Source organism: Streptomyces sp. NPDC031418 (assembly GCF_055581605.1).
Genome location: NZ_JBVIJC010000035.1, coordinates 1 through 57223 on the forward strand (window position 1 = coordinate 1; position 57223 = coordinate 57223).

At 72.3% G+C, this 57223-nt stretch carries 50 protein-coding genes (1 of these 50 cut by a window edge); 32 read left to right on the forward strand and 18 right to left on the reverse strand.

Annotated features, from left to right (window positions below):
- Window positions 1–112 precede the first annotated feature (112 nt).
- The 9 genes from ACZ5CZ_RS36015 (at window position 113) to ACZ5CZ_RS36055 (ending at window position 7835) form a co-directional block, all read left to right on the forward strand.
- Window positions 113–757 carry an HAD family hydrolase gene (locus tag ACZ5CZ_RS36015; protein WP_385847198.1) on the forward strand — a complete coding sequence of 215 codons (645 nt, stop codon included), beginning with the start codon at window positions 113–115 and terminating at the stop codon, window positions 755–757.
- 93 nt (window positions 758–850) lie between these two features.
- Complete coding sequence (locus tag ACZ5CZ_RS36020; RefSeq protein ID WP_468948947.1) at window positions 851–1567, forward strand: VC0807 family protein; 717 nt, start codon at window positions 851–853, stop codon at window positions 1565–1567.
- 66 nt (window positions 1568–1633) lie between these two features.
- Window positions 1634–2854: an MFS transporter gene (locus ACZ5CZ_RS36025; RefSeq protein ID WP_468948949.1), complete on the forward strand. Its 1221-nt coding sequence runs from the start codon at window positions 1634–1636 to the stop codon at window positions 2852–2854.
- A complete protein-coding gene (locus ACZ5CZ_RS36030; RefSeq protein WP_468948951.1) occupies window positions 2805–3977 on the forward strand; it encodes an acetoin utilization protein AcuC in 1173 nt (390 codons plus the stop codon). Before ACZ5CZ_RS36025 ends, ACZ5CZ_RS36030 begins: the two co-directional genes overlap by 50 nt.
- A 107-nt stretch (window positions 3978–4084) precedes the next feature.
- Window positions 4085–4900 (forward strand): phosphatase, encoded by an 816-nt coding sequence (locus ACZ5CZ_RS36035; RefSeq protein ID WP_468948953.1) that lies wholly within the window; start codon window positions 4085–4087, stop codon window positions 4898–4900.
- Window positions 4901–5029: 129 nt separating this feature from the next.
- Window positions 5030–5239, forward strand: a complete 210-nt coding sequence (locus ACZ5CZ_RS36040; RefSeq protein WP_177235464.1) for a helix-turn-helix domain-containing protein — start codon at window positions 5030–5032, stop codon at window positions 5237–5239.
- A gap of 135 nt (window positions 5240–5374) precedes the next feature.
- The gene (locus ACZ5CZ_RS36045) at window positions 5375–5473 is read left to right on the forward strand and encodes a 30S ribosomal protein bS22 (RefSeq protein WP_003948845.1); all 99 of its coding nucleotides are present in this window, start codon (window positions 5375–5377) and stop codon (window positions 5471–5473) included.
- A gap of 199 nt (window positions 5474–5672) precedes the next feature.
- Complete coding sequence (locus tag ACZ5CZ_RS36050; RefSeq protein WP_468948956.1) at window positions 5673–6734, forward strand: NAD-dependent epimerase/dehydratase family protein; 1062 nt, start codon at window positions 5673–5675, stop codon at window positions 6732–6734.
- Between the two features lie 24 nt (window positions 6735–6758).
- The gene (locus ACZ5CZ_RS36055; protein WP_468948958.1) at window positions 6759–7835 is read left to right on the forward strand and encodes a lysophospholipid acyltransferase family protein; all 1077 of its coding nucleotides are present in this window, start codon (window positions 6759–6761) and stop codon (window positions 7833–7835) included.
- A 92-nt stretch (window positions 7836–7927) separates the two neighbouring features.
- On the opposite strand, the gene ACZ5CZ_RS36060 is transcribed toward ACZ5CZ_RS36055, so the two are convergent.
- From ACZ5CZ_RS36060 to ACZ5CZ_RS36070, 3 genes are all read right to left on the reverse strand, one after another.
- Window positions 7928–9160: a DUF5667 domain-containing protein gene (locus ACZ5CZ_RS36060; RefSeq protein ID WP_468948960.1), complete on the reverse strand. Its 1233-nt coding sequence runs from the start codon at window positions 9158–9160 to the stop codon at window positions 7928–7930.
- 185 nt (window positions 9161–9345) lie between these two features.
- A complete protein-coding gene (locus ACZ5CZ_RS36065) occupies window positions 9346–10149 on the reverse strand; it encodes an ECF subfamily RNA polymerase sigma factor, BldN family (protein ID WP_385847187.1) in 804 nt (267 codons plus the stop codon).
- A gap of 309 nt (window positions 10150–10458) precedes the next feature.
- A complete protein-coding gene (locus ACZ5CZ_RS36070; protein ID WP_385847186.1) occupies window positions 10459–11397 on the reverse strand; it encodes an HAD family hydrolase in 939 nt (312 codons plus the stop codon).
- A gap of 116 nt (window positions 11398–11513) precedes the next feature.
- On the opposite strand from ACZ5CZ_RS36070, the gene ACZ5CZ_RS36075 reads away from it, so the two are divergent.
- From ACZ5CZ_RS36075 to ACZ5CZ_RS36100, 6 genes are all read left to right on the forward strand, one after another.
- On the forward strand, window positions 11514–11786 hold the full coding sequence (locus ACZ5CZ_RS36075) for a glutaredoxin family protein (protein ID WP_385847184.1): 273 nt from the start codon (window positions 11514–11516) through the stop codon (window positions 11784–11786).
- A gap of 280 nt (window positions 11787–12066) precedes the next feature.
- Window positions 12067–12846 (forward strand): redox-sensing transcriptional repressor Rex, encoded by a 780-nt coding sequence (locus ACZ5CZ_RS36080; protein WP_385847183.1) that lies wholly within the window; start codon window positions 12067–12069, stop codon window positions 12844–12846.
- Window positions 12843–14528, forward strand: a complete 1686-nt coding sequence (locus ACZ5CZ_RS36085; protein ID WP_467549069.1) for a glutamyl-tRNA reductase — start codon at window positions 12843–12845, stop codon at window positions 14526–14528. Before ACZ5CZ_RS36080 ends, ACZ5CZ_RS36085 begins: the two co-directional genes overlap by 4 nt.
- Window positions 14525–15484 carry a hydroxymethylbilane synthase gene (gene hemC / locus ACZ5CZ_RS36090; protein WP_385847180.1) on the forward strand — a complete coding sequence of 320 codons (960 nt, stop codon included), beginning with the start codon at window positions 14525–14527 and terminating at the stop codon, window positions 15482–15484. The genes ACZ5CZ_RS36085 and hemC overlap by 4 nt, the downstream gene beginning before the upstream one ends.
- Window positions 15481–17193, forward strand: coding sequence for a bifunctional uroporphyrinogen-III C-methyltransferase/uroporphyrinogen-III synthase (locus tag ACZ5CZ_RS36095; RefSeq protein WP_385847178.1), 1713 nt, complete (start codon window positions 15481–15483; stop codon window positions 17191–17193). The genes hemC and ACZ5CZ_RS36095 overlap by 4 nt, the downstream gene beginning before the upstream one ends.
- Window positions 17194–17299: 106 nt before the next feature.
- A complete protein-coding gene (locus tag ACZ5CZ_RS36100; protein WP_385847177.1) occupies window positions 17300–18061 on the forward strand; it encodes a hypothetical protein in 762 nt (253 codons plus the stop codon).
- A gap of 48 nt (window positions 18062–18109) precedes the next feature.
- On the opposite strand, the gene ACZ5CZ_RS36105 is transcribed toward ACZ5CZ_RS36100, so the two are convergent.
- Window positions 18110–19105 (reverse strand): phospholipase D-like domain-containing protein, encoded by a 996-nt coding sequence (locus ACZ5CZ_RS36105; RefSeq protein WP_385847176.1) that lies wholly within the window; start codon window positions 19103–19105, stop codon window positions 18110–18112.
- A gap of 248 nt (window positions 19106–19353) precedes the next feature.
- Here ACZ5CZ_RS36105 and hemB point away from each other — a divergent pair, with 248 nt between their 5' ends.
- Complete coding sequence (gene hemB, locus ACZ5CZ_RS36110) at window positions 19354–20355, forward strand: porphobilinogen synthase (RefSeq protein ID WP_385847175.1); 1002 nt, start codon at window positions 19354–19356, stop codon at window positions 20353–20355.
- Window positions 20356–20368: 13 nt separating this feature from the next.
- On the opposite strand, the gene ACZ5CZ_RS36115 is transcribed toward hemB, so the two are convergent.
- Window positions 20369–21193, reverse strand: coding sequence for a DUF4253 domain-containing protein (locus tag ACZ5CZ_RS36115; protein WP_467549061.1), 825 nt, complete (start codon window positions 21191–21193; stop codon window positions 20369–20371).
- Between the two features lie 171 nt (window positions 21194–21364).
- Here ACZ5CZ_RS36115 and ACZ5CZ_RS36120 point away from each other — a divergent pair, with 171 nt between their 5' ends.
- On the forward strand, window positions 21365–22534 hold the full coding sequence (locus ACZ5CZ_RS36120) for a hypothetical protein (protein ID WP_468948965.1): 1170 nt from the start codon (window positions 21365–21367) through the stop codon (window positions 22532–22534).
- 3 nt (window positions 22535–22537) lie between these two features.
- Here the strand turns inward: ACZ5CZ_RS36120 and ACZ5CZ_RS36125 are convergent, their stop codons facing one another.
- Entirely contained in the window at window positions 22538–22759 is a 222-nt protein-coding gene (locus tag ACZ5CZ_RS36125) for a hypothetical protein (RefSeq protein ID WP_468948967.1), read from the reverse strand.
- Window positions 22760–22969: 210 nt separating this feature from the next.
- Entirely contained in the window at window positions 22970–25960 is a 2991-nt protein-coding gene (afsR, locus tag ACZ5CZ_RS36130; protein WP_468948969.1) for an SARP-family global regulator AfsR, read from the reverse strand.
- A gap of 201 nt (window positions 25961–26161) precedes the next feature.
- Here afsR and ACZ5CZ_RS36135 point away from each other — a divergent pair, with 201 nt between their 5' ends.
- The 6 genes from ACZ5CZ_RS36135 to ACZ5CZ_RS36160 all read left to right on the forward strand — a co-directional run bounded on the left by ACZ5CZ_RS36135 (window position 26162) and on the right by ACZ5CZ_RS36160 (window position 33509).
- Window positions 26162–27388: an amidohydrolase family protein gene (locus ACZ5CZ_RS36135; protein WP_385847170.1), complete on the forward strand. Its 1227-nt coding sequence runs from the start codon at window positions 26162–26164 to the stop codon at window positions 27386–27388.
- Between the two features lie 5 nt (window positions 27389–27393).
- Window positions 27394–28311, forward strand: a complete 918-nt coding sequence (locus ACZ5CZ_RS36140; RefSeq protein ID WP_468949022.1) for an LLM class F420-dependent oxidoreductase — start codon at window positions 27394–27396, stop codon at window positions 28309–28311.
- A 9-nt stretch (window positions 28312–28320) separates the two neighbouring features.
- Window positions 28321–29091, forward strand: coding sequence for an SDR family NAD(P)-dependent oxidoreductase (locus ACZ5CZ_RS36145; protein WP_468948971.1), 771 nt, complete (start codon window positions 28321–28323; stop codon window positions 29089–29091).
- A 121-nt stretch (window positions 29092–29212) separates the two neighbouring features.
- The gene (locus ACZ5CZ_RS36150; protein WP_468948973.1) at window positions 29213–30331 is read left to right on the forward strand and encodes an LLM class flavin-dependent oxidoreductase; all 1119 of its coding nucleotides are present in this window, start codon (window positions 29213–29215) and stop codon (window positions 30329–30331) included.
- Window positions 30331–32061: an N-acyl-D-amino-acid deacylase family protein gene (locus tag ACZ5CZ_RS36155; RefSeq protein WP_468948975.1), complete on the forward strand. Its 1731-nt coding sequence runs from the start codon at window positions 30331–30333 to the stop codon at window positions 32059–32061. The genes ACZ5CZ_RS36150 and ACZ5CZ_RS36155 overlap by 1 nt, the downstream gene beginning before the upstream one ends.
- Window positions 32058–33509: an aldehyde dehydrogenase family protein gene (locus tag ACZ5CZ_RS36160; RefSeq protein ID WP_468948977.1), complete on the forward strand. Its 1452-nt coding sequence runs from the start codon at window positions 32058–32060 to the stop codon at window positions 33507–33509. The genes ACZ5CZ_RS36155 and ACZ5CZ_RS36160 overlap by 4 nt, the downstream gene beginning before the upstream one ends.
- Before the next feature lie 21 nt (window positions 33510–33530).
- Here ACZ5CZ_RS36160 and ACZ5CZ_RS36165 read toward each other — a convergent pair whose 3' ends face one another.
- The 3 genes from ACZ5CZ_RS36165 to ACZ5CZ_RS36175 are packed head-to-tail and all read right to left on the reverse strand — an operon-like array spanning window position 33531 to window position 36246.
- Window positions 33531–34421 (reverse strand): YwqG family protein, encoded by an 891-nt coding sequence (locus tag ACZ5CZ_RS36165; protein ID WP_468948979.1) that lies wholly within the window; start codon window positions 34419–34421, stop codon window positions 33531–33533.
- 19 nt (window positions 34422–34440) lie between these two features.
- Window positions 34441–34836, reverse strand: a complete 396-nt coding sequence (locus ACZ5CZ_RS36170; protein ID WP_385847164.1) for a nitroreductase/quinone reductase family protein — start codon at window positions 34834–34836, stop codon at window positions 34441–34443.
- A 27-nt stretch (window positions 34837–34863) separates the two neighbouring features.
- Window positions 34864–36246, reverse strand: coding sequence for a CehA/McbA family metallohydrolase (locus ACZ5CZ_RS36175; RefSeq protein ID WP_468948981.1), 1383 nt, complete (start codon window positions 36244–36246; stop codon window positions 34864–34866).
- An 81-nt stretch (window positions 36247–36327) separates the two neighbouring features.
- Between ACZ5CZ_RS36175 and ACZ5CZ_RS36180 the strand changes: the two genes are divergently transcribed.
- Genes ACZ5CZ_RS36180 through ACZ5CZ_RS36190 form a run of 3 tightly spaced genes read left to right on the forward strand, consistent with a single transcriptional unit; the run spans window position 36328 to window position 40430 of the window.
- On the forward strand, window positions 36328–37194 hold the full coding sequence (locus ACZ5CZ_RS36180; RefSeq protein WP_385847162.1) for a TIGR03619 family F420-dependent LLM class oxidoreductase: 867 nt from the start codon (window positions 36328–36330) through the stop codon (window positions 37192–37194).
- 24 nt (window positions 37195–37218) lie between these two features.
- A complete protein-coding gene (locus ACZ5CZ_RS36185) occupies window positions 37219–39804 on the forward strand; it encodes a bifunctional FO biosynthesis protein CofGH (protein ID WP_468948983.1) in 2586 nt (861 codons plus the stop codon).
- Between the two features lie 59 nt (window positions 39805–39863).
- Window positions 39864–40430 (forward strand): hypothetical protein, encoded by a 567-nt coding sequence (locus ACZ5CZ_RS36190; protein ID WP_468948985.1) that lies wholly within the window; start codon window positions 39864–39866, stop codon window positions 40428–40430.
- Window positions 40431–40455: 25 nt separating this feature from the next.
- Here the strand turns inward: ACZ5CZ_RS36190 and ACZ5CZ_RS36195 are convergent, their stop codons facing one another.
- A complete protein-coding gene (locus ACZ5CZ_RS36195; protein WP_385847159.1) occupies window positions 40456–40959 on the reverse strand; it encodes a DUF2165 domain-containing protein in 504 nt (167 codons plus the stop codon).
- An 80-nt stretch (window positions 40960–41039) separates the two neighbouring features.
- Between ACZ5CZ_RS36195 and ACZ5CZ_RS36200 the strand changes: the two genes are divergently transcribed.
- Window positions 41040–44132, forward strand: a complete 3093-nt coding sequence (locus ACZ5CZ_RS36200; protein ID WP_468948987.1) for a BREX system ATP-binding domain-containing protein — start codon at window positions 41040–41042, stop codon at window positions 44130–44132.
- Window positions 44133–44267: 135 nt separating this feature from the next.
- Window positions 44268–45383 carry an ADP-ribosylglycohydrolase family protein gene (locus ACZ5CZ_RS36205; RefSeq protein WP_468948988.1) on the forward strand — a complete coding sequence of 372 codons (1116 nt, stop codon included), beginning with the start codon at window positions 44268–44270 and terminating at the stop codon, window positions 45381–45383.
- A 23-nt stretch (window positions 45384–45406) separates the two neighbouring features.
- On the opposite strand, the gene ACZ5CZ_RS36210 is transcribed toward ACZ5CZ_RS36205, so the two are convergent.
- The 3 genes from ACZ5CZ_RS36210 to ACZ5CZ_RS36220 form a co-directional block, all read right to left on the reverse strand.
- Entirely contained in the window at window positions 45407–46018 is a 612-nt protein-coding gene (locus tag ACZ5CZ_RS36210; RefSeq protein ID WP_468948989.1) for a hypothetical protein, read from the reverse strand.
- A 40-nt stretch (window positions 46019–46058) separates the two neighbouring features.
- Window positions 46059–47633, reverse strand: a complete 1575-nt coding sequence (locus ACZ5CZ_RS36215) for a sodium:solute symporter family protein (protein ID WP_468948990.1) — start codon at window positions 47631–47633, stop codon at window positions 46059–46061.
- A gap of 128 nt (window positions 47634–47761) precedes the next feature.
- Window positions 47762–48550: an SDR family oxidoreductase gene (locus ACZ5CZ_RS36220; protein ID WP_385847154.1), complete on the reverse strand. Its 789-nt coding sequence runs from the start codon at window positions 48548–48550 to the stop codon at window positions 47762–47764.
- 132 nt (window positions 48551–48682) lie between these two features.
- On the opposite strand from ACZ5CZ_RS36220, the gene ACZ5CZ_RS36225 reads away from it, so the two are divergent.
- Window positions 48683–49531, forward strand: a complete 849-nt coding sequence (locus ACZ5CZ_RS36225) for a hypothetical protein (RefSeq protein WP_468948991.1) — start codon at window positions 48683–48685, stop codon at window positions 49529–49531.
- A 10-nt stretch (window positions 49532–49541) separates the two neighbouring features.
- Here the strand turns inward: ACZ5CZ_RS36225 and ACZ5CZ_RS36230 are convergent, their stop codons facing one another.
- Both ACZ5CZ_RS36230 and ACZ5CZ_RS36235 read right to left on the reverse strand, forming a co-directional pair.
- Window positions 49542–51473: an MFS transporter gene (locus tag ACZ5CZ_RS36230; protein ID WP_468948992.1), complete on the reverse strand. Its 1932-nt coding sequence runs from the start codon at window positions 51471–51473 to the stop codon at window positions 49542–49544.
- 156 nt (window positions 51474–51629) lie between these two features.
- A complete protein-coding gene (locus ACZ5CZ_RS36235; protein ID WP_468948993.1) occupies window positions 51630–53909 on the reverse strand; it encodes a D-alanyl-D-alanine carboxypeptidase in 2280 nt (759 codons plus the stop codon).
- A gap of 195 nt (window positions 53910–54104) precedes the next feature.
- Between ACZ5CZ_RS36235 and ACZ5CZ_RS36240 the strand changes: the two genes are divergently transcribed.
- From ACZ5CZ_RS36240 to ACZ5CZ_RS36250, 3 genes are all read left to right on the forward strand, one after another.
- Window positions 54105–54830, forward strand: coding sequence for a GOLPH3/VPS74 family protein (locus ACZ5CZ_RS36240; protein ID WP_385847150.1), 726 nt, complete (start codon window positions 54105–54107; stop codon window positions 54828–54830).
- Window positions 54831–55101: 271 nt separating this feature from the next.
- Window positions 55102–55959 (forward strand): helix-turn-helix domain-containing protein, encoded by an 858-nt coding sequence (locus ACZ5CZ_RS36245; RefSeq protein WP_385847149.1) that lies wholly within the window; start codon window positions 55102–55104, stop codon window positions 55957–55959.
- 189 nt (window positions 55960–56148) lie between these two features.
- Window positions 56149–56340, forward strand: a complete 192-nt coding sequence (locus ACZ5CZ_RS36250) for a DUF397 domain-containing protein (RefSeq protein ID WP_385847148.1) — start codon at window positions 56149–56151, stop codon at window positions 56338–56340.
- Between the two features lie 98 nt (window positions 56341–56438).
- On the opposite strand, the gene ACZ5CZ_RS36255 is transcribed toward ACZ5CZ_RS36250, so the two are convergent.
- On the reverse strand, window positions 56439–56927 hold the full coding sequence (locus tag ACZ5CZ_RS36255) for a glutathione peroxidase (RefSeq protein WP_385847147.1): 489 nt from the start codon (window positions 56925–56927) through the stop codon (window positions 56439–56441).
- Window positions 56928–57081: 154 nt separating this feature from the next.
- On the reverse strand, window positions 57082–57223 hold the final stretch of the coding sequence (locus ACZ5CZ_RS36260) for an ArsR/SmtB family transcription factor (RefSeq protein ID WP_468948996.1). The gene runs 824 nt beyond the window's last position; 142 of the gene's 966 nt are visible here — the last part of the coding sequence; its start codon lies off the right edge, out of view; its stop codon occupies window positions 57082–57084.

A 57223-nucleotide genomic window follows, 5' to 3' on the forward strand; every position in this document is an offset into this window, starting at 1 on the left:
CTGCAGGGGGGACCCTGTGGGAGAGTAGGACACCGCCGAACAATTATTGGGAAAACCCCCGCACCTTTGGTGCGGGGGTTTTCTGCATTTCAGGGCCGTTTAGGGTGTGGTCATGCGCTACGACCTCGTGATCTTCGACAACGACGGTGTTCTCGTCGACAGTGAGCCGATCTCCAACCGGCTGCTGGCCGCCTATCTGACCGAGCTGGGGCACCCGACGTCGTACGAGGACTCCATCCGGGACTACATGGGGTCGGCCATGCACCGGATCCACGACCTGGTGCTGGAGCGGACCGGGCGGCGGCTGCCCGAGGAGTTCGACGATGTCTTCCACGCCCGGGTGTTCGCCGCCTTCGAGCGGGAGTTGAGGCCCGTGCCAGGGGTCGAGAGGGTGCTGGAGAAGCTGACCGGGGTCGGAGTGCCGTACTGCGTGGGGTCGTCCGGGAGCCATGAGCGGATCCGGGTCGGGCACCGGACGACCGGGCTCGACCGGTGGTTCGCGCAGGACAGGATCTTCAGCTCGCAGGATGTGGGACGGGGAAAGCCGGCGCCCGATCTCTTCCTGTACGCGGCCGAGCAGATGGGGGTCGCGCCCGAGCGGTGTGCGGTCGTGGAGGACTCCCCGCTGGGCGTGCAGGCGGCGCTGGCGGCCGGGATGGACGTGTACGGGTTCACCGCGATGACACCGGCGGAGCGGCTGGCCGGGGCGAAGGAACTCTTCGCGGACATGGGGGACTTGGCTGACCTGCTGATATGACCTGAGCCATGGCGGGGGCGCTGACAATTGTCATGCCGGGGTCCGGACGTTCGTTTCTACTGGGGGACCCCGCCCGGCGGCGAAGCTGAGGGCATGACGAAGAACACGGGGAACCACAGCCGCAGCCCGCTCGACAACTTCAAGCCGCTGATCCTCGATGTGGCGGTGCCGCTCGGCGCGTACTACGTATTCAAGGACGCCTTCGGTCTGAGCACCTTCGCGGCGCTCGCCTGGAGCAGCGCGGTGCCGGCGGCACGGACCGTGTGGGGCCTGGTGACGGAGCGGACCGCCAACGGGCTGGCGCTGCTCATCCTGGCCGTGAACGTGGTCGGCCTGGTGCTCAGCTTCGTCTCCGGCGACCCGCGGCTGATGCTCGCCAAGGACGGCGCGGTCAGCAGCACCGTCGCGATCGGCATCCTGGTGTCCGTGGCGCTCGGCAAGCCGATGATGACGGCGGGGATGAAGCCCTTCCTGGTCAAGGGCGACGCCGAGAAGGAGGCCGCCTGGGCGCGGCTCGCGTCCGGTGCGGTGGCCGGCTCGGCCGTCTTCCTGCGCAAGGAGCGGGCGTTCTCCCTGGTGTGGGGCGGGGCGCTGCTGCTGGAGTGCGTGCTGCGGGTGGTCGGCGCCTACACCGTGCCGGTGGACACCATGGTGTGGCTCGGTACGGTCGTCATGGTGGTGGCGCTCGCGGCCGCGTTCGTGGTCGGTGGCGGGCTCGCCGCCGAGCCGATGGAGCGGCTGCTCGCCGCCGAGGTCGAGGCCGGCCGGGCCGGCCGGCGGCACGAGGAGCCGCTCGCCGTCGCACGGTGAAGCTGAGGGAAATTCACCTTTGGCTGGATCTACCCACAGGTAGCCCGGGGCCCTACGCTCGCCGCCATGACTGATGTGCTGCGGCGCGGTAGGGCCTCGTTGGCGTTCAGCTTCTTCGCCCAGGGTGTCGCCTTCGCCCTGCTCGTGACGCGCATCCCGGCCGTCCAGGACCGGTACGGCATCTCGGACGCGCTGCTGCCGGCCTTTCTCGCCGCCGTACCCGTCCTGGCCGGTGCGGGCAGTGTGACCACGGAGCGGCTGGTGCGGCGGATACGGCCCAGCCGGCTGCTGCGCTGGTCCCAGCCGGTGGTGCTGCTGGCGCTGCTCGGCGTCGGTGCGGGCGGGCGGCTGGCGGTCCTCGCGGTGGCGCTGGGGGTGTTCGGTTTGGCCGTGGGGGCGCTGGACGCCTCGATGAACATGCTCGGGGTGAGCCTCCAGCGGTCGTACGGGCGCAGCATCATGCTGAGCTTCCACGCGGCGTACAGCCTGGGCGGGATCCTCGGGGCCTCGCTGGCGTGGGCGGGGGCGCACTGGCAGCTGGCGCTGTGGGTGTCGTATCTGCCGGTGGTGCTGGTGCTGTTGCCGGCGACCCTGGTGGGGAGCCGGTGGTATGTCGACGGGGGCGCGGCCGGGGACGCGTCGGGGCCGGGCGAGGCGGGGGGCCGGGCGGTGGCCTTCCGGGTGCTGCTGCCGCTGTGTCTGGTGATGACCTTCGCGTACATCGGGGACTCCACGGTCTCGAACTGGAGCGCGAAGTACCTGAAGGACGTGCTGGGCAGTTCGGAGCAGCTGGCGACCGTGCCGTACAACGTGTACATGGTGACCACGCTGCTGGGGCGGTCCATCGGGGATCTGGGGGTACGGCGGTTCGGGGCGGCGGCGGTGGTACGGCTCGGGGCGCTGGTGGCGGCCGGCGGGTTCGTGGTGGTGGCCTCGGCGCCCGGGGCCTGGGTGGGGATGCTCGGGTTCACGCTGCTGGGGCTGGGCCTGTGTGTGCTGGTGCCGCAGACCTTCGCGGCGGCGGGGCGGCTGGCCGGGCCGGGGGCTTCGGACGCGGCCGTGGCGCGGCTCAACGTCTTCAATTACGTGGGTTTTCTCGTGGGTTCGCCGTTGGTGGGGGCCTTGGGCGATGCGTGGAGCTATCGCGGGGCCATGCTGGTGCCGATGGCGCTGGTGCTGGTCACGGTGGTGTACGCCAGGTCGTTCGTGGTTCATCCAAGCCGATACGGTGGCGGTCATGAGCGGCCGCGCACAGCTGATGTGGGACGAGGCAGTAACGGGCTATGACTTCGGCCCGGGTCATCCGATGGACCCGGTCCGGCTGGAGCTGACCCGGAAGCTGGTGGGTGCCTTCGGGCTCGACCGGGAGCTGGCGGTCGTCGCGGCGAAGCCGGCCGGGGAGTCGACGCTGCGGCTGGTGCACCGGGAGGACTACATCGACGCGGTGAAGGCCGTGTCGGACGATCCGGCGCGGGCGGACGGGTCGTACGGGCTGGGGACCGAGGACGATCCCGCCTTCGCCGGGATGCACGAGGTGTCCGCGCTGATCGCCGGGCAGTCGGTCGGGGCGGCCGAGGCGGTGTGGCGGGGGGACGCCGACCACGCGGTGAACTTCGCGGGCGGGCTGCACCACGCGATGCCGGGGGGCGCGTCCGGGTTCTGCGTGTACAACGACGCGGCGCTCGCCGTCGCCCGGCTGCTGGAGATGGGCGCCGAGCGGGTCGCGTACGTGGATGTGGACGTGCATCACGGGGACGGGGTGCAGGCCGCGTTCTGGGAGGACCCGCGGGTCCTGACGATCTCCTTGCACGAGCATCCGCGGACGCTGTTCCCGCAGACCGGGTGGCCGCAGGAGACCGGGGCCGGGGCGGCGGAGGGGGCCGCGGTCAACGTGGCGCTGCCCGCCGGCATCGGGGACGCGGGGTGGGTACGGGCCTTCCACGCGGTGGTGCCGGAGCTGCTGGCGGAGTTCCGGCCGCAGGTGCTCGTCTCGCAGCACGGGGCCGACACGCACTTCGAGGACCCGCTGGCGCATCTCGCGGTGTCGCTGGACGCGCAGCGGGCGGTGCAGCTGGCGTGCCACGAGCTGGCGCACGAGTACGCCGGGGGGAAGTGGGTCGCGCTGGGCGGGGGCGGCTACGCGGTGGTGGACGTCGTACCGCGGTCCTGGACGCATCTGGTGGCGATCGCGGCGGGGCGGCCGGTGGCTCCGGAGACGGTGATCCCGCAGGGATGGCGGCAGGAAGTGTTCGCGCGGACCCGGCAGTTGGGGCCGCAGCGGATGACCGACGGGCGGTGGCCGGTGGAGTTCGCGGAGTGGGAGGCGGGGTACGACCCCGCCGACCGCCTGGACCAGGCAGTGCTGGCGACGCGGCGGGCGGTGTTCCCGCTGCGGGGGCTGCTGCCCTGAGCCGGTGCCGGTGCCGCTGCCTCGGACCGTTGCCGCTGTAGGCCAACCGTGCGGTTCTTTCGCCGTTCGCGGTGAATCCGGGTGCCCGGTGCGTCAGCATCGCAGGCGTGTCGTCGTCCGCCGAGCTGTGTGCGTATCTGGTGGCCGTGCGGCTGGCCGGGGTGGTGGGGACCTCGCGCGAGGCCAGTCTGCGGAGTTACCGGTTGTTCGCGGCCCGGGATCCGCGGGTGACGATCGGGATCGACCCGGAGTGGGCCTGGGGGCAGCCGGAGTTGCTCGCCCTGATGGCCGACAGGTGCGGGGTCTCGGCGGATCCGCGGCACACGTCGGGCCTTGATGTGATCGATCCGGAGCTGACGCTGGCCGCGCTGGACGCCTTCGCGGAGCGGATCGGGGAGGTGGCCAGGAGGGGTGCGCCGGTGCTGTTCGGGACCGGGCATCCGCAGCGGCTGCTCGGGTTCTACGGCGGTCTCGCGGACGCGCTCTCGGCGGCGGGATGTGAGGTGCTCACCCCGGCGCAGGGTCGCTGTGTCGACATATTGACCCGGTTCGGTCTACGTACGTATCGGCTCGACTACGCCCGGGGGGTCGGCTTGGTGCGGGAAACCGGGCCCGAGCGCCCCGGTTGTGAGCCGGGGGTGCACAGCCACTCGCCGCTCCCGGTTCGGGTCGCGCTCGGTGCCGCGGCGGAGAGCGGAGGGCCGCTGCCCGAGCTGGTCGTCGGTGACCATGGCTGGGTCTGCGGCGCAGGTCAGCTGGGGTTCGAGGCGATCGGGCTGGCCGATACGGATGATCCCGCGCCGTTCGTGGGGCAGGCCGAGGGGTCCGTGTCCGTCGTCGTTCCGCTTGATGACGGCGTGCGCTCCGCGCACTACCGCCCGCTCACCCGCTACGTGCTCAAACGAGCCTGTCTGTCACAGTAGGCCGCCGATGGGTGCACCTCTTCCCCACTCGCACCACCCGCCCCTAGTCTGGGGAGTGAGCGCGCAACGACGAAGAGTCACCGGAAGGGGAAGCCGGTGGCCGTCGAGTGCGGAAGGTTCAGGTGTGTCATGGCAGCTGGCGAGAGGCCTCTGAACGAGGTTGTGTTCCTGACCGTGGCGGAGGTCGCCGCGGTGATGCGAGTGTCGAAGATGACCGTGTACCGCCTGGTGCACAGTGGTCATCTGCCCGCGATCCGGGTGGGGCGGTCCTTCCGCGTCCCGGAGCAAGCGGTACACGAGTACCTCCGTGACAGCTATGTGGGGGTGGAGACGGCCTGACGGCGACGTCCCGGTGACCCCGGGGCACCCCTCGATTACGACCTCGGCGCTCGGTTGGGTAGGCTAGCCCCTCGTAGGTCGTGTGGGCCCATGGCGCCCAAACAACCGAGTGATGAGAAGTGAGCGAGGGTAGTCGTGGGCTCTGTTATCAAGAAGCGGCGCAAGCGGATGGCCAAGAAGAAGCACCGCAAGCTGCTGAAGCGCACGCGTGTTCAGCGTCGCAACAAGAAGTAGTACGCGCGCCGCGAAGGCGCGTCCCGCTGTGGCCCTCCACCGTTGTCGGTGGGGGGCCACACGCGTGTCCGGCGAAATTCCGTCACCTGCTGCGTCGGGCGGTCATCACAGCGCAACACCGAGCCGCTAAGTTGGCCGCACACGGGGAACGCGGGCAGTGCGGGCAATTGCGGACAGTGCGGGAAGGAAGGCGCTGATCTTGGGAAAGGTCGTGCTTGTCACCGGAGTGGCCCGGCAGCTGGGCGGCCGGTTCGTCCGGCGGATCCAGCGTGACCCGGAGGTCGAGCGGGTGATCGCGGTGGACGCGGTGCCGCCGGCGCACGATCTGGGCGGAGCCGAGTTCATCCAGGCCGACATCCGGAAGCCGACGATCGCCCGGGTGGTCGCCGAGACCGGCGCGGACACCGTCGTCCACCTCGATGTGACGGGCACGGCGCTCGGCGGCGGCAGCCGGGCGACGGTCAAGGAGACCAACGTCATCGGCACCATGCAGCTGCTCGGCGCCTGCCAGAAGTCGCCGGCGGTCCAGCGGCTGGTGGTGAAGTCCAGCACCAATGTGTACGGCTCCGCGCCACGGGACCCGGCCGTCTTCACCGAGACGACGCCGCCGAAGTCGCTGCCGAGCGGCGGGTTCGCCAAGGACACCGTCGAGGTCGAGGGATATGTGCGCGGGTTCGCCCGGCGGCGGCCGGACGTCGCGGTGTGCGTGCTGCGGTTCGCGAACATCCTCGGACCGGCCGCGGACACCCCCCTCGCCTCGTACTTCGCGCTGCCCGTGCTGCCGACCGTGTTCGGCTACGACCCGCGGTTGCAGTTCGTGCACGAGGACGACGTCATCGAGGTGCTGCGGCTCGCCTCGCACGAGCCGCGCCGCGGCACCCTCAACAGCGGCACGTTCAACATCGCGGGCGACGGGGTGCTGCTGCTCTCGCAGTGCTCGCGGCGGCTGGGCCGGCCGACCGTGCCGCTGCTGCTGCCCGCCGTCACCTGGGCCGGCTCGCTGGTCCGTACGCTGGGTATGACGGACTTCTCACCCGAGCAGATCCGGTTGCTGACCCACGGACGGGTGGTGGACACCGTCCAGATGCGCGACACGCTGGGCTTCACGCCCGGCTACACGACGGCGGAGGCGTTCGCGGACTTCGCGCGCGCCCAGGGCCCGGGGCTGGTGCCGCCGGAGTCCCTGGCGGGGGCCGTCGACCGGATCGCCGCGCTGGCCGCGCAGGGCGGCGGCCGGCTCATGACGCACAGCGCCGAATAGCGCCAACCGAGGAGCGCAGGAACGATGGCGGACGCCAAGGTCATTCCGTTCGACGACGACCGGTCCCGCGGCAGCGCGGGGCAGCGCCCGGGGCGGCGCCGGGGCGCGGGGAGCCGGCGTGGGGCCGCCGGCGGGGCTCTCGGCGGGGCGGAGGAGATGGGTGAGGTCCAGCCGCTGCCCGGACGGGCGCAGGCGCAGGAGGGCGGCCCTGTGAGCCCTGAGCAGGGCCCGGCGGGGCAGCCGGGGGCCGAGGAGCCCGCGGCCGGCCTGGAGCGGCGGGTGGCGGCCGGGCTGTCCTTCCTGCGGCGCCGGCTGACCGGCGAGTACGAGGTCGACGACTTCGGGTACGACGCCGAGCTGACCGACCAGGTCCTGATGTCGCTGCTGCGGCCGCTGTACGACACGTACTTCCGGGTCGAGGTGAAGGGGATCGAGAACATCCCCAAGGAGGGCGGCGCGCTGATCGTCGCCAACCACTCCGGGACGCTGCCGCTGGACGGGCTGATGATGCAGGTCGCCGTGCACGACCATCATCCGGCGGGGCGGCATCTGCGGCTGCTCGCGGCGGACCTGGTGTTCGTGCTGCCGGTGGTGAACGAGCTGGCGCGCAAGCTGGGGCACACGCTGGCCTGCGCGGAGGACGCCGAGCGGCTGCTGGCGCAGGGGGAGCTGGTCGGGGTGATGCCGGAGGGGTTCAAGGGCATCGGGAAGCCGTTCAGCGAGCGGTACAAGTTGCAGCGGTTCGGGCGGGGCGGGTTCGTCTCCACCGCGCTGCGGCAGGGTGTGCCGATCGTGCCGTGCTCGATCGTGGGGGCGGAGGAGATCTACCCGATGGTCGGCAACGCGAAGACGCTCGCGCGGCTGCTGGGGTTCCCGTACTTTCCGCTGACGCCGACGTTTCCGTGGCTGGGGCCGCTCGGGATGATTCCGCTGCCGACGAAGTGGACGATCCAGTTCGGGGAGCCGATTCCCACGGAGGGGTATCCGGCGGAGGCGGCCGAGGATCCGATGCTGATGTTCAACCTGACCGACCAGGTACGGGAGCAGATCCAGCACACGCTGTACAAGCTGCTGGTGCAGCGGCGGTCGGTGTTCTTCTGAGCTGTGTCTTCTAAGCCCTGGTCACGGCGATGGGGGCGGGCCGCTCGGGTGGGCCGCCCCCATCGCCGTAACCGTGTCGCCGTACCGGCGGGTCAGTTCGTCGTGTCCTCGCTGTCGATGCCCAGGCCGGGGAGCAGGCCGGGGAGGAGCGGGGGCACGGTGACGTCCGGCTCGGTGGTCGGGGACTTGCCGGCGGTCGGGGAGCTGCCCTCGCTGCCGGTCCTGGGCGGGTCCAGCAGGCCGCCCGTGTTGCCGCCGAGGAGGCCGTCGCCGCCGGTGCCGGTCGCCGGGCCGCTCGGGGTGCCGGTGCTGGTGTGTCCGCCGGCGGAGGGGGTGCTGCCGGCGGAGCTGGGCGCGGTCGCGCGGTGGCGGCCGGTGGCGCCCGGGGACGCCGGGCCGGAGCGGTGCCGGGTGCCGTCGCCGGTCTGGGCGGGCGGCTGCGGCAGCAGCGACTGGAGCGGGGCGACCTCTTGGTCTATGGCGTCGAAGACCGACGAGACCTGCTGTTTGACGTCCCCCAGCTGGACCGGAAGCCGGTCGCTCAGCGCGGTCCAGGCCTCGCGGTGGGACCGCGAGAAGGCGGAGAGCGCCTGGATCGGGCCGAGCGAGCCGGGGTCGGCCTCATAGGCCGCGTGCAGCAGGCGGTGGCCCTCGGCCACGTCGTGCTGCATGCCGGACAGGGTGCGGCGGATCTCGCCGATGGACTCGTGGTCGAGGTGGCCGCCCCGGCCGCGCTCCATGAGCCGGCGGGCCTCGCCGAGCCGGGTCGAGGCGAGGTCCAGATAGGCCTGGCCCTGCTGGTCCGCGCCGTCGGTCAGGTAGTTGAGCTTGAAGTCCTCGATGCCGCGCTTCAGGCCGTACAGCGAGTCACCGGGCAGGGCCTCGGAGCTGGCCGCGGCCACCCCGCCGAAGGCCCCGGCGGCCACGCCGACGCTGAGGCCGCCGGCGGCGAGCCCCTTGGTCAGCCGTGACCGGGGCCGGAGCTTGCCGAGCGGGCTCGCCCGGTGCGCGCCCCGGTTCCTGGAGCGCTGTTCGGGTACCGACGCTTCCGCCGCCGCGGTTCCCTCCTGGAGCATGGCCTCCATCGCGGCCACCAGCTGGGCCCGCTGGACGACCTTGACCTCGGGGTCGAGCTGGGGCTTGGGCAGCGCGCCGAGACCCGTCGCGAGGGCCAGCAGCTCGCCCTGTTCGGTCCGTTCCTCGGGGGTCGGCGGGGATCCCGCCGGTGCTGCGGACTGCTCGGCCGCCGTGTCCCGGTCGGACTGCTCCTCCAGGGCCTGGGCGAAGGCGTTCGCCCGCCGGTGCGCCGATACGTTCGCGATCACTGGCGGCACCTCCTCTCGTCATGACGGTCGACTCCCCCCGGGGGGTCCTGAGGGACGTGACCACAGGGAGCCTGTATCCCGCACAACGACTGGCGCGGCACTTGGGTTACGGACGGCGGATGATCCGGTCAGAAAGGTAACACTCTTTCACCGACCGTGAGTTGAAGGTCGCCCGGAGTCACCGCTCAGCGCGCGTCGTCCGGCAGGAGCCGGGCGAGGGTGCGGACCGCGCGGTACTGGAGGGTCTTGATGGCGCCCTCGTTCTTGCCCATGACACGGGCGGTCTCGGCGACCGAGAGGCCCTGGAGGAAGCGGAGGGTCACACACTCCTGCTGCTGGGGGTTGAGCCGGCGTACGGCGTCCAGCAGGGCGGCGTTGGACAGGGACTCCAGGACGGAGTCCTCCGGGGAGCGCTCGACCTCGTTGGCGTCGAGCATCTCGCCGGTGGTGACCTCCAGCCGGAACCGGCTGGACTTGAAGTGGTCGGCGACGAGGTTGCGGGCGATCGTCACCAGCCAGGCGCCGAAGTCGCGGCCCTGCCAGGTGAAGGTACCGATCCTGCGCAGGGCGCGCAGAAAGGTCTCGCTGGTGAGGTCCTCGGCGGTGGCGCGGCCGCCGACGCGGTAGTAGATGTACCGGTACACCGTGTCGCTGTACTGGTCGTAGAGCCGGCCGAAGGCCTCGGCCTCGCCGGCCTGGGCCCGTTCGACCAGGTCCATCATGCGTGCGCTGTCGCTGTCGGCGGCCGGCCGGCGGGCGGTGGTGGCGCCGCTGCCGCTGCCGGTGCCGGCACCGGCGGAGCGCCCGCGTCTGCCGACGGCGGCGCTGCTCTCGGCCAGTGCGTAGCACGGACCGAGGGGCGCGGCGGTGGCGAGGGCGGGGACGGCGTACGCGGTGGGGACCAAGCCGCGCAGCGTCTCTTTGAGCGTTGCGACCGTTGCGCGCAGCGTAGCCAGGCCCGAGGCGTCAACCCCGACGTGTGGGTACACGGGACTCCCAGAGGCAGAGCTTCCATCACGTGCAGTGCGGGACCTTTCACCCGTCGTAGCGACGGAGGGGTACCGGTTTGCGTCTGAGGAGAATAACGCTTCGTGCAGGCACTGCTACACCGAGTTGCTCAAATCATCGATTGAGTCGCATCTCTAACCGATTGGCGCCCTATCAAGTGCCGTAGCTTGATCGGTTGTTGACCGTAATCTGGCCGGTTTCGGCGAGGTACAGGGCGTGTTGAAATGGCCGCGGCATAATTCGGGCGCGTGCGGCGGCCGGGGTGGGGGAGGGGTGCCGTGCGGGGGCGGTCAGCGGCGGCGGCGGCTCAGGGCGATGGCGGCCACCGTGCCGCCGGCCACCGCGCCCACGCCGGCCGCCGCCGGGATGCCGACCTTGGCCGCCTTGCGGCCGGTGCGGTAGTCGCGCAGCCGCCAGTCCTGCTCACGGGCGTGCCTGCGGAGCTTGGCGTCGGGGTTGATGGCGTACGGGTGGCCGACCAGCGAGAGCATCGGGATGTCGTTGTGGCTGTCGCTGTAGGCGGCGCAGCGGGAGAGGTCCAGGCCCTCCGCGGCGGCCAGGGCGCGGACCGCCTCCGCCTTGGCGGGGCCGTGCAGGGGTTCGCCGACCAGCTTGCCCGTGTAGATGCCGTCGACCGACTCGGCGACGGTGCCCAGGGCGCCGGTCAGGCCCAGGCGGCGGGCGATGACCGTGGCGATCTCCACCGGAGCCGCCGTGACCAGCCAGACCTTCTGGCCCGCGTCCAGGTGGGCCTGGGCGAGGGCGCGGGTGCCGGGCCAGATGCGGTCGGCCATGTACTCGTCGTAGATCTCCTCGCCGATCGTCTGGAGCTCGACGACGCGGTGGCCCTTGACGATGGAGAGGGCGGAGTCCCGGGCGTCCTGCATGTGCTCGGGGTCCTCGACGCCGGCCAGCCGGAACCAGGCCTGCTGCCAGGCGAACCGGGCGAGGTCGCGGGTCTCGAAGAACTTCCGCTTGTACAGGCCACGGCCGAAGTGGAAGAGCGCGGCGCCCTGCATCACGGTGTTGTCGAGGTCGAAGAAGGCGGCCGCCTTCTCGTCGCCCATCACCGGGAACTCGGGTTCCTCCGGGGCGGGCTGCGCAGCGGCGTGCGCCTCCTGTGCCTCCTGCGAGGACTTGCGGGCGGCCTCCGCCGCGGCCTCGCCTGCCAAAACGCTCCGCGCCGTGGCGGAGCGCCTACGGGGGGTGAGCCATCCGAGAGCGGCCATGCGGTGAGCATAGCCAGTTTGTTCGGTGCTTCCGGAGTCGAGAGGTTGGCGCGCTGTGAACTCTGCGCGACCGCGTCGTGAAAGAGGCCCGGAGGGACGGGGTCACAATGGCTGGTATGAGTCCCCTCTTTCGCCGTAAGACCGGGCCGCGTGAGCGGCGCGTCACGCTCATCCGCAAGCCCGGCTGCCATCTGTGCGACGACGCGCAGACGGTGATCGAGAAGGTCTGCGGCGAACTGGGCGTGCCGGTCGAGTACCGGGACATCAGTCAGGACCCGGAGCTGTACGACCGGTACTGGGAGCAGATCCCGGTGGTGCTGGTCGACGGGGAGCAGCACACCTTCTGGCGGGTGAACGAGGAGCGGCTGCGCCGGGAACTGACCGACTAGTCCAACTGGCCGGGAAAGTCGCTTAGGATCGACGGCGATGTGAGCTCGGGGGCGGGATTCATGAGGAGAGTGTGCAGTTTTGCCCCCAGTAATGAAGGAACGTCGGTGTGTGTGCGCCGGTTCCCGCCAGAGGCGTGAAAGGGGCGTGAGCCCGGTCACTTCTGCGGGGCAAATCGGACACCATCTTTGTGCACGCGTTCACAAAGACATAGCCTGCTGTCGACGGGGCGGTCTGGGGACGTATGACCGCCCACAGCCCCGCTCTACCCGCAGGAGCACCGTGGCAACTGGCCGAACACACCGACCGGCGACCCGTAGCCGAGGGATTCCCGAGGCCACCGTCGCCCGGCTTCCGCTGTACCTCCGAGCCCTGACCGCGCTGTCGGAGCGCTCGGTGCCCACGGTCTCCTCCGAGGAGCTGGCCGCGGCGGCGGGGGTCAACTCCGCCAAGCTGCGCAAGGACTTCTCGTACCTGGGCTCGTACGGAACCCGCGGTGTCGGCTACGACGTGGAGTATCTCGTCTACCAGATCTCCCGCGAACTCGGCCTCACCCAGGACTGGCCGGTTGTCATCGTCGGTATCGGTAACCTCGGCGCCGCCCTCGCCGGTTACGGCGGTTTCGCCTCCCGTGGCTTCCGGGTCGCCGCGCTGATCGACGCCGACCCGGCGCTCACCGGCAAGCCGGTCGCGGGCATCCCGGTGCAGCACACCGACGACCTCGAGAAGATCATCAAGGACAACGGGGTCTCCATCGGCGTGATCGCCACTCCGGCCGGCGTCGCCCAGCAGGTCTGCGAGCGCCTCGTGGCCGCCGGGGTCACCTCCATCCTGAACTTCGCGCCGACCGTGCTGTCCGTCCCGGACGGCGTCGACGTGCGCAAGGTCGACCTGTCGATCGAACTCCAGATCCTCGCCTTCCACGAGCAGCGCAAGGCCGGGGAGGACACGGCGGTGGAGACCGCGGCCGGAGACGTGGGCTCGGCGCCCGCCGCCCCCCGGCGCGCCGCGTCCGCCGACCAGGGACCGGACGGGGACGTACCCGCCGTGATGCCGGCATGAGTCTCCTCGTCGTAGGCCTGAGCCACCGCAGCGCCCCGGTCAGCGTGCTGGAGCGGGCGGCGCTGAGCGTGGACGCCCAGGTCAAGCTGTTGCACGACACGGTCGCCGCCGAGCCCGCCACCGAGGCCGCGGTGCTCGCCACCTGCAACCGCATCGAGCTGTACGCCGACGTGGACAAGTTCCACGCCGGTGTCGCCGAGCTGTCCACGCTGCTCGCCCGGCACAGCGGGGTCGGCCTGGAAGAGCTGACGCCCTATCTGTACGTGCACTACGAGGACCGGGCCGTCCACCACTTCTTCTCGGTGGCCTGCGGCCTGGACTCGATGGTGGTCGGCGAGGGGCAGATCCTCGGGCAGATCAAGGACTCGCTGGCCCGTGCGCAGGAACTGCACACCGCCGGCAAGCTGCTGAACGACCTCTTCCAGCAGGCCCTGCGGGTCGGCAAGCGCGCCCACTCCGAGACCGGCATCGACCGGGCCGGGCAGTCGCTGGTCACCTTCGGCCTGGAGCAGCTGGCCGTCGGCACCGCGGTGCCGGCCTGGGCGCGGGGCAAGAAGGCGCTGGTCATCGGCGCCGGATCGATGTCCTCGCTGGCCGCTGCCACGCTGGCGCGGTCCGGGGTCGCCGAGATCGTCGTCGCCAACCGGACCTTCGAGCGCGCCGAGCGGCTCGTCCAGATCCTCGCCGAGGCCGACGACAACGCCGTGACCGCCCGTGCCGTCCCGATGGACGCGGTGCCGGCCGAGCTGACACGTGCCGACGTGGTCGTCTCCTGCACCGGGGCGACGGGCCTGGTGCTCACCGCGGAGGCGGTCGCGCAGGCGGTGGAGGGGCGCACCGGGCAGCCGGCCGTCGCCGACACCAGCGCTGCCACGGCCGTACCGCAGGGCCCTGCGTCGCCCGCCGCCGGCGTCGGCGCCGAGGAGAACTGCCCGCTGGACCTGGCCGCCGCGCAGTCCGGTTTCTCCGTGCTGGGCGAGGCCGCCGTGGCCGGGATGGACGCGGCGACCCTGGAGCAGCACGCGGCCTGGGTCGCGGGCGGAGCACTGGACCGGCGTGAGCGTCGTACGCCCGAGGCGGACGCCGAGCTGATCGCCGCGCTCGCCGCGACCGCGGCGACGGTGGGCCGGATCCCGGAGCGGCGCAGGCCGGAGCCGCCGGCCGAGCGCCCGGCGCCCTTCTTCTTCCTGCTCGACCTGGCCATGCCGCGGGACATCGACGCGGCCGTGCACCGGCTGGCCGGGGTGCGGCTGGTGGACATCGAGTCGCTGGCGGAAGCTTCCGCCGACGCTCCGATGGCGGCCGACGTGGACCTGGTCCGGCGTATCGTCTCCGACGAGGTCGCGGCCTTCGGCGCGGCCCAGCGGGCGGCGCACATCACGCCGACCGTGGTCGCGCTGCGCACCATGGCCGCCGATGTCGTCGCCGGTGAGATCGCGCGGCTCGACGGCCGGCTGCCCGACCTGGACGAGCGCCAGCGCGGCGAGATCCGGCAGGCCGTGCACCGGGTCGTCGACAAGCTGCTGCACGCGCCGACCGTACGGGTCAAGCAGCTCGCGGCCGAGCCCGGCGGCGCCGGGTACGCGGACGCGCTGCGCACCCTCTTCGACCTCGACCCCGAGACGGTCGCCGCCGTCTCCCGGGCCGGGGACAGCACAGACGACAAGGACCGACCGGTATGAGTGACAGAGCACTGCGGCTGGGCACACGGCGGAGCAAACTCGCCCTGGCCCAGTCCGGGCAGGTGGCGGAGACCGTCCGCCGGGTGACCGGGCGGCCCGTCGAACTGGTCGAGATCACCACGCACGGCGATGTCTCCCGCGAGCACCTGACGCAGATCGGCGGCACCGGTGTGTTCGTCACCGCGCTGCGGGACGCGCTGCTGCGCGGCGAGGTCGACTTCGCGGTTCATTCGCTGAAGGACCTGCCGACCACGCAGCCCGAGGAGCTGGTCCTGGCCGCCGTACCGGTGCGGGAGGACCCGCGGGACGTGATCGTCGCGCGCGACGACCTGAAGTTCACCGACCTGCCCCGCGGGGCGCGCGTCGGTACCGGCTCCCCGCGCCGCATGGCGCAGCTGAACGCGTACGCCCGGGCCCACGGCCTGGACATCGAGACCGTCCCGATCCGGGGCAACGTCGACACGCGCATCGGCTTCGTCCGCAACGGCGAGCTGGACGCCGTGGTGCTGGCCGCCGCCGGACTGAACCGGATCGGCCGGAGCGACGAGGTGACCGACTTCCTGTCGGTCGACACGGTTCTGCCCGCCCCCGGCCAGGGGGCCCTGGCGATCGAGTGTGCCGCGGACCGCGCGGACCTGATCGCGGCGCTCGGCGAGCTGGACGACCCGTTCACGCGGGTCGCCGTCACCGCCGAGCGGTCACTGCTCGCCGCCCTGGAGGCCGGGTGCAGCGCCCCTGTAGGCGCGCTGGCCGGCCTTCTGGCCGACGGGCAGACTGTCAAGGAAATGCGCCTGCGCGGCGTCGTCGGGACCCCCGACGGCACGCGTACGGTGCAGCTGTCCACCACCGGTCCCGTGCCCCAGACGCATGACGCGGCAGTGGCGCTCGGTCGCGAACTCGCCACCGAGATGCTCGCCCAGGGTGCGGCCGGTCTGATGGGGGAGCGAGCACATTGAGCCCCACCGCCCTTCCTGCCGCCGGTCCTGAACACGGGCACGTCACCTTCCTCGGTGCCGGACCCGGAGATCCGGGACTGCTGACTCTGCGCGCCGTGGAGGCGCTGTCGAGCGCGGACGTCCTCATCGCCGAGAACGAGGTCCTCGACGTCATCCGGACGCACGCCCGGCAGGGCGTCTCCGTGGTGCCGACGGACGCGGCCTCTTCCTCGGTCCCGCCGCCGGGCACGGGCACGCCCCAGCTGACGGTCGTTGACGGCACGTCAACACCCGCCGCTGTCCCGGGCGCTGCCCGGGATGCCGCTCATCTTGTCATGGAGGCTGCGCGGGGCGGCAGGCGGGTCGTCCGTGCGGTCTCCGGCGATCCGGGGCTCGACACGTACGCGGCCGAGGAGATGCTCGCCTGCGCGGCGGCCGGGGTGCCCTTCGAGGTGGTGCCGGGTGTGGCGGCGGCGGTCGGCGTGCCCGCGTACGCCGGTGTGCCGCTGCGCGACGCGCAGGGCGCGGACGTCCGGTTCGTGGACGCCCGTACCGCGTCGGACCGGTGCTGGACCGAGGTCGGCGCGTCGGACGGCACGGTCGTCGTCTCCACGACGCTGGACTCGGTGGCGGCAGCCGCGGGTGAACTGGTGTCCGCCGGGCGGAAGCCGGACACCCCGATGTCGGTGACGATCGCCGGTACGACGACCCGGCAGCGCACCTGGACGGCCACGCTCGGCACGATCGCGCAGACGCTGAAGCAGGCGAAGGTGCTGCCGTCGCCGGACGGCGGCCGGCCGGTGATAGCCGTGGTCGGCGAGCGTTCCGCCGCGGCCCGGCGCGAGCAGCTGTCCTGGTTCGAGTCCAAGCCGCTGTTCGGCTGGAAGGTGCTCGTGCCGCGGACCAAGGAGCAGGCGGCGTCGCTCTCCGACCAGTTGCGCTCCTACGGCGCGGTGCCGCACGAGGTGCCGACCATCGCGGTGGAGCCGCCGCGCACCCCGCAGCAGATGGAGCGGGCCGTGAAGGGGCTCGTGACCGGCCGCTACGAGTGGATCGCCTTCACGTCCGTCAACGCGGTGAAGGCCGTGCGGGAGAAGTTCGAGGAGTACGGCCTTGATGCTCGGGCTTTTGCGGGTATCAAGGTGGCTGCGGTGGGTGAGCAGACGGCCAAGGCGCTGATCGCCTTCGGCGTCAAGCCCGACCTGGTGCCGAGCGGTGAGCAGTCGGCCGCGGGCCTGCTGGAGGACTGGCCGCCGTACGACCCCGTCTTCGACCCGATCGACCGGGTCTTCCTGCCGCGCGCCGACATCGCCACCGAGACCCTGGTCGCCGGGCTGATCGAGCTGGGCTGGGAGGTGGACGACGTGACCGCCTACCGGACGGTGCGCGCCTCGCCGCCGCCGGCGGAGACACGCGAGGCGATCAAGGGCGGTGGCTTCGACGCGGTCCTCTTCACGTCCTCGTCGACGGTCCGCAACCTGGTCGGCATCGCGGGCAAGCCGCACAACGTGACGGTGATCGCCTGCATCGGCCCGGCCACCGCGAAGACGGCCGAGGAGCACGGTCTGCGCGTCGACGTCATGGCACCGGAGCCGTCCGTGCACAAGCTGGCCGAGGCACTGGCGGACTTCGGCATGAAGCGCCGGGCCGCGGCGCTGGAGTCGGGAGACCCGGTGACCCGCCCGAGCGAGCGGAGGCCGGGGGCGCGCAGGCGCCGGACGACCACCTGAGAAACGGCGGAGCGCCCTTACGGGGGGCGCTCCGCCGCTTTCGTGCCGCTGGCCCGGATGGCCGAATCGTCGTCCCGGTCCCCGCCTGTCTGCGATGCTGGCCGGCATGCGTGACGGGGTGTGGGGGCGGGGGGTCGGCGGGTGGTTGCGGCGGCGGGCTGTGGCGGTGGTGCTGACCGGGGGCGCGGTGGTCGTCGCCGTCGTGCACGTCGTGGCGCCCGGGCTGAGGATCGACGGGGTCACGGTCGGGCTGCTCGCGGTGGCGGTGGTGCCGTGGCTCGGGGATCTGGTGCGCAGCATCGACATACCGGGCCTCGGGCGGATCGAGTTCCGGGAGATCCAGCAGCGGCTCGACGCGGTGCAGCGGACCGCCAACGCCGCGCTCGTCGGTGACGGTCCGCAGGGCGGGGCCGGGGACGACACCGCCGCCTGGGACGCGGTCCGGGAACTGGCCGCCGAGTACGGCAGGATGCGCGAGGACGTGCCCAAGGGGCCGGCGCGTACGCACCGGATGGACCAGATCTTCGCCCGCCTGGTGCGAGCGACACAGCGGGTGCGGGAGTTCGACACCGGAACGCTGCTGCGCTCGCCGGACGCCGGGCTGCGGCTCGCGGCCTACGCGCGGCTGTACGGCCTGCCCGAGCCGGAGTTGTTGAGCACTCTGGTGGACGTGGTGACCGCCGAACCGATCGGCTTCAACCAGTACTGGGGGCTGCGCGTGGTCGGCCGGGGTGTGGAGGAGGCCGGGGTGGAGGAGGTTCCGATCGGTGTGGTGCGCCGGTTGCGGGAGTTCCGCGCCCGGCTGCCGCGGGACAGCGACCGGGGGCAGCTCGCCGATCGCGTGCTCAGCGAGTTCGGCGGGGGGTGAGCGGCCGGCGGGCCCGGCGAGGAGCGGGGTCCGCCGGCCGCTGCCGGGTCAGGCCGCCGTGCCGCCCGCGTAGTCGCTGCCGAAGGTGGTTTCTATGGTGGCCGCCACCGGCTGGGCCACGCCCGTGCCGGTGAGGATGATGCCCAGCTCCCGGTTGTTGCCGAGGGAGTTGCTGCTGATGTTCATGGAGCCGGCCTCGACCTCCTGGGTGGCGAGGCCGTAGTCGGCGACCATCGCCTTGGCGTGGATGTAGAAGCCGTTGGGGTCGGAGTAGCCGACCACCGTGCCGCCGGCGGCCTTGATCTCGGCGACCTGGCTGGCGTAGCTGGACGGGTTCTCCAGGACGACGCGGACCCTGACGCCGGCCCGGGCGCGGGCGGCGATGGCGTCGACCACGGTGCTGTCGCTGAACTCCAGTTCCTCCACGTCCAGGGTCGTGGTGGCGGAGTTGATGAAGGACACCAGGCGGTTGCGGGAGTCGGTGGGGGACCACAGGAGGTGGTCGCCGTCGGTGGGGGTGATGGAGGTGGCCGTGTAGTCGGCGTTGAAGACCTTCTCGATCGATGCCACGTCGCGGGTGTCGTCGGTGAAGACGCCGTAGTCGCGGCTGGTCGCGTAGTACTGGGAGGTGAGGTTGCCGGTCAGGACCAGGGACTTGGTGCCGTCCACCGTGATGGTCTTCTGGTGGGTGTAGACGAAGGCGGACGGGGACCAGACGACGCCGACGCCCGCGCTCTTCAGGGCGTTGTACGCGGAGCTGTTGGCGCTCTGGTGCTGGCGGTCGAGGATGACCCGGACCGTCACGCCCTTGTTCTTCAGGGCGATGAGGTCGTTGACGGCCGTGGTGTCCTCCAGCTCGTACATCGTCATGTCGAGCGTGCTGGTGGCCGAGTCGATGAAGTCGTAGATCGTGGGCTGACCGGTGCCGCTCCGGGAGAAGGCGAACGCCGAGTAGCTCGCGGCGTTCGCGGGGACGGCGGTGGCGACGACGGTCGCGCCGGCCGCCAGGGCGATGCCCGCGCGGGTGAGGGCCTTCCACAGCATGCGTGACTCCTGGTGGTGGGGAGAACTCGCCGGGAGGGGGTGGCGCGTGCATGACACCACGCGCGTAGAACGCGGGGGAGTCCTCCGGGCCCAAGGAGTGCCAGGACTGCGCAAAGACTTCGTATGGAGGGCAGGGGAAGGCTGGTTATGCCCGTGAATGCCGGGGGTGGGGAAGCGCCTGGCGGGCCGCCTCCGCGCCGACAGGGTGTTGGCAAAGGGGCGGGGCGGGCGGGCGTAGCGTAGAGGACATGACGAAGTACGGATCCTTCCCCGGTACGCGTCCCCGGCGACTGCGGACCTCGCCTGTCATGCGCCGGATGGTGGCCGAGACGCGGCTGCATCCCGCCGACTTCATCCTCCCGGCGTTCGTCCGCGAGGGCGTGAGCGAGCCGGTGCCGATCGCTGCCATGCCCGGTGTCGTGCAGCACACCCGGGACAGCCTGAAGAAGGCCGCGCTGGAGGCCGTGGAGGCCGGCGTCTCCGGGATCATGCTGTTCGGCGTGCCGGAGGAGGGGAAGAAGGACGCGCTCGGGACGCCGGGCACGGACCCCGACGGGATCCTCCAGGTCGCGATCCGGGACGTGCGGGCCGAGGTCGGCGACGACCTCCTCGTCATGTCCGACCTGTGCCTCGACGAGACCACCGACCACGGGCACTGCGGGGTGCTGGACGCCGAGGGCCGGGTCGACAACGACGCCACCCTGGAGCGCTACGCCGAGATGGCCCAGGTGCAGGCCGACGCCGGCGCCCATGTCGTCGGGCCCAGCGGGATGATGGACGGCCAGATCGGCGTCATCCGCGACGCGCTCGACCAGATCGGCCGCGAGGACGTCGCCATCCTCGCCTACACCGCCAAGTACTCCTCCGCCTTCTACGGCCCCTTCCGCGAGGCCGTCGCCTCCTCGCTCCAGGGCGACCGCAAGACCTACCAGCAGGACCCGGCCAACTGGCGCGAGTCCCTGCGGGAGCTGGAGCTGGACCTCGGCGAGGGCGCGGACATGGTCATGGTCAAGCCGGCCGGGCCGTACCTCGACATCCTGGCGCGGGTCGCCGACGCCGTGGACGTCCCGGTCGCCGCCTACCAGATCTCCGGCGAGTACTCGATGATCGAGGCCGCCGCCGAGAAGGGCTGGCTGGACCGGGACCGGGCCATCCTCGAGACCCTGACCGGCATCAAGCGGGCCGGCGCCCGCAACATCCTCACCTACTGGGCCACCGAGGCGGCCCGCATGGTGCGCCAGGAGGGCTGAGCCGGCCGGGCGCTCAGTCCCACCAGAAGGTCCAGACGGTGGCGCCGAGCAGACCCTCGGCGTACTTCCGCACGCTGCCCGGGCCGCTCTGCACGACCGAGTTCGGGCACAGGGCGAAGTGTTCGGCGGCCACCGCCTCGGCGGCCGCCGGATCCGTGGGCGGCGCGGCGACCGACATGAGCAGGGTCTCCGGGCCGAGGGCCACCACCCGGGCCCCGAACCGGTCCTCCCAGGAGCGCAGCACCGCGGAGATCCGGGCCACGTCACCCTCGTAGTTCAGCGGGCCGGTCCAGCCGATCGCCGCCGGTATGTCGGCGGAGCGGCGGGCCGGGACCAGGGCGAGATGCGGCTCCTCCAGCCACTCGGCCCAGGTGTCGCGGTCGCCGGTGAGCAGGTCGGCGACCTGGGCGGCGCGGGTGCCGGGGTCGGCTGTGGGGGCGGCGGCCGGTGCGAGACCGGGCCAGGCGTGCCCGTACGGCGCCACCTCCTCGATGTCGTCGCCGTCCGTCTCCTCCGCCCAGTACTCCGCCAGCACCTCCGCCGCGTCGTGGTCCCCCGGATACGACGCCTCCTGGGGCAGCAGCACCCAGCCGCCGAGACCGCCCGCGAAGCCGCCCAGGTCCACCAGGACCGGCAGCAGCCCCGCGCGGGCCGCCGGTGCGCCCAGCGCCTTCCACATGCCCGGCGCGGCCGACTTCTCCGCGTACCACAGCAGGGGTTCGTGCCAGGGGCCGTCGTCGGTCTCGTCCGTCAGCCGGCCGGGCGGCAGTTGCAGGCCCAGGGAGCGACCGCTGGGGTCGGTGGCCAGCCGGGGCAGCGGGTTCGGAAGAGTCGCCATACCGGTGACTCTAAAGGCCGCCACTGACAACGCCGTTGGCGTCCGCCGGCGTCCGTCGACGGAGTGATCCGTTCCGCCCGGAGCAACCCGCAGCCGCTCCCGTCCCTCTCTACAGACGTGCGGCGACGGCCACCGACCACGGCCGTGCCGCGACGGGAAGGACGAGGGGACGTGCGGATCGGGCGCTATCCGGTGCGGTGGCACATCGTGCTGCTCACCCTGTGGACGGCCTTCTGGTTCCTGGTGGCGGAACGTCACGCCGCCATCTCCTGGCACTATCTGCGCACCGGCGAGGAACTGCTCTTCGGCCGGCTGCGCGGCGGGGGGCTGGCCCTCTACGCCAACCATCCGAACCTCCAGATCGGCCCCGTCAGCTTCCTGGTCGCCGGCCTGTTCGAACCCTTCTCGCCGGAGCTGGGCGAGAAGCTCGCGGACGCCTTCATGTCCGCCCTCGGCCTCTACATGCTGGTCCTGATCGGCCGGGCCGCGGCCGACCACTACCGGGGTACGGGGCTGAACCACCGGCGCCTCCAGCAGCGGGTCCTCGTCGCCGGTGCCGCCTTCATCCCCATGTGGGTCGAGGTCTCCGTCCGCTTCGCCCACCTCGACGACGTGCTGGCCCTGTTCTTCACCACGCTCGCCGTCCGCGCGCTGGTCCGGGGCAACCACACGGCGGTGGGCGTGCTGCTGGCCCTCGCCATCGACTCCAAACCCTGGGCGGTGGGGTTTCTGCCGCTCCTGCTGGCGCTGCCCCGCCCGCACCGGCTGCGCGCCGCCGGCTGGGCCGTCGCGCTGGTGGCGGTGGCGTGGCTGCCCTTCTACCTCACCCACCTGGACACCTTCGCCGCGGCCCGGTTCACCATCCCCAACCAGCCTGCGTCGGCGCTGCGCTGGTTCGGCGTGGACGATCCCGCGACACCGCCGTGGGACCGGCCCGCGCAGATGACCCTCGGCATCGCGCTGGGCACGCTCGCGGTACGGCGGCGGCGGTGGCCGGCGGTGGTGCTGCTGGCCGCCGACGCGCGGATCGTGCTGGACCCGAGCGTGTACACGTACTACAACGCGTCGGTCCTGCTCGGCACCCTGATCTGGGACTCCGTCGGCCAGCGGAGGCTGGTGCCCTGGGTCAGCTGGATCGCGCTCATCTCCCTGTACGGCAGCGCCCTGCTGATCCCGTCCGACTCGGTCTGCGGCCTGATCCGCCTGGCCTTCGCGGCGGGGTCGGCGGGGTACGTCCTCTTCAGCCCCCAACGCCGGCCTCGCGGCCGCCGCCCCCCGAACACGCCTCGGCCGCGACGGCTCCCCCTCCGCGCCGCCGCGGCCGATTCCCCGTCGGGTTGAAAGTCAGGCGGGCTCGGACGTGATGTGGATGTTGTCCGTGCTGACCGTGCCGCTGTCGGCGGCCGGGGCGTCCGTGATGTGGATGTTGTCCGCGGACACGGTGCCGGTGGCCTTGGTGTCCGTGATGTGGATGTTGTCCGCGGAGACGGTGCCGGTGGCCTTGGCGTCCGTGATGTGGATGTTGTCGGGCTGGACGAGCTGCTGGTCCTTCTTGGCGTTGCTCATGGTGCTTCCTCCCCAGTGGCGCGCGGAACGTGATGTCTGGTGCCCGTCCGGCCATTCCCCCGTTGGACGGCCGGACGGGCGGCGGATCGCCCCACCTTAGATCGTGTGTACGGGCGACCTCACCGACGGTCCGCCTGCCCCCCGACGCGACGGATCGACATCAAGAGAGTGCCTGGCGGCGATAAACGAACGATGAACGCTCCGCCGGGCTCACACGGTGGCGTTCGACGCCATCAGTGCCCGGACCGCGTCGGCCTCGGGCGAACGGAGCGCCTCGTAGATGGACAGGGCCTCCTGCCAGCACACCTGCGCTCGACCGGACTGCCCGATCCCGTCGAGTGCCCGGCCGAGAACGGTGAGCACGTTGCCCCGCCGCCACTCGCCGCCGATCCCGCGCAGCACGGTCAGCGCGGCTTCGGCGTTCGCCGAGGCCTGGGCGTGCCGCCCTGACGCGAGGTCGATCTCGGCGAGCCGGAACAGTGTCATGCCCTCCCACAGCCGCTGACGGCTCTCCCGGAAGACGCCGAGCGCCTCTTCGAGCCGCTGGGTGGCCTCGAGATGCAGCCCGTTCTGCATCAGGGCCATGCCCAGGGCGTAGCGCCCGTTGGCGCTCTTCACGGCGTGCCCCAGGGTCTCGTACATGTCGACGCCCTGCTGGGCGAGTTCCACGGCGCTGCGGGGGCGTCCGGTGACCACGTGGATGCGGGACAGGTTGCACAGGACGCTGGCCTCGCCGGCCAGGTCCCCGCAGTCCCGGAAGTCCGCGAGTGCCTGCTTGAAGTGCCTCTCGGCGTCCTCGTACCGGCGCTGGTAGAAGGCCATGGCGCCGCGGCAGTTCTCGGCCCAGCAGCGGGCCAGCGGATGATCCAGCGCCCCACCCTGCTCCAGCGCAGCGCGGGCGGCGTCGTCCGCCTCCGCGAACCGCCCCGAGAGCTGGTGGGCGTTGGCCAAGACGACCGAGGCCCGCACCTCTGCGCGTCGGTCCCCGCAGGTCCGCGCCGCGTCGAGCAGAGCGAGGGCGGCCGCGTCGTACTCCCGGGCGTTGGCGCCCGACTCGGTGAGGTCGACGGCGGTCCACAGCAGGTCGATGGCGCGCAACAGTGTCCCCGGCTGCGCGAACTGCCGTACGCAGGCGAGCAGGGACACAGCCTCCGCGTACAGCCAGTCCTGGGCGTGGTGCCGGTCGTCGAAGGCCAGCCCCGGGTACCGGGTCGGCTGAAGGTGGTCCACCACCCGGTCTCCGGGCCGCTCCATGGCGTACACCTGGGCCGCCGTCGCCAGATAGAAGTCCAGCAGCCGTGACAGCGCCGACTCCCGTTCGCTCGGGAGTTCGTCGCGTTCGGCGCAGGCGCGGGCGTAGAGGCGGACCAGGTCGTGGAAGCGGTAGCGGCCGGGGGCGGCGGATTCCAGGAGGGAGGTGTCGACCAGGGACTCCAGGAGGTCCTCCGTGTCCTCCGCGGGGAGGTCGAGGACCGCGGCCGCCGCGGCCAGCGAGAGGTCGGGGCCGTCGGCCAGGCCGAGCAGGCGGAAGGCGCGGGCCTGGGCCGGTTCCAGCTGGCCGTAGCCGAGTTCGAAGGTGGCCTTGACCGCGAGGTCGCCGGCCTGGAGCTCGTCCAGGCGGCGGCGTTCGTCGGCGAGCTTGGCCGCGAGGACGGAGACGGTCCAGGTGCGGCGGGCCGCCAGGCGGGAGGCGGCGATGCGGATGGCGAGGGGCAGGAAGCCGCAGGCCGCCACCACGTCGAGGGCGGCTTCGCGTTCCGCCGCCACCCGCTCGGTGCCGACGATCTTCGTGAAGAGGGCCAGCGCCTCCTCGGGGGACATCACGTCCAGGTCGACCAGATGCGCCCCGGCCAGGTCCAGCATGCGCACCCGGGAGGTGATCAGGGCCGCGCAGCCCTCCGTGCCGGGCAGCAGCGGCCGTACCTGGGCGGCGTCCTTCGCGTTGTCCAGCAGGACCAGCACGCGGCGGCCGTCCAGGACCGAGCGGTAGAGGGCGGCCCGCTCCTCCAGGGAGTCCGGGATCGCCGAGTCCGCGGTGCCGAGGGCGCGCAGGAAGGAGCCGAGGACGGTCTCCGGTTCGGCGGGGCGGTGGCCCGCGCCCTGAAGGTCGACGTAGAGCTGGCCGTCCGGGAAGGCGGCCCGCGCACGGTGGGCGACATGGACCGCCAGGGTCGTCTTGCCGACGCCGCCGATGCCGGCCAGGGCCGAGACCGCCATCACCCGGCCCAGGGTGCTGCCGGTGTCGGGGGCCGACGCCGAGGCCAGCACCTCGCTCAGCTCGGTGACGAACGCCTTGCGGCCGGTGAAGTCGGGGACCGAGGCGGGCAGCTGGGCGGGGCGGACCGGGGCGTGCGCGGGCTCCGGGGCCGGGCCGGAGGGCTCGGCCAGGGCCGGGTCCGCCTGGAGGATGCGCTGCTGGAGTTCGCGCAGGCCGGGGCGGGGGTCCACGCCCAGTTCCTCGGAGAGCAGGCGGTGGGTGTCGGCGTAGACCGCGAGGGCCTCGGCCTGCCGGCCGCTGCGGTACAGGGCCAGCATCAGCAGTTCGCGCAGGCGTTCGCGCAGCGGGTGGGCCGCGGTCAGGGCGGTCAGCTCGGAGACCGCCTCCGCGTGGCAGCCCTGCTCCAGGTCCATGTCGAGGCGGGACTCCAGCAGGCCGAGGCGCCACTCCTCCAGGCGGACCCGCTGGGTCTCGGCGTACGGGCCGGGCACGCCGGCCAGCGGCTCGCCGTCCCACAGGGCGAGGGCCCGGTTCAGCAGCTCCCGGGCGCGGCACAGGTCGCCGGCGCCCCGCGCCTTCTCCGCGGCCGCCGCCAGGTCCTGGGCGGCCGCGAGGTCCAGGGCGCCCTCGCCGAGGCCGCGCACCGCGTAGCCGCCGGACTCGCTCACGAGGATCCGGGGGGTGAGCATCTTGCGCAGCCGGGAGGCGTAGGTGCGGACCGTCGCCAGCGCCTGGGAGGGCGGCTCGGGGCCCCACAGCGCGTCGATCAGCTCCGCCGCGGTCGCCGTACGGCCCTCCCGCAGCAGCAGGGCGGCCAGCAGCGCGCGCTGCTGGGGCGAGCCCGTGCTGAGCTGTTCGGCGCCCCGCCAGGCCCGCACCGGACCGAGCACGCCGAAGCGCAACGCCTCCTGCTCCGCGGCCGGTTCGGCCGGGTCCGTGGAGCCGGGACGCCGCTGCTCAGGTACTCGCGGCCCACCAGCCATGCATTCGCCCCCCTCGGCGTCAGGAACAACTTTGTCAGTTTGCCTTGTTCGGGGCGGTTGCGTCAGCCGTGGGAGACGCCGATCACAGACCGGCACGCCCCGGTACACAAAGCCCTCACACCGTCTTCGCGGGCCGCACGGAAAACCCGGCCGACTCCCGAGTAGCTGACGGATCGTCAGATCAGCGCTACGGTGCGGGGCATGGAGGCCAAAGAGTTCCCGTGGATCATCTCCGTCGACGATCACACCGTCGAGCCGGCGGCCGTGTGGCAGGACCGGCTGCCGCGGAAGTACCGGGACGTGGGGCCCCGGATCGTCCGGGCACCGGTGCGGGAGATGACGTTCCTCGGCGGGAGGTTCCGGCCCGTGATGGGGGAGCCGGGCGCCACCGGCGAGGGGCCCGTGGGCGACTGGTGGGCGTACGAGGATCTGCGGCGCCCGCTCACCCGGCTGGACACCGCCGTCGGCTGCGCCCGGGACGAGGTCCGGCTGGAGGTCATCACCTACGAGCAGATGCGGGCCGGGTCGTACGACGTGCCCGAGCGGATCGCCGACATGGACCTCAACCATGTGCAGTCGGCGGTCTGCTTCCCGACCTTCCCCCGCTTCTGCGGCCAGACCTTCGCCGAGGCCCGGGACAAGGACCTCGCCCTGCTCTGCGTCCGCGCCTACAACGACTGGATGGTGGAGGAGTGGTGCGGGCCCGCGGCGCGGGGGCGGCTGGTGCCGCTCGCGCTGATACCCCTGTGGGACCCCGCGCTGGCCGCCGCGGAGGTGCGGCGGAACGCGGCCCGCGGGGTCCGGGCGGTCGCCTTCTCGGAGATACCGCCGCACCTCGGGCTGCCGTCCGTGCACACCGACGACTGGGACCCCTTCCTCGCGGCCTGCGACGAGACCGGCACGGTCGTCGCCATGCACATCGGCTCCAGCAGCCGGATGCCCTCCACCTCCGCCGACGCACCGCCCGCCGTCGGCTCCACCATCACCTTCGCCAACTGCTGCTTCTCGATGGTCGACTGGCTGATGAGCGGCAAGTTCGAACGCTTCCCCAACCTCCGGGTCATGTACGCGGAGGGGCAGATCGGCTGGATCCCGTACATCCTCGAACGCGCGGACGTGGTCTGGGAGGAGAACCGCGGGTGGGGCGGGGTCGCCGGCAAGGTGCGCCGGCCGCCGTCCGAGCTGTTCGCCGGGCATGTGTACGGCTGCTTCTTCGACGACGCCTTCGGGCTGCGCAACCTGGACGCCATCGGCGTCGGCAACGTCCTCTACGAGACCGACTACCCGCACTCCGACTCCACCTGGCCGAAGTCCCGCGAGGTCGGCGAGGCCCAGATGGGGCACCTGGCGCCCGAGGTGGTCGAGCGGATCGTCCGCGGCAACGCGATCGAGCTGCTGGGGCTGACCCCCGAGGGGCTGTGGCGGTGACCGCCCTGGCGTACGGCATCCAGCTGCCCGTGCAGTCCCAGAGCACCCTGTACGCGGAGCCGTGGGAGGCCGCCGCGGGCGCGGCGGACCTGGTCGCCGTCGCCCGGGCCGCGGACACCGCCGGCTTCGCCTACCTCGCCGTGTGCGAGCACGTGGCCGTGCCCCGGCGGCTGGCAGCGGCCATGGGCACGGTCTGGTACGACCCCGTCGCCACCCTCGCCCATCTCGCCGCCGTCACCGGGCGCATCCGGCTGCTCAGCCATGTCGCGGTGGTCGGGCTGCGCCATCCGCTGCTCACCGCCAAGCAGTACGCCACCCTGGACCACCTCTCCGGCGGCCGGCTGATCCTCGGGGTCGGGGCCGGGCACGTCCGGGAGGAGTTCGAGGCCGTGGGCGCCGACTTCGAGCGGCGCGGGGCCGTCCTGGACGAGACCGTCGACGCGCTGCGGGCCGCCCTCGGGCCCGAGGAGTACCCCGAGCACCACGGCAAGCGCTACGACTTCGCCGGGCTCGGACAGCGGCCCCGGCCCGCGCAGCCCCGGGTGCCGCTGTGGGTCGGCGGCTCCTCGCCCGCCGCCGTACGCCGGGCCGCGCTCAAGGGCGACGGCTGGCTGCCGCAGGGCGATCCACGGGAGCGGCTGGCCGGGCAGATCGAGCGGATCCGGCGGCTGCGGGCGGAGCAGGGCGCCGAGGGGCCGTTCACCGTCGGCGCCATCGCCGAGCCGCTCTACGTCGGACCGGCCGGCTGGGACGTCGGGCGGCGCACCCTCAGCGGGGCGCCGGAGCGGATCGCCGAGTCGCTCAGGGCGTACCGGGCGATGGGCGTGGACCAGATCCAGGTGCGGTTCCGCAGCCGGAGCCGGGCCGAACTCGTCGACCAGATCGCACTGTTCGGGGCGGAGGTCGCGCCCCGGCTCAACTAGGAGGGCTTCATGGGCAAGCTGGACGGGCGGGTCGTCCTGGTCACCGGTGCGGCGCGCGGGCAGGGCGAGCAGGAGGCGCGGCTCTTCCGGGCGGAGGGCGCGCGGGTGGCCGTCGCCGATGTGCTGGACGAGCAGGGCCAGACCCTGGCCAAGGAGATCGGGGCGCTCTACGTCCATCTCGACGTGGGCACCGAGGAGGGCTGGCGGGAGGCCGTGGCCGAGGTCCGGCGGGCGTACGGCCGGATCGACGGACTGGTCAACAACGCGGGCATCCTGCGCTTCAACGCCCTCGTGGACACCCCGCTGGACGAGTTCATGCAGGTCGTCCAGGTCAACCAGGTCGGCTGCTTCCTGGGCATGAAGACGGTGGTGCCGGAGATGGCCGACGGCGGGACGATCGTCAACACCGCCTCCTACACCGCGCTGACCGGGATGGCCGCCGTGGGCACGTACGCCGCGACCAAGCACGCGGTGCTCGGGCTGACCCGGGTGGCCGCGCTGGAGCTGGCGGGGCGGCGGATCCGGGTCAACGCCATCTGCCCCGGCGCCATCGACACCCCCATGTCCAACCCGGCCCGGCTGGACCCCGACGCGGACCCGGAGGAGACGAGCCGGGCCCTGGACGAGCTGTACCGCAGGCTGGTGCCGCTCGGCCGGGTCGGGCGGCCGGAGGAGGTGGCACGGCTCGCCCTCTTCCTGACCTCGGACGACTCGTCGTACATCACCGGGCAGCCGTTCGTCATCGACGGGGGCTGGCTGGCGGGGGTCAGCGTCATCTGACCGGCGCTGCCCGAGGGGCGGTCGTCTCTCCTGAGACCCCTCTCTCTTGAGATCTGACGGGCCGTCAGATATGAAGCCACAGGCAAGGATCCATAGGCACTCGTAGGGACGGTGAACCGCCGTGGAATTCGGGCTCTTCGTACAGGGATACGTGGGCAAGCGTGCCGAGACCGACCCGCTCGCCGAGCACAAGGCACTGATGGAGGAGACCGAGTACGTCATCCAGGCGGACCGGTCCGGCTTCAAGTACGCCTGGGTCTCCGAGCACCACTTCCTGGAGGAGTACTCCCACCTCTCCGCCAACGACGTGTTCCTCGGCTACCTCGCGCACGCGACCGAGCGGATCCATCTCGGCTCCGGGATCTTCAACCCGCTGGCCCCCGTCAACCACCCGGTCAAGGTCGCCGAGAAGGTCGCCATGCTCGACCACCTCAGCGAGGGCCGCTTCGAGTTCGGCAGCGGGCGGGGCGCCGGCTCGCACGAGATCCTCGGGTTCCTGCCGGGGGTGACCGACATGAACCACACCAAGGAGATCTGGGAGGAGACCATCGCCGAGTTCCCGAAGATGTGGCTCCAGGACGAGTACCAGGGCTTCCAGGGCAAGCACTGGCAGCTGCCGCCGCGGAAGATCCTGCCCAAGCCGTACGGCAGGTCCCACCCGGCGATGTGGTACGCGGCCGGGTCCCCGCCGTCGTACGCCATGGCCGCGAAGAAGGGGCTCGGCGTGCTCGGCTTCAGCATCCAGAAGGTGTCCGACATGGAGTGGGTGCTGGAGCAGTACAAGACGGCGATCGTGGACGCGGAGCCGGTGGGGGACTTCGTCAACGACAACGTGATGGTCACGACCACCGCGATCTGCGCGCCCACGCACGCGGAGGCGATCGACATCGCGGTCCGCGGGGGGCTGCACTATCTGCCCTCGCTGGTCTTCCGGTACCACGACACGTTCCCGCGGCCGGAGGGGTTCCCGGAGTGGCCGGAGACGCTGCCCGCGTACACACCGGAGTTCGTGGAGCTGCTCATCGAGGAGGAGCTGCTGATCTGCGGGGACCCGGACGAGGTGCTGCGGCAGTGCAAGAGGTGGGAGCAGGCGGGGGCGGACCAGTTGAGCTTCGGGCTGCCGGTGGGGGTGCCGAAGGAGGAGACGTTGCAGACGATCCGGTTGATCGGGGAGTGCGTGATTCCGAAGATCGACACGGATCCGGTTCATCGGACGACGCGGTTCCGGGGCGCCGCGTGATGCTTGATCACCTCATCAAGGGTGCCGCCGTCGTGGACGGGACCGGTCTGCCCGCCTTCACCGCCGACGTCGGTATACGGGACGGCCGTATCGCTGTCATCGGTGCTGCCACCGAAGACGCCCGTACCACCGAGGACGCCACCGGGCTCGTCCTCGCTCCCGGGTTCGTCGATCCGCACACCCACTACGACGCCCAGCTCTTCTGGGACCCGTACGCGACGCCGTCCCTCAACCACGGGGTGACCACGGTCGTCGGGGGGAACTGCGGGTTCACGCTCGCGCCGCTCAGCCCCGCCCGTCCGGACGACGCCGACTACACGCGCCGCATGATGTCCAAGGTGGAGGGCATGTCGCTGGTCGCCCTCGAAGAGGGGGCGCCCTGGAGCTGGCACTCCTTCGGTGACTATCTGGACGCCCTCGAGGGGCGGATCGCGGTCAACGCCGGGTTCATGGTGGGGCACTGTGCGCTGCGGCGGTATGTGATGGGGGCCGACGCGATCGGCGGGCAGCCGGGGGACGAGCAGCTGGCCGCCATGGTGCGGGCGTTGCACGAGGCCATGGACGCCGGGGCGTGGGGGCTGTCCACCACCCAGTCGGGCACCCACTCCGACGGGGACGGCCGGCCGGTCGCCTCCCGGCACGCCCGGCCACCGGAGCTGCTGGCCCTCGCGCGGGCGGTCGGGGAGCACGAGGGGACGCAGATCGAGGCGATCGTCGCCGGCTGCCTGGACCGGTTCAGCGACGCCGAGATCGAGCTGCTGGCGGAGCTGAGCGCCGCCGCCGGGCGGCCGCTGAACTGGAACGTGCTGACCGTCGACGCGGCCGTGCCGGACCGGGTGCCGCGGCAGCTGAGCGCGAGCGAACGGGCGCGCAAGGCGGGCGGCCGGGTGGTGGCCCTGACCATGCCGATCCTCACCCCGATGAACATGTCGCTGGGCACCTTCTGCGCGCTCAACCTGATCCCCGGCTGGGGGCCGGTGCTCGGGCTGCCGGTGCCCGAGCGGATCGCGAGGCTGCGGGACCCGCACACCAGGGACGAGCTGCTGCGGCGGGCCCGGTCGAAGGAGGCGGGCGTCTTCCGGCGGCTCGCGGACTTCGGGCGGTATGTCATCGGCGACACCTACAGCCCCGCCAACGAGGGGCTCACCGGGCGGGTCGTCCGGGACATCGCCGAGGAGCGGGGGCAGGACCCCTTCGCGTGCCTGGTGGACATCTGCGCCGAGGACGGGCTGCGTACGGTGCTGTGGCCGATGCCGTCCGACAACGACCCGGCGTCCTGGGCGCTGCGCGCGGAGACCTGGCAGCACGAGGACGTGCTGCTCGGCGGCTCCGACGCGGGGGCGCATCTGGACCGGATGTGCGGGGCGCCGTACACCACGCGGTTCCTCGGGGACTGTCTGCGCGGCCGGAAGCTGGTCGGGCTGGAACAGGCGGTGCGGATGCTGACCGACGAACCTGCGCGGCTGTTCGGGCTACGCGAGCGGGGCCGGGTGCGCGAGGGCTTCCACGCCGACCTGGTGCTCTTCGACCCGGAGCGGATCGACGCCGGCCGCGCCCGGCTGGTGCACGACCTGCCCGGCGACAGCCCGCGGCTGGACTCGCGGGCGCTCGGGGTGCGGGCCGTGTGGGTCAACGGGGTCGAGGCGATCCGGGACGACGTGGTGAGCGGGGCCGTACCGGGCAGGGTGCTGCGGTCCGGCCGGGACACGCGGACGGTGAGCACCCGGTGAGCGAGGGGCAGCGGCTGTTCGTCGGCGGGGAGTGGGTCGCACCCGAGCACGGCCACTATCCGGTGATCGACCCGGCCACCGAGGAGGTCGTCGGCCGGGCGCCGGAGGCCTCGCCGGAGCAGGCGCGGGCGGCCTGCGCGGCGGCCCGGGAGGCGTTCGGGGCGTGGTCGCGGACCCGCCCGGAGGAGCGGGCGGCGCTGCTGGGCCGGGCGGCGGAGATCATCCGGGGGCAGGCGGAGCCGTACGCCCGGCTGGCGATTGCCGAGACCGGGGCGACCCCGGCGACCGCGCGGGGCATGCAGGTCGGGGTGGCCGTGGCCCGGTTCCGCCGGTACGCGACCGTGGAGGCGGCCGAGTGGGCCGTGCCGCCGCAGCTCATCGAGGCCGGGCCGATGGGGCGGGCCGGGGTGCTGGGCGCGCTGGCGGTACGCCAGCCGGTGGGCGTCGTCACCTGCGTGACCTCGTACAACAACCCCTGGGCCAACGCGGCCGGCAAGGTCGCCCCGGCGCTGGCCATGGGCAACACGGTGGTGGTGAAGCCGGCCCCGCAGGACCCGCTGTCCGTCTACCGCATGGCGGAGGCGCTCCAGGAGGCCGGGGTGCCGCGCGGGGTGGTGAACGTGGTCTCCGGGCGGGAGGTGGCCGTCGGGGAGGCGGTGGTGGCCTCGGGCGACGTCGACATGGTCAGCTTCACCGGGTCCACGGCCGTCGGACGGCGGATCGCCGAGGTGTGCGGCCGGGACATGAAACGCCAGCTGATGGAGCTGGGCGGGAAGGGCGCGGCACTCGTCTTCGACGACGCGGACCTCGGCTCGGCGGTGGCCGGGATCGGGACCACCTTCTCCTTCTACAGCGGACAGATCTGCACGGCACCGACCCGGGTGCTGGCCCAGCGCGGGGTGTACGAGCGGCTGGTCGACCAACTGGCCGACTATGCGCGGCGGTTGACGGTCGGGGACCCACGGGAGCCGGGCACGGTGGTGGGGCCGGTGATCTCCGGACAGCACCGGGAGCGGGTCGAGTCGTACGTCGAACTCGGGCGCAAGGAGGGCGCGACCGTGGTCACCGGAGGCCGACGGCCGCCACTGGACCGGGGGTTCTACGTCGCGCCCACCCTCCTCGCCGACTGCGCGAACGGGATGCGGGTGGCCCGGGAGGAGATCTTCGGGCCGGTGGTCGTGGTGATCCCGTTCGACGACGAGGAGGAGGGCATCGCCCTCGCCAACGACTCCGACTACGGCCTCATCGACTACGTCTGGTCCGGCGATGTGGCCCGCGCCTTCCGGGTGGCGCGGCGGCTGCGGGCCGGCGGGGTGGGCGTCAACACCGTCGGCCGCAACATGGAGGCCCCGTTCGGCGGCTTCAAACGCAGCGGGGTCGGCCGGGACGTGGGCTCCTACGCGCTGCACGCCTACAGCGAGGTGCAGTCGATCGTGTGGCCGGGGTGAGGGGCGCCACGGTCATTGGTGTCACTGGGAGAAGTACGACGCCGGGTGCCGGGGGTCGGCCGCGCAGACGAACAGACCGGCGTGGCTGCCGCGGCCGACGGTCATGCCGACCGGTTCCAGGGCCGCCTGCCACTCCGGGCCGCGCGGCTCCAGATGGCGTTCCTCCAGGGGCTGGAAGCGGTGGGGCGCGCCGTCGGGGCCCCAGGTGCCGATGGCGTACTCGCAGGTGTCGAACTGGAGGAACAGCTCCAGCGGGGCCTGGCACTCACCGCACTCCAGGGCGGCCGGCAGGTCCGTCGTGCACCAGTTCATGTAGCCGCCGAGCTTGTAGCCGGGGACGGTGGTGAGGTCGTCGCGCAGGTTCCGTTCCCTCAGCCAGGCCTCGAAGCGCTCCCCGAGACCGTCCGGCAGCTCCTCGCTGTCCGGGTAGTCCGGGAGCCGCTCCGGGTGCAGCACACAGGCGCGCGGGATCATGTCCCAGTCGTAGTCCCAGTGTTCCTCAGGGTCCGGCTGCTCGGTGAGCGGGTCGGTGACCCGGTCGGCGCGGCGCCAGAACAGCCGGCAGGCCTGGCCCCAGCCCGCCGGATGCGGCTGGTCGTGCCACTCCGGGCACCACAGCAGCTGGACCAGGTCCGTGCCGTCCGGGAAGCGGATCTCCGGGAAGTCCGCCGCCGTCAGCTGGGCCACCGCGACCATCGGCATGCTGTAGGCGCGGCCGTTGACGTCCTTGTGGTCGGCGCACTCCGGCCAGGGCTCGGCGGCCGGCCAGAGCAGCGGGCCGCCGATGTGGCTGTCGCGCGGTCCGGGTGTGCCGCGGCGCGGATGCAGTCGTACGGCCGGGCGGGCGTGCGCCAGCAACTCCGGGAAGTCCCGGGCGGGTTCCAGGGCGGACGGGGCGGTGGTGAGCTTCACGGCCGCAGTCTTTCCCGGCTCAGTCGGCCAGGTCCACCCGGATGGTCAGCAGCCCGGTGCCGAAGGCCCGGACCGCCGCGCTGTTGAAGCGGGGCAGGGTGCGCAGACGGGCGACCGGGTCGTCGTCGGGCAGGAGGTGGGCGGTGCCGTGGTGCCAGCGGCCGGCGAGCCGGACGCGGACCCGGGGGTCGGCCTGGATGTTCCGGACGTACTGGGAGCGGTGCCCGAACTCCGAGACCAGCCAGAAGGACCGGCCCACCCGGCGCCCGCCGACCGGGGTCCGGCGGGGCAGCCCGGAGCTGCGGCCGGTGGTCTCCAGCAGGGTCTGGAAGGGCATGCGCCGGGCCAGGGGGTTGGCCAGGTGCCGCTGGAAGCGGGTCACGAGGCGGTGTTTGAGGTCGCTGCGGGGTGCCATGTCTCTCGCTTCCGTCGCTCTCGGGGATCAGCCGGCCCCGAGGAAGACCGGGTTGGTGAACGCCGCCATCATCCCCGGCACCGGGCCGAGCGCCGACTCGTGCCGTACCTCGGCGCGCACATGGGCCGCGTTCGCGGGCGTGGTACGCCACTCGACGGTGCCCGACCCCGCCACCGGCAGCGGCCCGCCGGTGCACAGCACGCCCTGGTCGGTGACGAACCGGACGGTGCAGCGCGGCGCCCCGGTGACCGCCAGCCGGACGGTCACCGGCTCGTCGGCCCCGGCCGCCAGCCGTTCGCCGACCCCGGCCCGCGCACCGCTCGCGGCGGTCGCGGTGAGGGACAGCGCCACCCGCCGGGACTCGGCGACGTACGACCGCCCGGCCCGCAGCCCCTGCTGGATCGCCTCCCGGGTGAGGTCGTCGGCGAGGACCACCGTCTGCGGGTGCCCGACCGTGTCCGGGGGCCGGTGCGCGTCACTGCCGCCCATCGCCGGAAGCCAGGGCCGCCCCTCGGACGCGGCGGCCCCCAGCAGCCCGTCCCAGGCGGCCAGCGCCACCTCGTCGTCGGGCGTCCACGGCCCGTTCCACACCTCGAGCACGTCCGCGTCCGCGAACCCGAACTTCCAGGCGCAGCCGACGCAGGGGGCGTACGGATGGGCCGGTACGACCAGTCCGCCCGCGCCGTGGATCCGGTCGGCGAAGCGGGCCCTGCGGTGGTCCCGGGCCCGGTAGCGCCAGTCGACGAAGGTGCCCGGGTCGGTGCCGAGGGCGAGGACGTGGCCGTTCCTGGTGGTGACCTCCTCGCCCAGCAGTACCAGCAGGTCCTCGCCCGCCGCGTCGGCCCAGTGGGCGTGCGAGGCATGGGTGTTGTGGTCGGAGCTGTTGACGAAGTCCAGCCCGGCCGCGCGGGCGAGCGAGGCGATCTGTGCCGGGGTGCGGGTGCCGTCGGAGTGCCGGGAGTGCAGATGGCAGTCGCCCCGGTACCAGTCCCGGCCCCGGCCCCGGGCGCGGGACGGCGGATACCGGGGCGGCGGGGTGGGCGCCGGTTCCCCCTCCGTGAGGGTCACCGTCACGTCGTACGACAGTCCCTGCGGCGCGATCGTGTAGGGGCCGAGCGCGATGTGCCAGACGCCGGGGTTCAGCGGGCCGGGGAGATAGCCGGGGGTCGCGGTGTCGCCGCGCACGGAGAACTCGCTCCGCGCCCCGCCCGACCAGCCCCGGAACCCCTCCTCGACCCCCCGCTCGTCGAAGAGCCCGATGTCGAGCGCGTTGCCCGGGACTCCGCCGGGGGTGGCAGGCCGGTCGTAGCGGTAGGAGACATGCAGCCCGGCGGTGCGGGGCGGCACCTCGAAGGGGAGGTAGACGTAGTCCGGTGAACCTGGTGCGAGTCTGCCGCGCAAGCTGGTCACAAGGCCCACGCTAGGCGCCGGGAGGCCGCATGAGGAACCACACGTCCACGACAGGTGACCAACCAGTCGGTACGATGGCTCATGCGTATCGCCGTCACGATCTTCCTCACCGACGAGACCGTCACCCCCGTGCGCCTCGCCCCCGAGCTGGAAGCGCGCGGTTTCTCCGGGCTGTATCTGCCCGAGCACACCCATATCCCCGTCGAGCGCACCACTCCGTATCCGGGCGGGGGCGAGCTGCCGCCCGAGTACGGCCGTACCCTCGATCCCTTCGTCGCCCTCGGCCAGGCCGCGGCCGTCACCTCGCGGCTCGGGCTGGGGACCGGGATCACTCTGCTGGCCCAGCACGACCCGATCGTCCTCGCCAAGCAGATCGCCACCCTGGACCACCTCTCCGGCGGCCGCTTCACCCTCGGCCTCGGCTACGGGTGGAACGTGGAGGAGGCCGCCGACCACGGCGTGGACTGGCGTACCCGCCGGGACCTGGTGCGGGACCGGGTGCGGATCATGCAGGCGCTGTGGTCCGCGGAACCGACCGCGTACCAGGGCGCGTTCGGGGGCGTGCGGGCCAGCTTCGCGCACCCCAAGCCGGTGCGGCGGCCGCGCGGCCCGGTGGTCGGCCCGCGCACCCTGGTGGGCGGGGCCGCCGGACCCCGGCTGTTCGCGCACATCGCCGAGTACGCCGACGGCTGGCTGCCGATCGGCGGGCGCGGCCTCACCGAGTCCCTGCCGCGGCTGCGCGCCGCCTGGGCCGACGCGGGCCGCGATCCGGCCGATCTCCAGGTCGTCCCGTACGCGGTCCACCCCAGCCCCGGCAAGCTCGCCCACTACGCCGAGCTGGGCATCGAGGAGGTGGTGGTGCAGCTGCCGCCGGCCGGGGAGGCGGAGGTGCTGCGGGCGCTCGACTCATACGCGACCTTCCTGCCGGGCAACCAGTCTCAGGCGTGATCGCCGCTTCCGTATCCTCGAGAGATGACCACTTCCGCGACCTCCGGAACCGGCCCCACCGAGAACTCCATGCGTCGCGCCCTCAAACGCGCCCGGGACGGCGTCGCCCTCGACGTCACCGAGGCGGCGGTGCTGCTCCAGGCCCGCGGCGAGGCCCTGACCGACCTCGCCGCGTCCGCCGCCCGGGTGCGGGACGCGGGCCTCGCCCAGGCGGGCCGCCCCGGGGTCATCACGTATTCGAAGAGCGTCTTCATCCCGCTCACCCGGCTGTGCCGGGACAAGTGCCACTACTGCACCTTCGTCACCGTCCCCGGCAAGCTGCGCCGCGCCGGGCACGGCATGTTCATGTCCCCCGACGAGGTGCTGGACATCGCCCGCCGCGGCGCCGAACTCGGCTGCAAGGAAGCCCTGATCACCCTCGGCGACAAGCCGGAGGACCGCTGGCCGGAGGCGCGCGAGTGGCTCGACGCGCACGGCTACGACGACACCATCGCCTATGTCCGCGCGATCTCCATCCGCATCCTGGAGGAGACGGGCCTGCTGCCCCACCTCAACCCGGGCGTGCTGACCTGGACGGACTTCCAGCGGCTCAAGCCGGTCGCGCCGTCCATGGGGATGATGCTGGAGACCACCGCGACCCGCCTGTGGTCCGAGCCCGGCGGCCCGCACCACGGCTCCCCGGACAAGGAACCCGCCGTACGGCTGCGGGTGCTGGAGGACGCGGGCCGGTCCTCGGTGCCCTTCACCTCCGGCCTGCTGATCGGCATCGGGGAGACCTACGAGGAGCGTGCGGAGTCCCTGTTCGCGCTGCGCAAGGTCGCCCGCGCCTACCACGGCATCCAGGAACTGATCATCCAGAACTTCCGCGCCAAGCCCGACACGGCGATGCGCGGCATGCCGGACGCCGAGCTGGACGACCTCGTCGCCACCGTCGCCGTCGCCCGGCACCTCATGGGCCCCTCCGCCTGCCTCCAGGCCCCGCCGAACCTCGTCGCCGGCGAGTACGAGCGGCTGATCGGCGCGGGCATCGACGACTGGGGCGGGGTCTCCCCGCTCACCATCGACCACGTCAACCCCGAGCGCCCCTGGCCGCAGATCGAGGAGCTGGCCGAGCGCTCGGCGACGGCCGGTTTCGAGCTGCGGGAACGGCTGTGCGTGTACCCGGAGTTCGTGCGCCGCGGCGAACCCTGGCTGGACCCCCGGCTGCGCCCGCACGTCGCCGCGCTCGCCGACCCGGAGACCGGCCTGGCCCGGCCCGACGCCCGCCCCCGGGGCCTGCCCTGGCAGGAACCGGAGGAGGTGTTCGTCCCCTCCGGCCGCACCGAGCTGCACCGTACGATCGACACCGAGGGCCGTACCGCCGACCGGCGCGACGACTTCGACGAGGTGTACGGCGACTGGGCGGCCCTGCGCGAGGCGGCCGCCCCCGGCATGGCGCCGGAACGGATCGACACCGACGTACGGCAGGCCCTGCGCACGGCGGCCGACGACCCGACGAAGCTGACCGACGCGGAGGCCCTCGCCCTGCTGCACGCGGACGGCCCGGCGCTGGACGCGCTGTGCCGGGTGGCCGACGACGTGCGCCGCTCGGCGGTCGGCGACGACGTGACGTACATCGTCACCCGGAACATCAACTTCACCAACGTCTGCTACACCGGCTGCCGCTTCTGCGCCTTCGCCCAGCGCCGCACCGACGCGGACGCCTACACCCTCTCCCTGGAGCAGGTCGCCGACCGGGCCCGGCAGGCGTGGGACGTCGGTGCGGTCGAGGTGTGCATGCAGGGCGGTATCCACCCCGACCTGCCCGGCACCGCCTACTTCGACATCGCGCGGGCGGTGAAGGCCGCCGTCCCCGGCATGCATGTGCACGCCTTCTCCCCGATGGAGGTGGTGAACGGCGCCACCCGTACCGGCATGCCGGTCCGCGAGTGGCTGACGGCGGCGAAGGAGGCCGGCCTGGACACCATCCCGGGCACGGCCGCGGAGATCCTGGACGACGAGGTCCGCTGGGTGCTGACCAAGGGCAAGCTGCCCACGGCCACCTGGATCGAGGTGATCCGGACCGCCCACGAGGTGGGCATCCGCTCCTCCTCGACGATGATGTACGGCCATGTCGACCAGCCCCGCCACTGGCTCGGCCATCTGCGCACCCTCGCCGGGATCCAGCAGGAGACGGGCGGTTTCACCGAGTTCGTCACCCTCCCGTTCATCCACACCAACGCGCCGGTGTATCTGGCGGGCATCGCCCGTCCGGGCCCGACGACCCGGGACAACCGCGCGGTGACGGCCATGGCCCGGCTGCTGCTGCACCCCTGGATCCCGAACATCCAGACCAGCTGGGTCAAGCTGGGCACCGAGGGCGCGGCGGAGATGCTCCGCTCCGGCGCCAACGACCTGGGCGGAACCCTGATGGAGGAGACGATCTCCCGGATGGCGGGCTCGTCGTACGGCTCGTACAAGTCGGTCCGCGACCTGGTGGCCGTGGCCGAGGCGGCCGGCCGCCCGGCGAAGCCGCGCACCACGCTCTACGGCGAGGTCCCGCAGGAGCGGCAGCGGGCGGCCGAGGCCTCCGACGGCCACCTGCCCGAGCTGCTGCCCGTACTGGACTGAGTACGATGATCCGACCCCCGAACCGAGCGGGGGCCCCGTAGCGGAGGAGATGCGTACCCGTGGCTGCCCGACTGCCCTCCTGGGCCTGGGTCACCGGTCTGACGGCTGGGGCGACCGCGGCCGTCATCGCCCTCGCCGTCCAGGCGAACCACGGGCCGCATCCCACGGCCGCCGTGGCGAAGCCCAACCCGTCGGCGTCCGCGGGCAGCCACGCGCCCGCCGACCCGAAGCCCTCGGGCCCGCCCGCCCTGCCCGAGGCATCGGGACAGGGCCGCCGGATCGTCTACTCGCTCGCCGGGAAGCGGGTGTGGCTGGTCGACGCGACCGGCCGGGCCTCCCGCAGCTTCACGGTGTGGCCGGGCACGGTCGCCCCGCAGCCCGGCCGCTACTCGGTCACCCTGCGCATCCAGTCCCTGAAGGGCTCGGACGGGGTGGAGATCGAGCACGTCATGTACTTCACCAAGGCGGAGGGCGTGAACATAGCGTTCTCCAACGCCCTGGACGGCTCCTCGCCGCCCCCGGCCGACGGCAGCAAGAAGCTGGGCGGCATCCGGATGCACAAGGAGGACGGCGCCGCCCTGTGGGCCTTCGGCGACGCCGGTACCAAGGTGATGGTCGTCCCGTAAGGGGCTGCCGGTCGTCCGGCAGGGGTCAGTCCCGGGTGCGGGACGGCAGCTGGTTGACGATCAGCGCGACCCCGCTGAGCAGGAAGATCCGGGTGGCGGCGTCCAGTCCGTTCCAGCTCTTCGACTGCCACATCGAGAACCACTCGCCGCCGATCGCGATGAACCCGGCACCGAACAGCACCAGCAGCATCAGCAGCCCGTAGGTGGACCAGCGCCGGGCGGCCGCCTCGTCCCGGCCCCGCGCCCACAGCCAGGTGCCCCACACCAGCACCAGGGCGGCCGCGGTCTCCCACGCGATGATGAGGACGTACGCGGTGTCCTCCAGCCCCTTGCTGGTCACGGCCCGCCACATCAGGCGGTCGTCCCCGAACGTGGTGTCCATCGCCAGGACATGCCGTACGAACTGCTGGTTGGTGCCGAAGTCGGTGATGTTGCCGAGCGCTACCAGGGCGATGTAGAGCGCGAGTATGCCGGTGAGCACACCGGCGGCAAGCCTGAGGCCCGAGTTACTGGTGGGGGTGGTGGTCATGGCTGGATTCTGCCTGACGAACGCCCCGTCCCGGCACGCGCATTGAGCCACAATGAACCCTGGCCGGGGGAGGTCGGGGCATGGCGCAGGGGCAGGCACGGCGGCCGTCGATGCACGAACTGATCGGGAGGCGCAGACGCGCGGGGTTCATCGGCCGCAGCGACGAACGGGCCGCCTTCCGGGAGAACCTGGACCTGGCCCCGGAGGACGAGCGGCACCGCTTCCTCTTCCACATCCACGGCCAGGCCGGCGTCGGAAAGACCTTCCTGGTCCGGGAACTGGAGCAGATCGCCCGGGAGCGCGGCGCGGTCACCGCGTACGTGGACGAGAGCGCCGGCAGCGTGCCCGAGGCGCTCACCGCGATCAGCCGCCGACTCGCCGAACAGGGCCACCGGTTGAAGAAACTGGAGGAACGTCTCGCCGCCCACCGGGAGCGCCGGCACGAGGCCGAGGCCGAGGTCGCCACCCTGGAACCCGCCCCGGACCTGCCCGGCGGCCCGTCCCCGCTCACCACCACGGCGGTACGGCTGGGCATGGCGGGCCTGGGCGCCCTGGTCCCCGGCGCCGGCGCCTTCGTGGGCGCGGTGGACGCGGCCCAGCTCGCGGAGGGCGCGACCCGGCTGAAGGCCCGGCTCAGCGCGCGCTTCCGCGACCAGGAGGACGTCCAGCTGGTGCTGTCCCCGGAGCGGGTCCTGACCCCCCGGCTGCTGGAGGAGCTGCCGGCGGTCACCTCCGCCGTCCCCTGGCTCGTCCTGTTCTTCGACACCTACGAACGCACCGGCCCGTTCCTCGACGCCTGGCTGCACACCCTGATGACCACCGACCGGTACGGCGCCCTGCCCGCCAACGTCATCGTCGTCACCGCCGGTCAGCGGCCCTTCGACACCGCCCGCTGGGGCGGCTTCGCCGACTTCATGACGGACCTGCCGATCGGGCCGTTCACGGAGGCGGAGGCGCGCGGGCTGCTCGCGGACCGGGGGGTGCTGGACGAGCCGGTGGTCGCGGAGGTGCTCCGGCTGACCGGCGGCCTGCCCGTCCTCGTCTCCACCCTCGCCGCGACCCGCCCGGCCGACCCCGACGACGTGGGCGACCCGAGCGCCACCGCCGTGGACCGCTTCCTGAAGTGGGAACCCGACCCGGTACGGCGGTCCGTCGCCCTCGCCTGCGCGCTGCCCCGGCGCCTGGACGCCGACGTGTTCCGGGCCGTCACCGACTGCCCCGAGACGGAGGCCGACGCCCTGTACGACTGGCTGCGCGGGATGCCGTTCGTCAGCGAGCGCGCCGACCGGGTCCAGTACCACGACGTCGTACGGGCACCGATGCTGCGGTTGCAGCGCAGCCGGTCGCCGCGCGGCTGGGCGCGGCGCCAGCAACGGCTGGCGGAGGTGCACGCGGCCTGGCGGGAGGAGCGCGCGGCCGGGCTGGACGACCAGTGGGCCGACGACAGATGGCGCGAACTGCGGCTGGCGGAGGCCTACCACCGGCTGTGCGCGGGCGAGCCGACGGCACTGCCGTCGGCCCTTCGGGCCGTGGTGCGGGCCTGCCGCCGGGGGGACGAGGAGGCCCGCCGCTGGGCCCGGATGCTCGCGGAGGCGGGGGAGGACGCCCAGGACGCGGCACCGGCCCGCTGGGGCCGCGACCTGCTGACCGCGCTCCAGGCACCGAACACCGCCGGAGCGCTCGCCCTGCTCCTGGACCGGGCCCCGCTCGACACCACCTCCCGGATCCGCGCGCACCTCTTCCGCGGCGAGATCTTCCACGCCGGTGAGGACTACGACCACGCGCTGGCCGAGTTCGACAGGGCCGTCGCGCTCGACCCCGGGCAGGCCCGCACCTACACCGTCCGGGCCCTCACCCGGGCGAACGTGGGCGATGTCGAGGCGGCCCTGGCCGACCTGGACCGGGCGGTCGAGCTGGACCCCGACGATGCCGCCACCCTGGGCTTCCGCGGCGAGCACCGCAGGCGGGCCGGCCGGTACCTGGAGGCGCTCGCGGACCTCGACCGGGCGCTCCGACTCGACCCGACCCTGACCCTCGCCCGTGCCGCGCGGGGCGCCCTGCGGCACGCACTCGGCCAGGACGACCTGGCCCTCACCGACCTGGACCGGGCGCTGGCGGCCGACCCCGGCTATGTGTGGGCCCTGGTCATCCGGGCCCGGGTCCGGCGCTCCCGCGGCGAACGCGCCCAGCAGCTGGCCGACCTCGACCGCGCGGCGGAACTCGACCCCGAGGCGCCGTGGGTGCTGTGCGAGCGGGGCGACGCGCTCGCCGCCGCGGGCCGCCAGACGGAAGCACTCGCCGACTACGCGAAAGCCATCGGCCTCGACCCCCGGTACGCCTCCGCCTACGCCAGCCGGGGCGCCCTGCACAGCCGGCACGGCCGGGACGCGGAGGCGCTCGCGGACCTCGACCACGCGCTCGGCCTCGCCCCGGACTACCCCTGGGCCCTGGTGCACCGCTCCCAGGTCCACCGCCGCCGGCGCGCCTACGACCGGGCACTCGCCGACGCCCACCGCGCGGTGGAACTCGACCCGCGGGGCGCCTGGGCCCTCACCAACGCGATCCGGACGAACATCGCGGTGGGCCGCCTGGAGCAGGCCCGCACGGACCTGGAGCGGCTCCCCTCCCTGGGCGACGACCCCGCGTGGGCCCGCTACCAGCTGGCCCGTGTGCATGTGCTGGAGAGCCGGTTCGCGGAGGCGCTCGCCGCGTCCGACCTGGCCTCCACCCGGTGCGCCGTCCATCTGCGGCTGCTCGACTGGGGCCTGGCCCGGCAGGCCGCCGAGGAGTGGCGGACCGAGGACGAGCCGATGGGCCTGCTGCACCTCGCCCTGGCCGTCGGCGGCAGCCGGGGCATCGCCGCCGCCCGCCCGCTGTGGGCCCGCCTGGCCCACGAGATCCGGCACCGCACCGACCAGCCCGCGCAGGACAGGGCGGTCATCGAGGCCACGACGAGCGCGGCCCTCGGGGACGGGCCCCGCCTGGACACCGTCCTCCACCACGGCCCCACCGAGTACGACGCCCTCTGCCTCCTGGCCGACTCCCTCACCCTCCTGCTCCACACCCCCGGCACCGACCGCCCGAGACTCACCCCCCGGCTGACGAGGGTCGCCGGAGCCAGGGACGGGCTGCGGGCGCGCTTCGCCGAGTGGCCGGTGTCGGACCTTGTGTGATGAAGCGACGGAGATTGACGCCGTGCAGCGGCGTGTTTGACCGTACGGGGCCGGTTTGCCCCACTGAACGGGGTGTTCACGGTCGATTACAGTGCCTACGGTCGTACGGGCGCACGGTGCCGTAAGGAGGTTCGGGTGGGTGGGACGTCCGGTGCCGTCTGGGGCCGTGCCGAGCAGCAGGACTACCGCAGCCGGGTGCGCGGCGCGCTGCTCGGGGTCGCCCTGGGGGACGCGCTCGGCGGGCCGGCCGACGCCCTGTCCCTGGAGGAGATCCGGGCCGCGTACGGCCCCGAGGGGCTGCTCGACCTCGCCTTCGGGCACGGGCGGCGCGGCAGCATCACCCACCACACCCAGCTGACCCTGTTCACCGTGGACGGGCTGATCCGGGCCCAGGTGCGCCGGGACACCGGTGCCTGGCACCCGCCGACCGATCTGCACCGGGCCTATCTGCGCTGGGCGGCCACCCAGCGGGACTGGGGCCCGGACGAGCGCCGCAAGGACGACGGCTGGCTGGCGCGGGAGGAGTGGCTGTACGCCCGCCGGGAGCCCAGCCGCGCGCTGCTCATCGGGTTCGGCGACGAGGTCATGGGGACGCTGGAGCGGCCGAAGAACCCGGGCGAGATGGGACCGGAGGCGGTCGCCCGGTCGGCGCCGTTCGGGCTGCTGGTCGGCTGGGAGCCGCAGCTGGTGGTGCAGTTGGCGGTGGAGTGCGCCGCGCAGAGCCACGGCCATCCGCTGGCCTGTCTGTCGGCCGGCGCCTACGCGGTGATCGTGCACACGCTGGCGCGCGGGGAGAGCCTGGACGCCGCCGTGCAGCGGGCGCTGGCGCTGCTCGCCGCCCGCCCCGGCCACCAGCCCGTCGCGGACGCGTTGCAGCACGCGCTGGGTGCGGTGCGGCAGGGGATCCCGAGCGCCACGCGAGTGGAGGAGCTGGCCGGGGACGGCACGGCGGACGGGCTGCTGGCCGCGTCGGTGTACTGCGCGCTGGTGGGCGAGGACGTACGGCACGGGCTGTGCCTCGCGGTGAACCAGGGCGGCCCCTCCGCCGCGGCCGGTGCGCTGACCGGCGGCCTCCTCGGGGCCCTGCACGGCGAGACGGCCCTCCCGCCGGCCTGGCTGGCCGAGCTGGAGGGCCGGCAGACGATGCTGGAACTCGCCGACGACTTCGCCATGGAGATGACGCAGGGCCCCGCCCTGCACGGCCCGGCGGGTTCGTCACCGGGCTGGCTGGCGCGGTATCCGCGGGCCTGACGGCCGACCGGCCCGGTCGGTCGTCAGGCGCGGACGGCGTGGTGGACCGTCATGCTGCCACTGGCGTCGAAGTGCCGGATGCGCAGCCCGGACTGCCGGGTGTACTGCACGTCCAGGCGCTGGCCGGAGGCCGTGCCGGACTCGCCGGGCGGCTGCCAGGGCAGGCTGAGGGAGACGGAGTCCGCGACCCGGGCGGGCACGTTCTCGGCGGCGGCGGTCGGTCCCGCGGTGCCGCCCATGTCCTTGGGGACGCTGATCCGGAGCCGGCCGCCCTGGAGCGTCCAGGTGCCCTTCTCGGAGCCGCCGTGGCCGTTCAGCGCCCAGGTGCCGTCGGCGATGGTCATGGTGTAGCCGAAGGGCGACTCGTGGGGCGCCTGTGTGGTGACCTTCCAGGTGCCGCGCACGAAGGACGCGAAGGCCCTGCCGGTGACGCCGGAGGCGGGGGAGGGCGACGAGGTGTGCGTGCGGTGCGATCCCCACCTGGTCTTGGAGGTCTTGTTCCCCTTCCCGCCGCTGTGGGAGGTGCTGCTCTTGCATGCCGCGAGCACCGACCCCCCGACGCCGACGGCGAGAAGACGCAGGGCGGTCCGGCGGCCCACCAGCCGGGTGGCCGCGCGCCATGCTTGGATGCTCATCAATTCCCCGTTCGTGCCGATCCGTTGGGCAACCGGCACCCTACAGTGGCTGGTGGGGCGCTCCGATCGTGTCCTCCCCGGTGCCGGCCGGTACGGCCGCACCGGCCTGGCCGGCGTCCACATCTGTGTTGATCCGCTCGATGAGGGCGAGGCGCTCCGGGGTGTCCTCCGGCTTGAGGTAGCCGATCGCGATGTAGAGGACCAGGGAGACGGCGAGCGGCACGGAGACCTGGTACTGGAGCGGCACTCCGCCCGATATCTGCCAGCTGATGGGGTAGTTGACCAGCCAGAAGGCGAGCAGGCCGAGGGCCCAGCTGGTCAGCGCCGCGGTCGGGCCGGAGCGGCGGAACGGGCGGAGCAGGCCCAGCATCATCGGGATCGCGATCGGTCCCATGAGTCCCGCCACCCACTTGATCACGACCGTGATGATGTCGTGGAAGGTGGGGGAGTTGACCTGGGTCGCCACCGCCATGGACAGGCCGAGGAAGACCACCGTCGTGACCCGGGCCGCGACCAGACCGGAGCGTTCGCCCCAGGTGCGGGCCCGCGCGGAGACCACCGGCGCCACGTCCCGGGTGAACACGGCGGCGATGGCGTTCGCGTCGGAGGAGCACATGGCCATGGTGTGGGAGAAGAAGCCGACGACGACCAGGCCCAGCAGACCGTGCGGGAGCAGCTGTTCGGTCATCAGGCCGTAGGAGTCGGAGCCGTCCGGCTTGTGGGCGTGGACCAGGAGCGGGGACATCCACATCGGGAAGAACAGCACCACCGGCCAGACCAGCCAGAGCGCGGCCGACAGCCGTGCCGAGCGCTCGGCCGCGTGGGCGCTGCCCGTGGCCATGTAGCGCTGGGCCTGGTTGAGCATGCCGCCGTTGTACTCGAAGAGCTTGATGAAGAGGAAGGCCAGCAGGAAGACGGTGCCGTAGGGGCCGACCAGGGGCTTGCCGTGGCCGTGCAGCTCCGGCCGGTTCCAGGCGTCGAGGAAGCCGATGTGCCGGTCGGCGAGCTTGGCCACCACGGCGACGAACATCGACAGGCCGGCCAGTAACTGGATGACGAACTGGCCGAGTTCGGTGAGCGCGTCCGCCCACAGGCCGCCGATGGTGCAGTAGACGGCGGTGATCGCGCCGGTGATGAGGATGCCCTGGTTCAGGGAGATCCCGGTGAACACGGACAGCAGGGTGGCGATCGCCGCCCACTTGGCGCCCACGTCCACGATCTTCAGCAGCATGCCGGACCAGGCGAGGGCCTGCTGGGTGGGCAGGTCGTAGCGGTTCTTCAGGTATTCGAGGGGGGAGGCCACATGGAGGCGGGAGCGCAGCCGGTTGATGCGCGGGGCGAACAGCTTCGAGCCGATGGCGATGCCGAGCGCGATGGGGAAGGACCAGGTGACGAAGGAGGTGACGCCGTAGGTGTAGGCGATGCCCGCGTACCCGGTGAACATCACCGCGCTGTAGCCCGACATGTGGTGCGAGATGCCGGACAGCCACCAGGGCATCTTGCCGCCGGCCGTGAAGAAGTCGGAGACGTTGTCGACGCGCTTGTGCGACCAGACGCCGATCGCGACCATCACACCGAAGTAGCCGATGAGCACGGCCCAGTCGAGACTGTTCATATGCCCGATCGTGAGTGCGGTCACATGAACACGACAAGCAACGGTAAGGTCAAGTCGCGGTAAAAATGTTCGGTGTGGTGACTCGCGTTCAGCCACATGAACGGCTCATATGAGGCCCGGTTGGTCGCTCACCGCATCAACTCCCCCGCGTTGACCAGCAGCGACTGCCCCGTGATGGCCCGCGCCCGGTCCGAGGCGAGGAACACCGCCGCGTCCGCCACATCGGCGTCCGTGGCCAGCTCCGGCAGCGCCGTCCGCTCGGTCAGCCGCCCCAGCACCTCCGCCTCCGGCACGCCCTCCGCGTGGGCGGTGAACCGGACGTACGCCTCCACCGGCGGCCCCCACATCCAGCCCGGCAGCACCGAGTTGACCCGGATGCGGTACGGGCCCAGCTCGCGGGCGAGGGAGTACATCGCGCTCGTCAGCGCCCCCTTCGACGCGGCGTACGCGGCCTGCCGCACCTGCGAGGGCGCGGCGACGGCCGACTGGGTGCCGATGAACACCACCGCACCGCCCCCGCCCGCCTTCAGCGCCGGCAGGCAGGCCCGGGTCATCCGCAGGGTGCCGAGCAGATTGACGTCCATGACCGACTGCCAGGTCGCGAAGTCCGCGTCCTCCAGTCCGCCGAAGCAGGAGTCCCAGGCGGCCACGTGCACCACGGCGTCGATCCCGCCGAACCGCTCGCGCGCCAGCTCCGCCAGCGCCGCGCACCGGCCCTCGTCCGTGATGTCGGTCGCCCGGTACGCCGTGTGCCCGCCCTCCGGATCGATCCCGGCCGCGCTCTTCACCAGGTTCGCCTCGGTGCGCGCCCCGAGGACCGCGTTCCCGCCGTCCCGTACGACGGCCGCGGCCACCTGGTGGCCGAGACCGGCCCCGACTCCGGAGACGACGACGGTCTTGCCGCTCAGCAGGGACATGGGGTCCTCCTCCGATATGCACTCCGGTACGCACTCCGGTATGGCGCTTTATCTGACGGGGCGTCAGAGTATGGGCGACCGCAGCAGGACGGAAGCAGCAGGACGGAAGCAGCAGGACGGAAGGGGAGCCGCATGAGCGAGGAGACCCGCAGCGAGGTGTACGGCGAACTGGCCGCCGTCGGGCCGTACGGGGTGCGGCCCGGCCACGCCCTGATCACCATGGTCGAGCCGCACCCCGGCCACGAGTACGCCTACAACCGCTGGTACGAGGACGACCACTACTACGCCGGCGCGATGGCCATGCCCTGGATGTACGCGGGCCGCCGCTGGGTCGCCACCCGGGAGCTACAGCTCCTGCGCTACCCCGAGAAGTCCGCGGTCGCCCAGCCGGTCACCACCGGCTGCTACCTCTCCACCTACTGGATCACCGAGGGCCGCTACGACGACCACATGCAGTGGACCGTCGCCATCAACCGGCGCCTCAACCGCGACGCCCGCGTCCACCACGACCGCACCCACGTCTTCACCGCCTTCCAGGACCACATGGCGACGGTCTACCGGGACGGCGCCGCCGGACCCCGGGACGTCCACGCCCTCGACCACCCCTACGCCGGGCTGGTGCTGGAGGTGGTGGAGAGCGGCACGCCGGAGCAGCGCGCCGAGCTGCTGGAGTGGCTGGCCGGCCGCGGCCTGCCGCGCCGTATCGCCGGCTCCCCGGCCGCCCTGGTGACCGTCTTCCGGCCCACCCCGCTCCCCGGCGACCGCATGACCTACGTCAAGCAGGTCGAGGGCGTCGACACCCGCCTCACCCTGCTGTGGTTCCTGGAGCGGGACCCGAGGGAGTGCTGGGCGGAGCACTTCACCGGGCTGGACGAGGAGGTCGCCGGGACCGGACTGGGCCGGGTGGAGCTGGTGGCACCGTTCATCCCCACGGTGCCGGGCACGGACCGCTATGTGTCCGAGCTGCGCGACGCTCCCTGAGGGCGCGGCGCTACTTCAGCTCGTCCGGGCACGGCGTACCGCGCGGCAGCTGGTACGGCGCGGCCAGCCGGTACGTCCCCGCCCGCGGCGCCAGCAGCATGGTCCACTTGTCCCCGTTGGCGTCCTCCGGGGTCTCCATCAGACACCCGTTGATGTTGTCGTACGTCTTCGGCGTGCCCGGCGCCCGGTGCTTGGACGCCTCCGTCTCCTGCGGCGGCTTCAGGCTCTTGCCGTGCGCGTCCACGACGCTCAGCCACGGCGAGTACGGGATCCGGATCAGGATCCGCCCCGGCTTGCGCACCTCCAGCGTCATCTCGCCCTGGTCGACGACGTCCACCACCGCGTGCGGCTCGGCGAGCGGCGTCGGATCCGTCACCGCGAACAGCTGCCAGTTGGCGTCGCCCCACACCTGCCGCAGATACGGCATCCCGCGCTGGAGCAGCTGCCGCTCGCGCTGACCGCCGTCCCCGTCCGGGTCGTCCTTCGGCAGCACCACGAAGTGCACGGCCCACCGCTGGAGCCACTCGTGGTAGTTCGCCGAGTTCAGCGTGTCGTCGTAGAAGAGCGGGTTGCGCTCCATGTCGGCCTGCCGGTTCCAGCCGCGCGCCAGGTTCACGTACGGCGCGAGCGCGGAGGCCTCCCGGTGCGAGCGGGCCGGGACCACCTCGACGCGGCCCTTCTCCGCGCCGGCCTTCTGGAGCTGGTGGACCAGCGGAGCCAGCTCACGGGCCCAGGACGCGGCCGGGGTGGTGTGGATGATGTCGTCCACCGTCTTGAAGCCGACCCAGCCGGTGAAGCCCAGGAAGGCCAGCACGGTCACGTACCACTTGCGCGACTTCGGCACGGTGTACGGCAGCGCGGCGATCAGCGTCGCACCGGCGAACAGCATGGGCAGCCGGGAGATGTTCGAGCCGATCTGCGAGTTGATCAGCCAGACCCCCACGACCCCGACGCTGTACACGGCCGCCGTGAGCCGCACGGTCACCCACTGCCTCGGCACCAGGAACAGGCAGAGCAGGCCGTACAGCAGCGGCAGCACCACCGAGCCGAAGATCATCGGCTGGGTGCCGGAGAACGGGAAGAGGAAGTACGACGCGGCCACCACCAGGGACGGCGCGAGCCCCAGCGCCCAGGCGCCCGGCCGCCGCTTCTGGAGGAACAGCGCGACCGCGACCAGGCCCACGAACAGCCCGGAGACCGGCGAGGCCATGGTGGACAGCCCGGCCAGCGGAGCGGCCACCGCCGCCTTCGCCCAGCGCTTGTACCGCCACCGGTGCGGCCAGCAGAACACGGCCGCGACCGCGCCGAGCGCGAACATGGTGCCGAGCCCGAAGGTCACCCGGCCCGAGATCGCGTTGCACAGCAGCGCGAAGACCCCGGCCAGGGAGACCCACAGCGGGTTGCGCACCGCCCGGCTGCGGATCAGCAGCAGCGTCAGCAGACCCGCCGAGGCCGTCCCGGCGATCATCATCGTCGTACGGACGCCTAGGACGGCCATCAGGTACGGCGACACCACGCTGTACGACACCGGGTGCATACCGCCGTACCACGCGAGGTTGTACGCCGAGTCCGGGTGCCGGCCGACGAACTCCGCCCAGGCGTCCTGCGCGGCGAGGTCGCCACCGCTGTTCGCGAAGGTGAAGAACCAGACGATGTGCAGGACGCCCGCGAGCGCGGTGACGGACAGCACGGGGTGCGCCAGCATGCGCCGGCGCAGCGGCTCGGCGGCGGCCAGCAGCCGTCCGAGCACACCGCCGCGTGCGGGCGCGTCGGTCCCGCCGGTCCCGCCGGTTCTGTTGTTCCCGTCGGGCCGGTCGGGCCCGTCGGTCCCGTTCCCGCCGGTGTCCCGGCTGATGGTGTCAGTCGTGGACAGGCGTATTCGCGGGCCGTTTCCCGGGCCCGGATCGGCGTCGTCGGCGCGTGTCGGCTCCGCTGTGGCCACCTGAAGGCACTCCCCGTGATCCCGTCTTCTGTTCTTCTCGTCCAGTTCGCGGCCGCGTCCCTCGACCGACGACTGCCCGATTCGTGACGCTAGCACGCACCCCGCCGACGGGCCCCCCGGGTGGGGCTCCGCAGCGGGGTGCGGGGAGTGGCGGGCTCAGCCCAGACGGGTCAGCTTGGCGCCGAAGCCGGGCTCGGCCAGATCCTTCTGGAGGGTCACGGGCACCTTCACCGCGGCGGCCGTACCGTCACCCACGGTGAGCGTGCCGACCGTGGTGCCGGCCTTCGCGGTGTGCGGGACGGTACCGGCGACGAAGGACAGCTTCACCTTCAGCCCGGACCAGCCGACCGCCGTGACGTCCTTGGTGAGCACGACCGGGGTGTGGCCGCCGAGACCGTCGTCCACATACCCGACGACATCGCCCTTCTTCAGGATCGTCGCGGAGGTCAGCGCGCCCTGGGCGGCGAGCAGCGCGGTCTTGCTGACCGCGTTGGCCGTGCCGATGATCGGCGTCTTGTGCTGGCCGAGGATCGCGCCGACGATCGTGACCGTCTGGCCGCCGACCGTCTTGCGGGACGCGAAGAGCAGGTTGCCGCCCGCCGCGGTGGTGCTGCCGGTCTTGATGCCGATCGCCCCGATGCGGTACGGCAGCTCGTTGACGTTGGGCCAGTTGTAGCCGGAGGGGTCCGTCCAGCTGGCGGCGCTGGTGATGGCGACCAGGGCCGGGTTCTTGACCACCGCGCGACCGAGCTTCACCTGGTCCCGGGCGGTGGAGATGGTGCTCTCCTTCAGCCCCGAGGGGTCGGTGTACGTCGTGTGGGTCATCCCCAGCTGCCTGGCGGTGGCGTTCATCTTCTTGACGAACGCCGCCTCCGAGCCCGCGTCCCAGCGCGCGAGGAGCCGCGCGATGTTGTTGGCGGAGGGGATCATGACGGCCGACAGGGCCTGCTTCTCGGTGAGGTACTGGCCGGCCTTGACGGTGTTGAGCGTGGACTCGCCGCCGCTCTTGTCGTAGCCGCCCTCCTTCTCCGCCGTCGCGTCGACCTTGATCCTCGGGCCCTCCTGGCCGGGCTTCAGCGGGTGGTCCCGGAGGATGATGTACGAGGTCATGGTCTTGGCGACGGAGCCGATCGCCGCGGGGGTCTGCTTGCCGAAGGAACCCATCGTGCCGATGCCGTCGACGTCGATCACTCCCTGGCCCTGGTTCGGCCAGGGCAGGTTCGTCGAGGCGCCGGCGAAGGTGTAGCTGTCCTTGCCGGTGAGCGCGAGGGTGGGGGACGGCAGCGGGCGTACCGCCTGGACGACCGCGAAGATGATCGCCAGGAGCAGGACCACCGGGGTCCAGATCTTGATCCGGCGAACGACCGTGCGGACCGGGGTCTCCGGGGGCGGCGGCGTGTTCGTCAGCTCCGCCAGCAGGTCCAGCGGGGGCTTCGGGGGCAGCGGCTGCTGGGTGGTGCGCTCCGGGCCGACCTGGGGGAGGGCGGTGGTCGGGGCGGTGAGGTCCGCCTTGGCGGCGGGCTTGGCGGCGGGCTTGGCGGCGGGCTTGGCGGCGGGCTTGGGGGCCGGCTTGGGGGCGGGCTTGCGGTCCGGCCTTATGTCGTCCTTGAGCTTGAGCATCGTCGTCGGCTGGTCGACGGGGGCGTCGGCCTTGGGACGTACGGCCTTGAAGACGGCGGTGGGCTGGTCCACGGGCTTGGCCTGCGGCGCCTTGGCCTGCGGCGGCTCGGCAGGCTTCGCCTCGGCTTCGCCTTCGGCGTCCTCGTTCCCACCCGCACGGGGTGCCTGCGGCGCTTCGGCGGGGGTCGCCTCGGCTTCGCCTTCGGCGTCCTCGTTCCCACCCGCACCACCCGTGCGGGATTCGTCGTCGGCTGCGGGTGGCCCCTGCGGGGTGTCCTCGCCGTCGGCGGCTTCCTCGTCGTCCTCGGCCTTCTCGTCGGCCGGGGTCTTGTCGTCCTCGGCCTTGTCGTCGGCCTCGGCCTTGTCGGCAGCCTTGGTTTCGGGGGCAGCCTCCGTCTCCTCCTCTGCCTCTGCCTCTGCCTCTTCCTCGGCCTTCGTTTCCTCTGCTTCCGCCTCGCCCTTGGTCTCTGACGGGGTCTCAGCGGGGGCAGGCTTCGCGGGTGCAACCGGGTTGGTGTCGCGGACCCAGGAGGAGACGGCCTTGCGGAGGGCGGTGTCGTCGGAGTCCTCGGTGCTCTCGGCGTCGTCGGCGTCCTTGGCGTCCTTGGCGTCCTTGGCGTCCTCGGTCTTCTTCGGCGTGACCTCGCGGATGGAGAGGACCTTCGTCGCGGTGTCCGTCGTACCGTTCGAGGAATCCTTTTCGCGGGACACCGCGAGTCGCGGATCGCGCGCCTCGGGAACCGAGTCCGCGCTCCCTGGCGTCGGTTCCTCCGACGACCCGCGCTGCTTCGACCTGTCGGGGGACTCGCCCGCCACCGATGCCTCCTCATGCGCCGCACGCCCACTCGCGCGCCCTGTCCGAACCATGTACCAGTGTCCTGTGTGAGGGCCTGGCCGCTGCCGAAGACGAGAACGACATACCTACCGGTTCCCTCACGAACCGGTCACGCACCCTCGACAGACCAATGTGAGAGGGGTCACCCTGTCATTCATCCACGCGGGGAGGCATGGATGGGCAGGAGCCGCAGAACACTTCCGGAGGAGCTTCTGTTGCTCGCACTGGACCCGGCCACGGGTACCACTGCGCAGCCGCAGTCGCTCGACCTCGGTCTGGCCGGAGCACAGCTAGTGGAGCTGGCGCTGGCCGGACGGATAGCCCCAGACGGGGATCGTATCGCCGTGGTGGTGCCACGGCCGACAGGAGATCCAACCCTGGACTGCGCGTTGGAGCTGCTGCGAAGGCGCGGCGCTCCGGTGCGGGCGGTCCACTGGATCGGCGGGCCCCGGCTGGGGCTCCGTCAGACGTACCTCTCGCATCTGGAGCGGTGCGGCATGGTGCATGCCGTGGCCGGTCAGATGTGCGGGGTGCTGCCGACGACGCGCTACCAGGCGACGGACAACGAGATCAGCCGGGAGATCCGAGCCCGGCTGGATTCCGCGATCCGCACCGGCGTACCGCCGGACCCGCGGACCGCGGCGCTCGCCGCCCTGGCGCACGCCGTCGGGCTCGGCAAGCACCTGTACCCGGGGAACGAGGGACGCTCGTCCCGCTCCCGGCTGCGGGATCTCATCCGGCACGACCCCATGGGCGGGCTCGTCGCGCACGCCGTGATGGACGTGCAGAACGGCGCCGCCGCGGCGCCGCGGCGAGGCGCGGCCGCAGCCCGGCCCGAACCCGCGCGCGGTGTTCCGATGCAGCCGCGCCACGGATCCATGGCACGCGCCGTGGCTCACTGAGCCGCAGCCGTCACCACGGTCCCCCAGACCCGGTTCGGGAGCCGCTGGTCCGAGCGGGGCGGTGAGATCCTTCGCGGATCTCGCCGTCCCGCTCGACTGCGTCCCGGAGCGCCGCCCGGCACACCATCGGGTGGCGTACCGTGGCGAACTGACGCGTACGCGCCGCATATCCACCATTTCCCAGCGGTAGAAAGCACCTTGGTGGCAGTCTGCTCAACAGCAGATACGGAAAGTGTTAAGTCACAGGCAGACAGCCGGAGGTGCACGTCCCGTGGCGTCCAATGTCAATCCCACCGTCAGGCGACGCCGGCTGGGCCAGGAGCTGCGCAGGCTTCGCGAGCTCAAAGGCATGACGGCCGAGGAAGTGGCCGAGCGGCTGCTGGTGTCGCAGTCGAAGATCAGCCGGTTGGAGAACGGCCGGCGCAGCATCAGCCAGCGCGATGTGCGCGATCTGTGCGGGGTCTACGAGGTCGAGGACCAGCGGATCGTCGACTCGCTGATGGAGATGGCCCGCGACTCCCGGCAGCAGGGCTGGTGGCACACGTTCGGGGACATCCCGTACAGCGTGTACATCGGGCTGGAGACGGATGCCGAGTCGCTGCGCGTGTACGAACCCCAGCTGGTGACCGGGCTCTTGCAGACCCGTGCCTACGCCGAGGCGCTGGTGCAGGGTGCGCTGCCGGAGACGTCGACCGCCGAGATCGAGAAGCGGGTCTCGGTGCGGATGCGGCGACAGGAACGTATCACCGCCGAGAAGAACCCGCTCCGGCTGTGGGTGGTGCTGGACGAGGCGGCGCTGCGCCGGGTCGTCGGCAGCAGGCTGGTGATGCGGGAACAGCTGGAGCACCTGATCGAGATGTCCCAGCTGCCGCATGTCACCGTGCAGGTGCTGCCCTTCGACGTGGGCGCCCATCCGGGGCTCAACGGGCAGTACGCGATCCTGGAGTTCAGTGACGCGGCCGACTCCAGTGTGGTGTACCTGGAGGGCGTCACCAGCGACCTGTACCTGGAGAAGGCGCAGGACGTGCAGCGGTACGCCGTGATGTACGAGCATCTGCGGGCACAGTCCCTCAATGTGGAACAGTCCCGGCAATTCATCGACACGGTGGCGAAAGGGTACGCGGAATGAGCCGCTGACGGCGGGGGTGCCGGATCGTACACCGTCCCTCCGCTTCGGTGGAAGGCTCACCTGGAATATGCCATCCGGTCGAGTGAACGAGTACTCCGCCAGGGGCAGTTGCCCGGTAGCGTCGATCACGCCAATCGGTCGGACAGGTTGGCGTGAACCGCACCACCGCAACTCGCAACAGGAGTGGACATGGCACTGATTCAGGGCGCTTCGGAGACGTGGATGAAGTCCTCCTACTCGGCGGGCAACGGCGCCTGCGTCGAGGTCAAGTCGCCCACCGCCGCCGAGCTGGCCGTTCGTGACTCCAAGGACCTCCAGGGACCGGTCCTGGCCTTCCCCGCCGAGGCGTGGAACGCCTTCGTGGCCTCGGTCAAGGCCTGACCCAGGGGGCCTTTCTGACCCTCGACAACCGCACAGGCACCACCAGAAGAGCCCTCTCGACGAGTCGCCGTCCTTGCCGAGAGGGCTCGGCCATGTCCTCAGCCGAGCTGGGCCTCGATCGCCGAGACGATCTCGTCCGACTCCGGCTCGGTCTGCGGCGAGAAGCGGGCGACGACCGTGCCGTCCCGGCCGATCAGGAACTTCTCGAAGTTCCAGCGGATGTCGCCGCTGTACCCCTCGGCGTCGGCGAAGCCGGTCAGCCGCTCGTACAGCGGGTGCCGGCCCGCGCCGTTCACCTCGACCTTCTCGGTCAGCGGGAACGTCACGCCGTACGTCGCCGAGCAGAACTCCGCGATCTCCTCGGCGGTGCCGGGCTCCTGGCCGAGGAACTGGTTGCAGGGCACGCCGAGCACGGTGAAGCCCCGGTCCGCGTACCGCTCCTGGAGCTTCTCCAGGCCCGTGTACTGCGGGGTCAGGCCGCACTTGGAGGCGACGTTCACGATGAGGACCGCCTGGCCGGCGTACTGGGAGAGGTCGGCGGGGCCGCCGGTGAGGGCGTCGATGTCTACGGTGAGGACGTTGGTCATGCCCGGATGCTATGCGCTCCGCGGGTTCGGCTGGTGAACTGCGGGGGCTGGGGGTGCGTTTTTGGGTGCGGGTTCGTTGTGGCTGGTCGCGCAGTTCCCCGCGCCCCTTAGGGGGCGCGTTTCCCACCGCCGTTCGCGCGGTTCCCCGGGCCCCTTACGGGGCCGCTTTCGCCAGTGCGTCGCCCACCGGCGTTCGCGTGTACAGCACTGACCGGCCCGAGCGGCGTCCCTCCACCAGGCCCGCTTCCCGCAGTACCCGCAGATGCCGGCCCACCGAGCCGAGCCCCTGGCCGGTG

Bases quoted from the DNA above. Each gene is read 5' to 3' on its own strand.
- ACZ5CZ_RS36015 (WP_385847198.1), top strand. From the start codon at position 113: ATGCGCTACGACCTCGTGATCTTCGACAACGACGGTGTTCTCGTCGAC.
- ACZ5CZ_RS36020 (WP_468948947.1), top strand. From the start codon at position 851: ATGACGAAGAACACGGGGAACCACAGCCGCAGCCCGCTCGACAACTTC.
- ACZ5CZ_RS36025 (WP_468948949.1), top strand. From the start codon at position 1,634: ATGACTGATGTGCTGCGGCGCGGTAGGGCCTCGTTGGCGTTCAGCTTC.
- ACZ5CZ_RS36030 (WP_468948951.1), top strand. From the start codon at position 2,805: ATGAGCGGCCGCGCACAGCTGATGTGGGACGAGGCAGTAACGGGCTAT.
- ACZ5CZ_RS36040 (WP_177235464.1), top strand. From the start codon at position 5,030: ATGGCAGCTGGCGAGAGGCCTCTGAACGAGGTTGTGTTCCTGACCGTG.
- ACZ5CZ_RS36055 (WP_468948958.1), top strand. From the start codon at position 6,759: ATGGCGGACGCCAAGGTCATTCCGTTCGACGACGACCGGTCCCGCGGC.
- ACZ5CZ_RS36070 (WP_385847186.1), bottom strand. From the start codon at position 11,397: ATGGCCGCTCTCGGATGGCTCACCCCCCGTAGGCGCTCCGCCACGGCG.
- ACZ5CZ_RS36075 (WP_385847184.1), top strand. From the start codon at position 11,514: ATGAGTCCCCTCTTTCGCCGTAAGACCGGGCCGCGTGAGCGGCGCGTC.
- ACZ5CZ_RS36085 (WP_467549069.1), top strand. From the start codon at position 12,843: ATGAGTCTCCTCGTCGTAGGCCTGAGCCACCGCAGCGCCCCGGTCAGC.
- hemC (WP_385847180.1), top strand. From the start codon at position 14,525: ATGAGTGACAGAGCACTGCGGCTGGGCACACGGCGGAGCAAACTCGCC.
- ACZ5CZ_RS36100 (WP_385847177.1), top strand. From the start codon at position 17,300: ATGCGTGACGGGGTGTGGGGGCGGGGGGTCGGCGGGTGGTTGCGGCGG.
- ACZ5CZ_RS36105 (WP_385847176.1), bottom strand. From the start codon at position 19,105: ATGCTGTGGAAGGCCCTCACCCGCGCGGGCATCGCCCTGGCGGCCGGC.
- hemB (WP_385847175.1), top strand. From the start codon at position 19,354: ATGACGAAGTACGGATCCTTCCCCGGTACGCGTCCCCGGCGACTGCGG.
- ACZ5CZ_RS36115 (WP_467549061.1), bottom strand. From the start codon at position 21,193: ATGGCGACTCTTCCGAACCCGCTGCCCCGGCTGGCCACCGACCCCAGC.
- ACZ5CZ_RS36125 (WP_468948967.1), bottom strand. From the start codon at position 22,759: ATGAGCAACGCCAAGAAGGACCAGCAGCTCGTCCAGCCCGACAACATC.
- afsR (WP_468948969.1), bottom strand. From the start codon at position 25,960: ATGGCTGGTGGGCCGCGAGTACCTGAGCAGCGGCGTCCCGGCTCCACG.
- ACZ5CZ_RS36135 (WP_385847170.1), top strand. From the start codon at position 26,162: ATGGAGGCCAAAGAGTTCCCGTGGATCATCTCCGTCGACGATCACACC.
- ACZ5CZ_RS36145 (WP_468948971.1), top strand. From the start codon at position 28,321: ATGGGCAAGCTGGACGGGCGGGTCGTCCTGGTCACCGGTGCGGCGCGC.
- ACZ5CZ_RS36155 (WP_468948975.1), top strand. From the start codon at position 30,331: ATGCTTGATCACCTCATCAAGGGTGCCGCCGTCGTGGACGGGACCGGT.
- ACZ5CZ_RS36170 (WP_385847164.1), bottom strand. From the start codon at position 34,836: ATGGCACCCCGCAGCGACCTCAAACACCGCCTCGTGACCCGCTTCCAG.
- ACZ5CZ_RS36180 (WP_385847162.1), top strand. From the start codon at position 36,328: ATGCGTATCGCCGTCACGATCTTCCTCACCGACGAGACCGTCACCCCC.
- ACZ5CZ_RS36185 (WP_468948983.1), top strand. From the start codon at position 37,219: ATGACCACTTCCGCGACCTCCGGAACCGGCCCCACCGAGAACTCCATG.
- ACZ5CZ_RS36195 (WP_385847159.1), bottom strand. From the start codon at position 40,959: ATGACCACCACCCCCACCAGTAACTCGGGCCTCAGGCTTGCCGCCGGT.
- ACZ5CZ_RS36200 (WP_468948987.1), top strand. From the start codon at position 41,040: ATGGCGCAGGGGCAGGCACGGCGGCCGTCGATGCACGAACTGATCGGG.
- ACZ5CZ_RS36210 (WP_468948989.1), bottom strand. From the start codon at position 46,018: ATGAGCATCCAAGCATGGCGCGCGGCCACCCGGCTGGTGGGCCGCCGG.
- ACZ5CZ_RS36215 (WP_468948990.1), bottom strand. From the start codon at position 47,633: ATGAACAGTCTCGACTGGGCCGTGCTCATCGGCTACTTCGGTGTGATG.
- ACZ5CZ_RS36220 (WP_385847154.1), bottom strand. From the start codon at position 48,550: ATGTCCCTGCTGAGCGGCAAGACCGTCGTCGTCTCCGGAGTCGGGGCC.
- ACZ5CZ_RS36225 (WP_468948991.1), top strand. From the start codon at position 48,683: ATGAGCGAGGAGACCCGCAGCGAGGTGTACGGCGAACTGGCCGCCGTC.
- ACZ5CZ_RS36240 (WP_385847150.1), top strand. From the start codon at position 54,105: ATGGGCAGGAGCCGCAGAACACTTCCGGAGGAGCTTCTGTTGCTCGCA.
- ACZ5CZ_RS36250 (WP_385847148.1), top strand. From the start codon at position 56,149: ATGGCACTGATTCAGGGCGCTTCGGAGACGTGGATGAAGTCCTCCTAC.
- ACZ5CZ_RS36255 (WP_385847147.1), bottom strand. From the start codon at position 56,927: ATGACCAACGTCCTCACCGTAGACATCGACGCCCTCACCGGCGGCCCC.